Raw genomic sequence first — 56,776 nt, 5'->3', positions numbered from 1 at the left:
GGTGCGGCAGATCCCGAAGTCGCTGTACGAGGCGGCGGAGCTGGACGGGGCGGGCCGGGTGCGGCAGTTCTTCCACATCACGCTGCCGCAGCTGCGCTACACGATCATCACCTCGTCGACGATGATGCTGGTCGGGTCGCTGACCTACTTCGACCTGGTGTTCGTGCTGACCGGCGGCGGCCCGGGCGACGCGACGCGGATGCTGCCGCTGGACATGTACCTGTCCGGGTTCTCCGGCAACGACATGGGGCGGGCGAGCACGCTGGCCGTGCTGCTGGTGGTCGCCGGGCTCGCGCTGGCGCTGGGGTTGTCGAGGCTGTCCAGCTTCCGGCGGGGCAGCCAGCTGGAGGGGGCGTGATGCGGACCCGTCCGAACTACCTCGGCGGCCTCGCCGGGTTCGTGTGGCTGGCCGTCGTGCTGGTGCCGGTGTACTACGTGGTGGTGACGAGCCTGCGCAACCAGCGCGGGTTTTACGACGCGAACCCGTTGTCGGTGCCGGCCCCGCCGACGTTCAGCGCGTACGAACTGGTGCTGCGCAACGACTTCTGGCGGTATTTCGCCAACAGCGTGGTCGTGACGCTCGCGACGGTGGCGATCGCGGTCGCGGTGGCGTTGATGGCCGCCTACTACGTGGTGCGCGGCACGACGTGGTTCTCGCGGTTCACCTACCGCGGCTACCTGCTGGGCCTGGCGATCCCGATCCAGGCGACGATCATCCCGGTGTACTACCTGATCACGCGGGCGCAGCTGTACGACACGCTGCTGGCGATCATCCTGCCGTCGGTGGCGTTCGCGATCCCGCTGTCGGTGATCATCCTGGCGAACTTCCTGCGGGACGTGCCGAACGAGCTGTTCGAGTCGATGCGGGTGGACGGCGCCGGTGACTGGCGGATGCTGTTCAGCCTGGTGCTGCCGATGATCCGGCCGGCGGTGGTGACGGTCGCGGTGTACGACGGACTGAACGTGTGGAACGGGTTCCTGTTCCCGCTGATCCTGACGCAGAGCCCGGACCAGCGGGTGCTGCCGCTCGCGTTGTGGTCGTTCCAGGGGCAGTTCCGGGTCAACATCCCCGCGGTGCTGGCGGCGGTCGTGTTGTCGACGCTGCCGGTGCTGGCGCTGTACGTCCTGGGGCGGCGGCAGCTGGTCAGCGGCCTGACGGCGGGTTTCGGGAAGTGAGGTCGCGAACGGGCAGGAGTTCGACCGCCGCCCCGGACCGTTCGAGCAGGTGCGCGTGCTCGGCGCGCCTCGGGTCGTTCCGGTAGGCCTCGAACTCCTGCTCGCCCGGGAACCCGACGAGGTGCACCTCGGTGCCGTCGTCGAGGGACCGGACACGCCGTTCGAGGCGGCCGCCGTACTCGGCCAGCAGGGGCAGGACGGCGCCCTCGTAGGCGTCGAAGGCTTCCGCGCCACCCTCGGGCAGCCGCGCGATCAGCAGGAAGGTCAGGGGCATGGGCTCATGATGGCGGGCTCGGCACCTCGGCACGCCGGGCGCCGCGATCACCACGCCGGGCGCCGCGCCGGCCGCCCCGGGCACCACGTTCACCACCCCAGCGCCACGCTCGCCACCCCCGCGCCGCATTCCCAGGCCGGACACCACCTCCACCGCCCCCGGGTGCCGCCGACCACCATCCCGGGCACCGTGTTCACCACGCCGCCGCCGCGTTCACCACCTCGGGCACCGCATTCCCCGCCTCAGGCACCGCATTCCTCACCTCGGCCACCACCTTCGCCGCACCGGCGCCGCATTCCCCACCTCGGGCACCACGTTCCCTAACCCCGGCGCCACGCTCACCGCCCCGGCGCCGCGCTCACCACCTCGGGCGCCACGCTCACCACCTCGGGCACCACGTCCGCCACCCCGGGCACCACGCTCACCACCTCGGGCACCACGTCCGCCACCCCGGCGCCGCATTCCCCACCCCGGGCACCACCTTCACCGCCCGGGCACCGCATTCCCCACCACGGGCATCGCGCCCGCCGAGCCGACCGCGCAGCGACCCAACCCCCTCACCGCCCGCGCACCACGCCCCGCACGTCCGCGGCCGACGGTGCGCCCAGCGCACGCGAGATCCCCCGCGCCGCGGCGGTCATCACCGGGACCAGGGCCCTCGGGTCGCACTCGTCCACGTGCACCACCAGACCCAGCGCGGCGACCACCTCGTCACCGGCGCCGCGGATCGGCGCCGCGATCGCCACCGCCTCCAGCGTCAGCTGCTCCTCCGCCACCGCGACCCCGGTGCGCCGCACCTCCGCCAGCACCCGCCGCAGCTCCCGCGCGTCGGTGATCGTCTTGTGCGTGAAGCGCTTCAGCGGCGCCTCCAGCACCTGCTCCTGCACCTCGCGCCCCGCGTGGGCGAGCAGCGCGAGCCCGGTCCCCGTGGCGTGCAACGGCCACCGCTGCCCAAGCCGGCTCAGCACCGTCACCGTGCCGCGCGCCCGCAGCGTCTCGACGTACACCACCTCATGCCCGTCCCGCACCGCCAGGTGCACATGCGCGCGCGTGGAGTGGAACAGGTCCTCCAGGAACGGCTGCGCCAGTTCGCGCAGTTCCAGCCCGCGGGGCGCGAGCGCGGCCAGCTCCAGCAGGTGCAGCCCGATCCGGTAGCGGCCGTCGTCGTCGCGTTCGAGCGCGCCCCAGTTCACCAGCTCGCCGGCGAGCCGGTGCGCGGTCGTCAGCGAAAGCCCGGCCCGGCGGCTGATTTCGCTCAACGTGAGCAGGCTGCGGCCCGGCGTGAACGCGTCGAGCACGGCGAGCAGCCGTCCCGCCGCCGTCATGGGAATCGGTCTCCGCAAAGCCCTGTCCACGGCGGCTCCTCCGGGGGTCGGCGCTGACTCCGTCGGACCCATCCTTGATCGAGTGTGACCGCTCATACAACGGGCCTTCCGCATGGTGGAAGCCCCGTTGCGCAGCGGTCACACGCGCGAGTGGTCAAGTTGGCTCGATCGAGTTTCCGTGGCGCGCCCGCGGAGGACGACGTGGTTACGTGGCGGGCCCCAAACCCCGACCACACCGAGGAAGATCGCTTGTGACGGCAACGACCACCCGGCAGGAAACCGTCCCGCTCACGTTCGGCGGATTCGACTTCGCGGGCCGCATCGTTCGCGGGGGCGGCAGACTCGCGCCGATCGTCCTGGTGGGCGGCGCCTTCCAGCACAAGGACGCGTGGGGCCGGGTGGAACGCGATCTGCTCCGGCACGCCGACGTGATCACGGTCGACCTGCCCGGCTGGGGCGCGGCGGACCGGCTGCCGCCCGGCTACGGCGTGGACTTCCTCGCCGGCGCGCTCGGCCACCTGCTCGACCACGTCGCGCCGGAGCCGGTGCACGTCGTCGGCGCCTCCTACGGCAGCGGGGTCGCCCACCGGTGGGCGCAGCTGCGTCCCGAACGGGTGCGCCGCCTGCTGCTCGTCGGCACGATGACGCACGTGACCGGTCGGCTGCGCCGCCGCATCGCCCGCAGCGTGGAACTGGCCGAGCAGGGCAGGCACGCGGAGTTCACCGCCGAGGTGCTGGACCTGATGCTGAGCCGCGCACCGGGCATCCGGCGGCAGGCCGCGGTCCGCCGGTGCCTCAACAGCCTGGTGGGCGCGATGACCGACGCCGACGTCGCCAAGTACCTGGACAACACGCGGCGGCTGCTCGACCACCCCGGCGACGACGGCCGGGTCCTGCCCGTCCCCGTGCTGGTCACGACCGGGGAGCACGATCCGCTGACCACGCCGGTGTTGAGCCGGGCAGCCGCGGCCCGGTGCGCCGACGCCCGCTTCACCGTGATCCACGGCGCCGACCACCTCGTGCACCTGGAGCGGCCGGCCGAGGTGGTGGACCTCGCGTTGCGGTTCTTCGCCGGCGAGCCGCTGTCCGGTCTGCCGTACTGCACCCCGGTCGAGCACGTGGTCTGCGGGGTGGCGCGGTGAAGCACGCGCTGTTCGTCAACGTCGCCGACCACGGGCACGTCAACCCGACGCTGGCCGTGGTGTCGGAGCTGGTGTCGCGCGGCTGGCGGGTGAGCTACGCGGTCGGCGCGGACTTCGTCCCGCAGGTGCGCGCGTCCGGTGCGGAACCGGTGGTGCTGCCGGATGTCCGGGACGGCAGCCCGCCGCCGGAGGACCTGATGGCGGGCGTGGCGATGTACCACCGGGACGCCGAGGCCGCGCTGCCCGTGCTGGAAGCCCTCGACGAGGCGCCCGACGTGGTGGCCTACGACTTCGTCGCGTTCGCGGGCAAGGTCCTGGCGCGCAAGCTCGGCTTGCCGATGGTGCAGCTGTCGCCGACGCACGCGTTGTTCCCCGGCTGGGAGCGGATCGCGTTCGGCGTCGAGAACCTCTCGGACCTGCCGGTGTACCAACGGTTCCAGCGGTTTCTCGACGCCAACGGCCTTGGCTGTTCGGTCGAGGAGTTCCAGGCGGTGGACGACCCGAAGGTGGTGTTCGTGCCGCGGGCGTTCCAGATTTCGCCGGACCTGCTCGGGCCGGAGCACACCTTCGCCGGTCCCGCGCTCGGCGACCGGTCGTTCCAGGGGTCGTGGCGGCCACCGGTGGGGCAACCGGTGCTGCTGGTCTCGCTCGGGTCGTGTTTCACCGACCAGCCGGACTTCTTCCGGGCCTGCCTCGACCTGGCCGCGGGCTTGGGCTGGCATACCGTGATGGCGATCGGTCGGCACGTCGATCCGGCGTCGCTGGGGCCGGTTCCGGACGGTGTCGAGATCGCCCCGATGGTGCCGCAGCTCGACGTGCTGGCCGCCGCGTCGGCGTTCGTCACGCACGCCGGGATGGGCAGCCTGCTGGAGGCGCTGTACCACGGGGTGCCGATGGTCGCGGTCCCGCAGATGGCCGAGCAGCGGCTGAACGCGGCGCGTCTCGCCGAACTCGGACTGGGCGTGACGCTCGACCGTGCGGAGGTGTCGGCGCAGACGCTGCACAACGCCGTGCTGCGGGTGTCGTCGGATGCCGGCATCGCAGCGAACGTGGCGGGCATGCGGGAAATCGTGCGGGCCTGCGGTGGGGCGGCGGAGGCCGCGGACGTGATCGAAAAGGCCTCGGTCCGGGAAGGTGCCGCGCTGTGACGACACTGGAGAGCCCGGTCCGAAACGTCATGCTGGAGACCGACCGCGGCCGGTTCGCCGCCTGCCGGGCCGGGTCCGGCGAGCCCGTCGTCCTGGTGGGCGGGTACCTGGGGTCCAAAGAGGACTTCGCACCGCTGTTGCCGCTGCTGGCCGCCGCCGGGTACGCGGCCTGGGCGGTCGACCACCACGGTCAGCACGAAAGCCCGGGCTCGGACGATCCGAGCGCGTACACGTTGTCCGCGATGGCGCAGGACTTGCTGGCGGTGATCGGCGAGGTCGGCGAGGGGGAGCCGGCGCACGTGGTGGCGCACTGCGCGGGCGCCGCGGTCGCGCACGCCGCCGCCGTCGCCCTGCCGCGGGCGGTGCGCAGTTTCGCGCCGCTGGGCAGCCTGCTGACCGGTTCGGAGAAGGAGACGGCGTTCCTCACCTGGTGCGCGGACGCGGTCGCCGCGGAGGGAGCCGCGGGCCTGCGCAACCTGGTCGACCACTGGGTCCGCACGGATCCGGACCGGGCGGATCTGATGCGGACCCGGTTGTCGACCACGCGGACCGGTCACCTCGTCGGGTTCGCGCGGCTGCTGTGCGGGCCGCGGGCGGGGGTCGGCGAGCTGGCCGGTTCCGGGGTGCCGTTGTTGTTCGTGCATGGCGTGGACGACGAGTTCACCGGTTCGCCCGAGGAGTACCAGCGGACGGCCCACCGGTTCGGGCGGGACGCGGTCGCCGTCGAGGGCGCTGGCCATTGCGTGCAGCTGGACCGTCCACAGGAGACGGCCGAGGCGCTCATCGGGTTCTGGCGCGCAGTTTCAGCAGATCGTCGGCGAGTTCCGGCAGCGGAAGGTCGTTGACCTCGGTCACCGTGCGAACGGCTTCGTCCGGGAATGCGCCCGCGCCGGTGCAGGCGCCCGCGATCGCGCCGGCGATGGCCGCGATGGTGTCCGTGTCGCCGCCGAGGCTCGCCGCCGTGCAACAGGCCTGCCACGGGTCCTCCGCGTGGCGGAGCACCGCGAACGCGGCGGGCACCGACTCCTGGGTAGCGACGCTCGTGCCGATCAGCGCGGGCACGTCGGCCGGATCCATGGTGCGGCTCCAGCGGATCCGCGCGGCGACGTCCCCGGCCGCGACCCAGTTCCCCCGCTTGGCGGCTCGTTCCGCCGCCTCGACGGCGAAGTCGATCGCCTCGGACAGGCTCGCCCCACCGACGCCCGCACTCACTGCGGCGGCGACCGCGGCAGCCCCCGCGAGGGCGACGCCCGTGTTGTGGGTGACCCAACTGGCCTCGACCACGCTGTCCACGAGCACGTCGAGGTCGGCCGGATTCGCGATCCCCACCGGGGCGATGCGCATGGCCGCACCGTTCGTGGTGCCGTACTTGCCGGCCTCCTCAAGCGCTTCCCCCGCGGCGACGGCCGTGAGAGCGGCGCGCGTGGACGGCCCGAGCAACCCCCGAATGCCGCGGCTGCGCAGGTCCCGCTCCCACTCCAGGAGCGCATCGGCGAGCCCGTGGGGGTCGATCCGCCCACCCCCGGAGACCAGCAACTGTGCGACGATCATCGCCTGCTGGGTGTCATCGGTGACACCGCCCGCAGGCAACCCCCGCGCCGCCGCGAAGCCCGTGACAGGCGTGATTTCCGCCGGTGACAGTCCTTCTGTGGGCATACCGAGCGCATCCCCGATGGCCAGACCCGCCAGAGCCGCCACAGCACGTTCCCTCACCACCCCACAATCCCACCACCAAACAGGGCGCGCCAGCGCCTGCAGTGACCACAAGGTAGCTGGGTGGTCATCCCGTCGCCTGACACCGGACGATCACCTTGAGCCAGGGCCGCAACCCGGGCTCTCTCCGGCGGCCGAACATGCCAACCTTGCGGCCCTGGCTCAAGGTGATATGCACAAACCGGAAGGCGACGGGATGACCACCCGGCGACCACCTCGCCAAGGTGAGGTGAAGTGCTTTTCTGTCATCCCGGAGCCTGCCCGTCCGGCGAGGACTCTTTTGATCTTTTTCCGCCCTGCGGGCGGTGCGCCTTGCGGCGCCAAACGGTCACCTTACGACCACCCCCGCCCCCGATGCCTGATTGTGTTTCAGTCGCCGAGCAGCCGTGTCAAGGCGGGAAAGCGTGCCTTGACACGCCTGGTCGGCGACTAAAGATCGGCTGTGGATCGGGGGCGGGGGAGGTCTGGTTGGAATGGTCGGTGTCGTTGCGTTGCCGGCTTGCGTGTCGCTGGTTGGGGTAGTCGGCTTACTTGCGTTGCCGGCTTGCGTTTGCGTGCATGTGTGATGCCCAGCCCTGGCAACAACTACCAGCGCCGCCGATCCCGGGAAAGGGGTCGGTCAGTTGAGGGGCGCGAGGAGCAGCGTGGCGAAGCCGAAGCAGTCCCGGTAGCCACGCAGCCACTCGTCCCGGTGGGCGGCGGCGATGGCGAGCACGTCGGGCTGGTCGAGGCTGCGGGCGGCGAGTGAGCCGGTCCAGTTCCACTCGTAGTCGTCCAGCTCGTGGCGCGTGCTGAGGTGACCGTAGAGCGGCACCCAGCCGTCGGCGGTGATCGTGTCGACCGTGGTGGGGAGGTCCGCGAGGTCACCGAGGACCTCGACGGCCGCCGCGCTCGGTTCGCGTTCCCAGTATCCCTCGCCGACGACGACCCGCCCGCCGGGCGCGAGGACCTTCCGGGTCGCCGCGAGCGCCTGCCGGAGGCCGCCGAAGGCGTGGGTGGCGCCGACGCAGAACACGACGTCGGCGGGTTGTCCGGGGACGAAGCCGGCCGCGTCGGTCTGGTGGAGCGTGAGCCGCTCGGCGAGACCACGGCGCGCGCCCTCCCGGCGGGCGTGGTCGAGGGCCGCTTCGGAGACGTCCACGCCTTCCGCCGTGGCGCCTGGCGCCAGCGCCAGGGCGCGCAGCAGCCACTCCCCGCCACCGCACCCGAGGTCGAGGAGCCGCTCGTCCCCGCGCGGCAGGGCCCGCTCCAGCAGGGCGGTCACCGCGGCGTCCCCGAGGGGCGCGGCAATGGGATGGTCGGCATGCGCGAGGCGCGAGATCAAGTCACGTTCCACGACGGCAGCCTGCCCGGTACCGGGACGGACGCGCACGCCAATTTCCGGTGATCGTCAGCGCGGAAGCGCGCGCATTCGGCTCACTCCCGTCGCAGGCGGACGAACCGGACCCACCAGTAGCCGGCGATCACGGCGTTGAGCGCGGGAAGCGTGATCCGCATCCACAGCTCCCAGTCGGAGAAGATGCCCCAGACGATCACCTGGAAAGCGACCAGCGCGGTCCACCCGATCGCGGTGAGCATCGCGCTCCGCGCCGGGCGGGGGTTGAACGGATCGGGCTCGGGCGGCACCCGATGACGGTGGCAGAAGAACCCCGCCCGGGGAACGCCACCGGATGGCGCAACGGGCGCGCCCGTCCGGCGCCACTCCGAGAAAGAAGACCCCTACGGGTGGGCCGGCCGACCCATCCGGCGCCTGCCCACAACGGGCCACCGGCCATCGAAAACGGTGGGCGCAGCAGGGTTCGAACCTGCGACCCCCTCCTTGTAAGGGAGGTGCTCTTCCGCTGAGCTATGCGCCCCGGACCGGCGGCGCCCAACCCACGGGCGCCGCCGGTGCGAGCATCATTCGGGCAGCTCGGCCACCGCTCGCTTCCAGGCGAGCTGGTCGCGCGGCTCGCCCGGCTGGTTGACCTCGGCGTAGCGCACCACGCCGCCCTTGTCGATCAGGAAGGTGCCCCGGTTGGCCAGCCCGGCGCCCTCGTTGAACACGCCGTAGAGCTTGGCGACCTCACCGTGCGGCCAGAAGTCCGACAGCAGCGGGAACTGGTAGCCCTGCTGCTCGGCCCACGCCTTGAGCGAGAAGGGTGTGTCCACCGACACACCGAGCACCTGCACGCCCTGGCCGTCGTACTCGGCGAACTCGTCGCGCAGCTGGCAGAGCTCGCCCTGGCAGATCCCGCTGAACGCGAACGGGTAGAAGACCAGCAGGACCGGCTTGTCGCCCTGGAACGACGACAGCGTGACCGGCTGCTTGTTGTAGTCGTTCAGGGTGAAATCCGGAGCAGCTGAACCGACCTCGACCGCCATCGAAGCACCTCTCACATCGCCAACGTTGCACTTGCCGCACGCTCACCTTAGCGTGCGGCCGCTCAGCGCTGCTTCGACTTCGACTTCGGCGGCACCAGCTTGGTCCCGGCCCAGTTCGGGCCGACGCTGATGTTGGAGGTCTGCGCGAGCCCGACGGTGGGCACCGCCTCGGCGATCTCACTCGGCTCCACGTGCCCCGGCTGCCCGGTCTTGGGCGTCAGGACCCAGATGATGCCGTTCTCGTCGAGGGGCGACCGGGCGTCCATGATCGCGTCGACCAGGTCCCCGTCGTCCTCCCGCCACCACAGCAGAACCACGTCGATGACCTCGTCGGCGTCCTCGTCGAGGAGATCGCCGCCGATATGTTCTTCGATCGCGGCACGCAGGTCGTCGTCGACGTCCTCGTCCCACCCGATCTCCTGAACAACCATGTCCGGCTTGATGCCAAGCCTCTCGGCGACGCTGCTGTACTCAGCGTCTCCAGCGGCGACCACTGCTGTCACTCCTCCAACTCACGACGCGGGCGGCACGGCGCCGCCCACTCGACATACGGATGGGTGTAGCGAACACGCCTGGAGCCTCCGGCGCAACCGTCCACACCGGATCTCTGTCAACTCGTAGCGCAGCGTAGGGCCCCGGGGGACGTGTTCGCGACCGCAAAACGACCCTCGGCGGCACCCGTCCGGGCACACCTGGCCTAGGGTAGGCATAACGCGCGCGCGTGCGCGCGCGGACTTAGGTGAACGTTACCGCTCAGTAGCGATGACGGGAAGCCCGGACTAGACGACCATGACAGAGAGGGCACGGCCGAACTGAGGCATCCGTGCCCCGCACGCGAAGTGACAACCGGCGAGGAGATCCCTTGGCCCCCCAGAACGACCAGGCCGCAGGCACCGGCGCCAGCACCGATCGGGCCCCGGCCCGGGTCCGCGTCATCCGTGACGGATTGGCGGCCCACCTGCCCGACATCGACCCCGAGGAGACAGCCGAGTGGCTGGACTCGTTCGACGAGGCACTCGCCCGGGGCGGCCAGCAGCGGGCTCGCTACCTGATGCTGCGGATCCTGGAGCGCGCCCGCGAGCGCAACGTCGGTGTCCCGCCGCTGACCGCGACGGACTACGTCAACACCATCCCCACGGAGAACGAGCCGTGGTTCCCCGGCGACGAGGAGATCGAGCGCCGCTACCGGGCCTACATCCGCTGGAACGCGGCGATCATGGTGCACCGCGCCCAGCGCCCCGGCGTCAGTGTCGGCGGCCACATCTCCACGTACGCGTCGTCGGCGGCGCTCTACGAGGTGGGCTTCAACCACTTCTTCCGGGGCAAGGACCACTCCGGCGGCGGTGACCACGTCTTCATCCAGGGTCACGCCTCCCCGGGCATCTACGCCCGCGCCTACCTGGAGGGCCGTCTCAACGAGCAGCAGCTCGACGGCTTCCGCCAGGAGCTGTCGCACGCCGGCGAGGGCGGCGGCCTGCCGTCGTACCCTCACCCGCGGCTGATGCCGGGCTTCTGGGAGTACCCGACCGTGTCCATGGGCCTGGGCCCGATGAACGCGATCTACCAGGCCCGGTTCAACCGGTACCTGCGCGACCGCGGCATCAAGGACACCTCCGACCAGCACGTGTGGGCGTTCCTCGGCGACGGCGAGATGGACGAGCCGGAGTCGCGGGGCCTCATCCACGTGGCCGCGGGCGAGGGCCTGGACAACCTGACCTTCGTCATCAACTGCAACCTGCAGCGGCTCGACGGCCCGGTGCGCGGCAACGGCAAGATCATCCAGGAGCTCGAGGCGTACTTCCGCGGCGCGGGCTGGAACGTGATCAAGGTCATCTGGGGCCGCGAGTGGGACGCGCTGCTGCACGCCGACCGCGACGGCGCGCTGGTCAACCTGATGAACCAGACGCCGGACGGTGACTACCAGACCTACAAGGCCAACGACGGCGCCTACGTCCGGGAGCACTTCTTCGGCCGCGACCCGCGGACGAAGGACCTGGTCAAGGACATGAGCGACGCCGACATCTGGAACCTCAAGCGCGGCGGCCACGACTACCGCAAGGTGTACGCAGCGTACAAGGCGGCGATGGAGCACCACGGCCAGCCGACGGTGATCCTGGCCCACACCATCAAGGGCTACGGCCTCGGCCCGGCGTTCGAGGGCCGCAACGCCACGCACCAGATGAAGAAGCTCACGCTGGACGACCTGAAGCTGTTCCGGGACGCGCAGCGCATCCCGATCAGCGACGAGGAGCTGGAGCGCGACCCGAAGCTGCCGCCGTACTACCACCCGGGCGCGAACTCGCCCGAGATCGAGTACATGGTCGGCCGCCGCAAGACCCTCGGCGGGTTCGTGCCGGAGCGGCGCAACCGGGCCAAGCCGCTGGTGCTGCCGGGCGACAAGGTGTACGAGGCCATCCGGAAGGGCTCCGGCAAGCAGGAGGTCGCCACCACGATGGCGTTCGTGCGGCTGGTGCGCGAGCTGGCCAAGGACGCCGAGATCGGCCACCGCATCGTGCCGATCATCCCGGACGAGGCCCGCACGTTCGGCCTGGACTCGATGTTCCCGACGGCGAAGATCTACAACCCGCACGGGCAGACCTACACGTCGGTGGACGCCAACCTGATGCTGGCGTACAAGGAGTCCGAGCACGGCCAGCTGCTGCACGAGGGCATCAACGAGGCCGGGTCGACGTCGTCGTTCACGGCGGTGGGCACGTCCTACGCCACGCACGGCGAGCCGATGATCCCGATCTACATCTTCTACTCGATGTTCGGGTTCCAGCGCACGGGCGACGGCCTGTACGCGGCGGCGGACCAGATGGCGCGTGGTTTCGTGCTGGGTGCCACCGCGGGCCGCACCACGCTGACCGGTGAGGGCCTGCAGCACGCCGACGGGCATTCGCTGCTGCTGGCGCACACCAACCCGGCCGTGGTGGCCTACGACCCGGCGTGGTCGTTCGAGATCGCCCACATCGTCAAGGACGGCCTGCGCCGCATGTACGGCGAGGGCGGCCCGGACGGCAACGGCGAGAACGTCTTCTACTACATGACGGTCTACAACGAGCCGTACCGGCAGCCGGCCGAGCCGGAGAACCTCGACGTCGAGGGGCTGCTCAAGGGCCTGTACCGGTACGCGGAGGCGCCGTCGGGCGACGGTCCGGAGGCGCAGATCCTGGTGTCCGGCGTGACGATGCCGGACGCGCTCAAGGCGCAGACGATGCTGGCCGAGGAGTGGGGCGTGCGCGCGGCCGTGTGGTCGGCGACGTCGTGGTCGGAGCTGCGGCGCGAGGCCGTGGAGATCGACCGGGACAACCTGCTGCACCCGGGCGACTCGCCGCGCGTGCCGTACGTGACGGAGGCCCTGTCCGGCGCGACCGGCCCGGTCGTGGCGGTGTCGGACTGGATGCGCGCGGTGCCCGACCTGATCCGCCCGTGGGTGCCGACCGACATGGTCACCCTGGGCACCGACGGGTTCGGCTTCTCCGACACGCGTCCGGCGGCGCGGCGGCACTTCCTGGTCGACGCCGAGTCGATCACGGTCGCCACGCTGGCCGCGCTCGCCAAGCGCGGTGAGGTCGCGCAGGAGAAGGTAGTCGAGGCTGCCCGGAAGTACCGGATCCACGACGTGTCCGCCGCCGGTCCGCAGCTGACCGACGCCGGGAACGCCTGATCTCCGGTTTTTCGAAGGCCACCCGCGTGCTTCGCGCGGGTGGCCTTCGCACGGCGTCATCACCGATGATGTATCTATGACGCGACGCCGCCTGCCGAGGCCCAGTGAGCTGCAGCAGATCCTGCGACCGAAACCGGTGAAGCTCAACCCGACCGATCGCCGCCTGTCGAACGCCCACACGATCGCCGACCTGCGCACCATCGCGCGCAGGCGGACGCCGCGGGCGGTGTTCGACTACACCGACGGTGCCGCGGAGCTCGAAGACAGCCTGCGCCGCGCCCGGCAGGCGTTCCGCAGCGTGGAGTTCCACCCCAACGTGCTCCGCGGGGTGTCCGATGTGGACACCAGTGTGGCGGTGCTCGGCGAGCAGTCGGCGTTGCCGTTCGCGTTCGCGCCGACCGGTTTCACGCGGATGATGCACCACGAGGGTGAACGCGCGGTGGTCCGGGTGGCGCAGCGGGAACGCATCCCGTACGCGTTGTCGACGATGGGGACGACGTCGATCGAGGACGTCGCGAAGGCCGCCCCGCACGCGCGGAAGTGGTTCCAGCTCTACGTGTGGCGCGACCACGCAGCGGGCGCGGAGCTGATGCGACGGGCGGAGGAAAGCGGTTACGACACGCTGTTGCTGACCGTGGACACCCCGGTGGCCGGCGCGCGGATGCGGGACGTGCGCAACGGCCTGACCATCCCGCCGACGCTGACGCTGCGCACGTTCCTGGACGGCGCGACGCACCCCGCGTGGTGGTTCAACCTGCTCACGACGGAGCCGCTGGAGTTCGCGTCGTTCGGTTCGTGGGACGGCACCGTCGCGGAGCTGATCAACGCCCTCTTCGACCCGACGCTCAGCTTCGACGACCTGGCGTGGGTGCGGGAAACCTGGAAGGGCAAGCTGGTCGTCAAGGGGATCCAGAACCCGGACGACGCACGGGACGTGGTGAAACACGGCGCGGACGCGGTGGTGCTGTCCAACCACGGCGGCCGCCAGCTCGATCGAGCGCCCACCCCGCTGGAACTGCTGACCCCCACGCTGGACGCAGTGGGCGGCGACGCGGAAGTGTGGGTGGACACCGGAATCCTCTCCGGCGGCGACATCGTGGCCGCGATGGCGCGGGGCGCGTCGATGTGCCTGATCGGCCGGGCGTACCTGTACGGCCTCATGGCCGGAGGCGAACGGGGAGTCCAGCGCTGCGTGGACATCCTGCGACAGGAAATCATCCGCACCATGCAGCTACTGGGCGTGCGAACGATCGACGCCCTACAACCAACCCACGCCACCGTGCGGTAAAGAAAACCGCCACCCGCCACCCGCCAACCACCAAACCGCCGCCCGGCAACGAAACGCACCCACCCCACGAACCACTCCCCTCCCGCAACCCGATCCCCAGCCAAATCGGTTGCCGAGCCACCGGGTCAAGGCACGCTTTCCCGCCTTGACGCGGTGTCTCGGCAACCGAACAATTCAAGATCGGGTTCGGAAGGGGCCCCTCTCGATCGGGGAGTAGCGAAGCGAAGCCGACGATCGAGAAACCCGCGTAGCGCCCCGAGCCATCTCGATCAGTGAAACGCCTCGCTTGACCACCCGCTCCCGGAACCGGACGATCCTCGACACCCCCAGCGGAACCCCACTTCCGCGATGTGGAATCGAGGTCGGCATGTTCGTGCAGGAGCTCGCCCCGCTAGCCGGTTCACTCGGCCTGTCCGCGCTGGTCGCGGCACTCCCACTGGCCACCGTCCTCGTCCTGCTGGGCGTGGTCCGGATGAAGGCCCACCAGGCCGGCCTGATCGGCCTGGCCGTCGCCCTCATCGTCGCCGTCACGATCTTCGGCATGCCGATCGGGCAGGCGATCTCGAGCGGGTTCCAGGGCGCCGCGTTCGGGCTCTTCCCCATCATGTGGATCGTCGTCAACGCGCTGTGGATCTACCGGATCACCGTGCGCACCGGGCATTTCGACGTCCTCCGCCGGTCATTCGGCCGGGTCTCCGACGATCCCCGCATCCAGGCGCTGATCATCGCGTTCTGCTTCGGCGCCCTGATGGAGGCGCTGGCCGGCTTCGGCGCGCCGGTCGCGATCAGCTCGGTGATGCTCGTGGCGCTCGGGTTCACCCCGGTGCGGGCGGCGGTCGTCGCGCTGGTCGCCAACACCGCCCCGGTCGCGTTCGGCGCCATGGGCACGCCGGTCGTCACCCTCGCGCAGGTCACCGGGCTGCCACTGGACACCGTGTCGTCGATCGTGGGCCGCCAGACGCCGATCCTCGCGTTGTTCGTGCCGCTGCTGCTGGTCTTCATCGTCGACGGCCGTCGCGGGCTGCGGGAAACCTGGCTGCCCGCGCTGGTGTGCGGCGCGGCGTTCGGGGTGGTGCAGTTCGCCGCCGCCAACTACGTCTCCGCGCAGCTCGCCGACATCGGCGCCGCGCTCGCCGGCGCGGCCGCACTGGTCGCGTTGCCCGCCGCCCGCAAGCCGGCCCGCGAAGATGTCCGGACCGCGGTGCTCACCGGCGTGGCCACCGAAACGCTGGACCGGCCCGAGGACCGCGGCGAGGTCGTCCGCGCCTACCTGCCGTACGCGCTTATCATCGTGATCTTCTCGATCGGCCAGCTGCCGCCGGTCAAGCGGCTGCTCGACGCGGCGACGTGGAAGTTCGACTGGCCGGCGCTGTCGGTGGCGAACTCGGCGGGCAAACCGGTGTCCGGCAACACGTTCTCGGTGCCGTTCCTGAGCACCGGCGGCACGCTCGTGTTGATCGCGGGCGTCCTGACCGCGGTGTTCCTGCGGGTCCGCGCCCGGGACGCGGTGCGCGAATGGGGCGGCACGGTGCACGAGCTGCGGTTCGCCATCCTGACCGTGACGAGCGTGCTCGCGCTGGCGTACGTGATGAACCTGTCCGGCCAGGCCACCACGATCGGCTACTTCATCGCGGGCGCGGGCGCCGGCTTGGCGTTCCTGTCCCCGGTGCTCGGATGGTTCGGCGTCGCGGTCTCCGGTTCCGACACCTCGGCCAACGCCCTGTTCGGCGCCCTCCAGGTGACCGCGGCGCACCAGGCCGGGCTGTCGCCCGAACTGCTCGCCGCGGCCAACTCCTCAGGCGGCGTGCTCGGCAAGATGATCTCCCCGCAGAACCTGAGCATCGCGTGCGCGGCGGCGATGCTGCCGGGCGAAGAGGGCACGCTGTTGCGCAAGGTGCTGCCGTGAAGCGTGGGACTGCTGTTCGTGATGTGCCTGATCGTGGTGGCGCAGGCGAGCTTCCTCAGCGGGATGCTGCCGTGAGCTCCGGGCGCGTCACCGCGGCGCGGTGCCAGCTCCACCAGCCGTGCACGACCAGCGCGGCGAACACGAGGTAGACCGCCGCGGAGAAGTACAGGCCCGAGGAGATCTGCAGCGGCACACCGATCGCGTCGACGACCAGCCACACCAGCCAGAACTCGACCAGGCCGCGGCCCTGGGCGGCGAAGGCGACGAGCGTGCCGATGAAGATCGCCGCGTCCGGCCATGGCGCCCAGGAGGCGTCCAGCGCGTCGAGCACCAGCGCCATCACTACGGTGCCGGCCACGAACGTACCCGCCATCACCAGCCGCTCGACGGCCCGGCCGCTGCGCACGACCACCCCGTACACCGGGTCGCGGCGACGGGTCCAGGCCCACCAGCCGTAGACCGAGATCAGCAGGATCGCGACCTGCCGGGCCGCGAGCCCGCCCAGGTGCGCGGAGGCGTACACGGCGAAGAGCAGCACCGTCGCGCCGACCTGCACGGGCCAGGTCCAGAGCGTGCGTCGCTGCGCCAGGAAGACCACGGCGAGCGCGCACAGCTGGCCGACCAGCTCCGCGATGGAGATCCACTGCCCGAAAACGGACAAACCGTGCTGCAACAGAACGTGCATGGCGCCTCCCGTCTGCCGGATCAACCCGCCACATCCGGCACTGATTCCCTCACCGCCAGTGAGCCCCGCTACACCTCTCGAAAATTACTTGCACGATCGAGTGAGAAGACTGGCGGAAAAATATCCACAAGGTCCATAGTGGACCTACCGGTGGGGACCGGGGAGATGAGGCCGCCCGGCGCTGCGAGAACCGCGATGCGCCGGGCGGCCTCGCGTTTACCGGACGGCCGGTTAAAGTCGGTTTCACCATGACCCAGACCAATGGCAGCCAGACCAACGGCAGCCAGACCAGCGGCAGGCGGCCGGCCAAGCACCACGGCCTCTCGGCGAAGACGCTGCGCAGGCTGGAGCGCGCCTCCGGGCGCCTCGCCTCGGCCAGCGTCGCCGCCATGGAGCAGCGGCTGCCGTGGTTCGGACGATTGCCCGCCGAGCAGCGGGCGAGCATCCTGCTGATCACCCAGACCGGCGCGGCCGGGTTCGTCGACTGGCTGCGTGATTCGCAGGAGGCGCTCAAGCTCACCACCGACGCCTTCCGCGGCGCGCCCGAAGACCTGTCCCGCTGGATCAGCCTGCGGCAGGCGGTGGGTCTGGTGCGGCTGGCGATCGAGGTGTTCGAGGAGCAGCTGCCGGAGTTCGCCGCCACCGAGGCCGAGGACGCCGCGCTCACCGAAGGCATCCTCCGCTACGGCCGCGAGATCGCCTTCGCGACGGCCAACTCCTACGCCGCGGCCGCGGAGGCTCGCGGCGCGTGGGACGCCCGGCTGGAGGCGCTGGTCGTGGACGGCATCGTCCGCGGCGACGCCGAGGAGGCGGTGCTGTCGCGGGCCGCGGCGCTGGGCTGGGAGCCGTCGGCGATGGCGACCGTGCTGGCCGGCAGGCCGCCCTCGGACGACCCGCCGAGCGTGGTGTTCGAGGTGCGCCGCCTGGCCGCGCGGCTGGGACGGCCGGTGCTGCTGAGCGTCCAGGGCTCGCGGCTGATCGTGGTGGCAGGCGGGCCGACCGACGGCGACGCCAAGCAGAAGGAGGTGCTCGGCAAGCTGGCAGGCGCGTTCGGCGACGGGCCGGTGGTGGCCGGGCCCACGGTGGACAGCCTGGCCGAGGCGCACCGCAGCGCCGCCGAGGCGCTGTCCGGGTTGCGCGCGGTGGTCGGCTGGCCGGGTGCGCCGCGCCCGGTGCGGTCGTCGGACCTGCTGCCGGAACGAGCGCTGTCCGGCGACGCCGAGGCCGAGCGGCTGCTGATCGAGGAGATCGCGCAGCCGCTGGAGGCGGCCGGGCCGACGATGCTGCAGACGGTGGACGAGTACCTGGAGTCCGGCGGGGTGCTGGAGACGTGCGCGAAGAAGCTGTTCGTGCACCCCAACACCGTGCGCTACCGGCTGCGGCGGGCGGCCGAGCTGACCGGCCGCAACGCCACCGAGCCGCGGGACGCGCTGGTGCTGCGCGTGGCCCTGACGGTGGGACGGCTGGCCAGGGCTCGCGGCCTCTGGTGACCGGTCTCACTTCCGGGCTGCCCGGAACCGACAACACATCAGCGCTGGATGCGGACCTGCGGGCGCCATTTTTGTAGGCTCTCTACAAGATCACCGCTCCGACTTGGTGAACAGCGGCATCCCGGGCCCGCTGGGGAAGCATGTTCCCTAGAGGCGTGACAGCAGTGCTCGCTCCCGGACAGGGCTCCCAAGCGCCCGGCATGTTCTCCCCCTGGCTCGAACTCGACGGCACCCGCGAGAAGCTCACGCGCTGGTCCGAGCGAACCGGGCTCGACCTGGTCCACCTCGGGACCGAGGCCGACGCCGAGACCATCCAGGACACCGCGATCACGCAGCCGCTGATCGTCGCGCTCTCGCTGCTGGCCTTCGACGCCCTCGGCGACGTCCCGGACGACACGCCGGTCGCCGGCCACTCCGTCGGCGAGCTCGCGGCAGCCGCCGCGGCGGGTGTGCTCACGGCCGAGGACGCGGTCGCGCTGGCGGCCGTGCGCGGCGCGGAAATGGCCAAGGCGTGCGCGATCGAGCCGACGTCCATGGCCGCCGTCATGCTGGGCGACCCGGACGAGGTCGTCGCCTGGCTGGAGGGCCACGGACTCACCGCAGCGAACCGCAACGGCGCCGGCCAGATCGTCGCCTCCGGCGCGAAGGACGCCATCGAGCGGATCGTCGCCGAGCCCCTCGAAGGCACGAAGGTCCGGCCGCTGAAGGTCGCCGGCGCCTTCCACACCTCTTACATGGCCCCCGCCGAGGAGGCCCTGCGCGCGCACGCCGCGTCGATCACGCCGAAGGACCCGGTCCGCCCGCTGCTGTCCAACGCCGACGGCACCGTGGTCACCAGCGGCGCCGAGTACCTGGAGCGGCTGGTCAAGCAGGTCACCCGCCCGGTCCGCTGGGACCTGACGATGGACGGCCTCGTCGAGCTGGGCGTCACCGCCACGGTCGAGCTGCCGCCGGCAGGCACCCTGACCGGTCTGGTCAAGCGCCAGCTCAAGGGCACGGTCACGCAGACCGTCGCGCTCAAGACCCCCACCGACCTGCCCGCCGCGAAGGAGATCCTGTGAGCCCGGTGTTGCGCCAGAAGCAGGGGCCCGCCGCCACCCGGATCCTGGGCGTCGGCAGCTACCAGCCGGACCGCGTCGTCACCAACGACGACCTGTCCCAGATCATGGAGACCAACGACCAGTGGATCCGTGAGCGGGTCGGCATCATCGAGCGCCGCTTCGCCGAGAAGGACGAGCTGCTGGTCGACATGGCGGTCAAGGCGGGCAACGCCGCGCTCACCGACGCGGGCCTGCAGCCGTCCGATGTGGACACCGTGATCGTGCCGAACTGCACGATGCCCGCGCCCATCCCGAACGCGGCCGGCCAGGTCGCCGACCGGATCGGTGTGAAGGCGGCCGGCGCGTTCGACCTCAACGCCGCGTGCGCCGGGTTCTGCTACGGCCTCGGCGTCGCCTCCGACCTGATCCGCGCCGGCTCGGCGGGCAAGGTGCTGGTGATCGGCGCGGAGAAGCTGACCGACGTGGTCGACCCGGTGGACCGGGCCAACGCGATCATCTTCGCCGACGGCGCCGGCGCCGCGGTGGTCGGTCCGTCCGACGAGCCGGGCATCGGGCCGGTGTCCTGGGGCAGCGCGGGCGACCTGGTCGACACGATCTACATGCGCGACCACAAGTACATCTACCAGGAGGGCCAGTCGGTCTTCCGGTGGGCGACCACGCAGATCGCGCCGATCGCGTTGAAGGCGGTCGAGCTGGCCGGGCTGGAGCCGTCGGACATCGACGTGCTCATCCCGCACCAGGCGAACCTGCGGATCGTGGACGCCATCGCCAAGCGGCTCAAGGCCAAGGGCGCGCGGGAGGACCTGGTCGTCGCCGACGACATCAAGTTCTCCGGCAACACCTCGTCCGCGTCGATTCCCATGGCGCTGGACCACATGCGGAAAGCGGGCACCGTCAAAACGGGTGACGTGGTGCTGATGGTTGGATTCGGCGCGGGCCTGTCCTACGCCGGACAGGTCGTCATCTGCCCGTGATACCACTATCGCCGGCAGGCGCGGGCCTGCCGGTGTCGAACCCCAGAAAGGAAACACCATCGTGGCGGACAAGCAGGAGATCCTCAGCGGCCTCGCGGAGATCGTCGAGGAGGTCGCGGGTGTCGCGCAGGACGACGTGAGCCTGGAGAAGTCCTTCGTCGACGACCTGGACATCGACTCGCTGTCGATGGTGGAGATCGCGGTGCAGGCCGAGGACAAGTTCGGGGTCAAGATCCCGGACGACGAGCTGGCCAACCTGAAGACCGTCGGCGACGCGGTGGACTACGTCGCCGCGAACGCCAAGTAAGCACGAGCTGAATTCTTCGTCTGAACCTCGGGGAGACTCCTCATGAGCAACATCGACGTCGTGATCACCGGGATCGGCGCGACGACGCCACTCGGCGGGGACGTCGCGTCCACGTGGGAGGGCTTGCTCGCCGGCCGCAGCGGCATCCGGCGGATCGAGGCCGACTGGGTCGAGAAGTTCGACCTGCCGGTCAAGATCGGCGCCACGCTCGCCGAGGATCCGGCGGAGAAGCTGCCGCGCGTGCAGGCGCGCCGGCTGGACCGGTGTGAGCAGATCGCGCTCATCGCCGCCCGGCAGGCGTGGGCCGACGCCGGTTTCGAGCAGCCCAGCGACGAGCGCACGGACGTCGACCCGGACCGGCTCGGCGTGTCCATCGGCACCGGCATCGGCGGGCCGCTGACGCTGCTGGCGATGGACGACCTGCTCGAGCAGGAGGGCATCCGGAAGGTCTCGCCGCTGACCGTGCCGATGCTGATGCCGAACGGGCCTGCCGCGCACGTCGGCATCGACCTCAAGGCCAGGGCCGGGGTGCACTCGCCGGCTTCGGCGTGCGCCTCCGGCGCCGAGGGCATCGCCAACGGTTACCAGATGATCCAGAACGGGCGGGCCGACGTCGTGGTGGCGGGTGGTGCGGAGTCCTGCATCCACCCGATCACCGTGGCCGGTTTCGCGCAGGCCCGGACGGTGTCGACGCGCAACGACGAGCCCGAGCGCGCGTCGCGCCCGTTCGACACCGACCGGGACGGGTTCGTGCTCGGTGAGGGCGCCGGTGTGGTCGTCCTGGAGCGGGCGGACCGAGCGAAGGCCCGCGGCGCGCGGATCTACGGGCGGCTGGCCGGGTACGGCATCACCTCGGACGCGCACCACATCACCGGCAACCACCCGGAGGGCATCGGCCAGATCGCCGCGATGGCGAACGCGATGACCATGGCGGGGCTGACGTCGGCGGACGTGGGGCACGTGAACGCCCACGCGACGTCCACGGTGGTCGGCGACATCGGCGAGGCCGCGGCGATCCGCAAGGCCGTCGGTGAGCACCCGGTGGTGACGGCGCCGAAGTCCGCGCTGGGTCACCTGGTCGGTGGCGCCGGGGCGGTCGAGGGCATCCTCACGCTGCTCTCGATCTACCACGGTCTGGTGCCGCCGACGCTGAACCTGGAGAACCTGGACCCGAAGGTCGGGCTCGACGTCGTCGCGGGCGAGCCGCGGAAGGTCGAGCTGACCGCGGCGCTGAGCAACTCGTTCGGCTTCGGCGGTCACAACACGGCGCTGCTGTTCACCGGCGTCTGAGTTCCGCTTCTGTTGGGAGGACCCCGGCCGTTGGTGGCCGGGGTTTTCTCGTGTGTGCGGTCAGCAGCGGGACAGTTCGGGGGTGGTGGAGCCGGTGACGGTGTCCACCTTCCAGGCGCCGGATTCCAGGGTCAGCGGGAGCACGAGGCGCCAGTGCACGCAGGGTTCCGGGAGTTCGGCCGGGGCGTCCTTGACGTCCTGCGTGCTGGTGAAGCCGACGAGGGCGCGGAGCTCGTCGTCGGCGACCGGGTCGATGCGGTAGACGAGGATGCTGCCGTCCCGCGTCGTGCGGTAGTCGTTGAGCCAGGTGCTCTTCGACTTGGCCTGGACGCGCTCGCGGGTGACGGCCGATTTCCACAGCTCGTAGTCGCGGTTGTTGATCGAGTCGAAGTACGTCTGGAGCAGCGTGCGGACCGTGGTGTTCTGCGGGTGCGCCGCGGCGTCCGGGGTGAGCTCGACGGTGCCCGGCCCAGGCTGCTGCGCGAGCGGCCGGGCGGTCGACGACTGGGCGAGGATAGCGTCCGGCGTCGCTTCGGGCAGGCGGTACAACTCGCGGGCCAGGAGACCGCCGCCGACCATGATCGACACCACGACGATGACGACGGGCACCAACCATCGCGGCGGTGCTGCGGGAGGCGCCGACATGGCTGTCACATCGGCAGCGTAGTGGTGATCGTTACCGAGTGCTGTCTTTTGTGCGGAGCGGGTTGGTGTGGTTGGGCCGGGCAGGTGAAGGGGCTCGGCTGATCCGGGGTTCTGGTGGCTGGGGTGGGTGCGGGTGGTTACGGGGCGAGGGTTGGTTCGGGGGCAGGGTTGCGGCGATGAATGGTCCGTTCATCGCCGCGCGACCGGACACCTCACGCGGACTGAAAGCCATGAACGGACCATTCATCGCCGCGCAACTGGACACCTCACGCGGACGGAAGCCATGAACGGACCATTCATCGCCGCGCGACCGGACACCTCGCGCGGCGCAAGCCATGAACGGACCATTCATCGCCGCGCGACCGGACACCTCGCGCGGCGCAAGGCATGAACGGTCCGTTCATCGCCGCGCGACCGGACACCTCACGCGGACTGAAAGCCATGAACGGCCACTCGTCGGCGCGCGAGCGGACACCTCGCCGGGGGAAGCACTGAATGGTCCGTTCATCGCCACAGGAGTGTGCACCTCGCGCGGGCTGAAGTCATGAACGGACCGTTCATCACCGCACGACTGGGCACCTCACGCAGCTTCAAGGCATGAACGGTCCATTCATCGCCACATGAGTGGGCACCTCACCGAGCCCCCAGCACCGAGCACCGAGCACCGAGCACCGAGCACCGAGCACCGAGCACCGAGCACCGAAGCCAAGCACCGAAGCCAAGCACAGCCGCCCAACCGGCTCGCCTGAAAACTCACCCCACCCGGTGCAGCCAGGTGACCGGAGCCCCGTCCCCGGCGTGCCGGAACGGCTCCAGCGCCTCATCCCAGCTCGAAGCGAGCAGCTCATCGAGTTTGTGCGCCAGCTGCTCCCCCGCGCGGCAGGTCGCCACGAGTGTGCGCAGCTGGTCTTCCCCGACGACGATGTCTCCGTTGGCGCTCGTCCGGCCGCGCCACAGTCCCAGCCCGGGCACGTAGCAGAACCGCTCGCCGTCGACGCCGGCGCTCGGCTCCTCGGTCACCTCGAAGCGCAGCATCGGCCACGCCTTGAGACCGGCCGCCAGCTTGGCGCCGGTTCCGGCGGGCGCGCTCCACGTGCACTCGGCGCGAAGCTGCCCTGGAGCGGCGGGTTGCGCCGTCCACTTCAGATCCACTCGGGTACCCAGGGTGCCCGAAATCGCCCACTCGACGTGCGGGCACACCGCAGACGGCGACGAGTGGACGTAAACCACGCCACGGGTGCTCACTGCTGACCTCCGCTACTCGACGAGGGGCGTCTTCCCCTACGACCTCGCGAGCTCGGAGCCTGCTGACAAGCATCCCTGCCGTGACTGCCCATATTGTGCACCCGGACGATGGCATTTCGCCACAGGAACCTCAGATGTCGCAGCACCACCACTGGCCGGAAGCCGTCAGGTCCCGGCGAGAGCCCCCACGGCGGCGACGGTGTCGACGAGCCCGGCGCCCTTGTCGAAGCTCGAACCACCCTGGTACGCGGCGCCGTCACTGTACTTGTACGCCGTCGACTTGATCGCGGCCTCGATCTCGCCCGGCGTGGCGCCCGGCCGGGACTGGAACAGCTGCGCCACGATGCCGGTGATCTGCGGCGTCGCCATCGAGGTGCCGCTGATCACGTTGTAGGTGCCGAGGTCGAGCATTCCCGGCCCGTTCGACGGCTGCAACCCGGTCGCGCAGATCACCAGGTACGGCCGGCACGCGGACAGGATGTTCTCGCCCGGCGCGGACACGTCCGGCCACGTCGACGGGTCCGACGCGAGCCCGCGCGAGGAGAAGTCCGACACGGTCCCGTCGCGCGTCCCGGTGCTCTGGTCGTTGTAGGAGGCCACCGAGATGACCCCGGGCGTCGGGTCCTTGCCCGGCGGGTTCGACAGGTCCGCCGAACCGTCCCCGCCGTCGTTGCCGTTCGCCCACACCGTCACGACCCCTTCGGCCGCGAGCGCGCGCTGCAGCTTGACCGTCGCCGACTCCGGGTCGAACTCGCCGCCGCCGCTCGGGCCGTACGAGTTGTTGATCACCTTGATCGGCGGGCACACCGTTGCCGGCACCCCGGCCCCGCACGGCGCGGCGTGGTTCTCCAGCACCCAGTTCAGCGCGGCGTCCGTGCCCAGCACCAGGATCGCCAGGCCGGTCGAGATCGACACGATCTTCGCGCCCGGCGCCGAACCGCCGACGGACGAACCGTCGGCCAGCGTGTACGGCGCACCCGCCGCGATGCCGGCGACGTGGGTGCCGTGCCCGCCGAGCGCGGTCGCGTCGGTGTCGACCGAGGTGGGCACGTCAACGATGCACGAGGTGGTGGTGCCGTCGAGGCACAGGCTCTTCAGGTTGCGCACCACGCGGGTCGATCCGTCGGCGCCGCGGAACGCCGGGTGCGTCGGGTCGATCCCGGTGTCGATGATCGCCACGGACACCCCGCGCCCGTCCAGCGGAGCGCCGTCCGCGCCGGTGAGAGTGGTACGTGCTTCGGCGCTGCGGGTCGCGGTCGTGCCGGACGAGCCGAACGCGACGAGCGGGTCGTTGTTCTCGACGTAGGTGACACCGGCCGCCTTGCGCACCGCGGCGACCTGCGCTGCGGTGCCCGTCGCGGCGACGACGCCGATGCGCGGGAACCGGGTGATCTCCCGCATCCCGGCCGCCCGCACGGCCTGCGCCGCGGTGCCCGCGTCCGCGGCGTGCACGAGGGTCGTGACCGGAGTGAGCGCGGTCGCGGTGGCCAGCACCCGGTCGAGCGTGTCCGACACGGGCGCGAGCGGGGCCTGGGCGTTCGCCGCGGGGACGGCGCCGGTGAACGGGAGGACGAGCACGGCGGCGGCGATCGCCACCGCGCGCGTGGAGCGCCATCGCATCGGGGTCCCCTATCTCCAGCCGGCCCTACGATCTACCAACGAGTAGCACTCAATAGGGTGACTCCGATCACTGTCAACGATCACCTACCCGCACGGGTGTGCCCGGAAGCAGACACCTTCCGCGAGTGATTTTCACACCATCGAGGGTCGGCAACTGCACAGCGCGCTAGCGTAAGCGCGCACGTGGACGGGACCGGGGAGGTGCGAGGTGCGGCTGATCCGCCTGGAACGACAGCCCTCGCGCGTCGCCGACGACGTCCGGGCCGCGCTCGCCGCGCTCGGCCGCGGTGACTACTTCGCCGGCGGCATCGCGCTGGCCGGGGCACGGCCGCTGCCGGACCGGCCGCCGATCGAGGCGATCGTCGTCATGCCGACCGTCGTCCTGGTCGTGATCGGCGTCGATCTGCCGGACCCGGCGATCCGCCTCGAAGCGCCCCTGACCGGCCAGTGGAAGGCCGACGGCTGGCCGCTCGTCGCCGACGGGGACGTGGTCAACCCCGCGGCGGACGCGCTCGCGCTCGCCGACGCGGTCATCGAGCGGCTGCGCCCGGACGTCCCGGAGCACCTGCCGATCGCGACGATCCTCGCCGTCGGGCCGTTCGTGGAGGAGATCGAGCAACCGCCCGCCGACCTCGCCGGGAACGTCCGCGTCCTGTTCCCGACGCAGAACAGCCTGCTCGCGGCCATCGCGTCGCTGACCCCCGCGCCATGGCCGTGCACGCCGGCGCAGGCCCGCGCCCTGATCGACACGCTCGCTCCGGACACCGGTCTCACCGGCGACGAACTGGCGGCGGAAGGCTTCACCGTCACCGAGGAGTCGGCGACGGTGAAGCTGGCGCCGGTCAAACCCCGCCCCCGGCGGCACCGCCCGGCCGCGCCCGCCGCCGTGCCGCCGATCGTCCCGCCCGCCGAGGTGACGATGCCGGTGCCCCGGATCGCCGCGGCCGCGCCCGCGCGCGCGGTCCCGGCTTCCGCGCCCGTGCCGTGGCGGCCGGTCGCGGCGATCGCCGTGGCGCTGGTGCTGCTGGCCGTCGTACTCGTGGTGGTGACGACCGGCGGGGACGGCGAAACGGTCACCGCGCCCCCGACGACCACCGCGGTCACGCCGGCGCCGCAGGCCGTCGCGGGCATCGAGTTCACCAAACGGGCCTCCGGCACGGAACGCACCTGCGCCGCCCGCGCCTACGGGGACCTGCAGGCGCGGTTGCAGGCAAGCGGTTGCGCGGGCATGGAACGCGGCAGCTTCGAGGCCACCGTGGACGGGCGGGCGGTCGCCGTGTCGGTCGCGGTGCTCACCTTCGGCAGCGACGAACAGGCCACGGCCTTCAAGCAGCTCGCCGACACCCCGGGCAGCGGCGGGATCGCCGATCTCGCCACCGAGACGCACCAGTGGCCGCGCGAGCCGGACACCGCGGGCGCGGCGTACCAGAGCGCGATCTCGGGCCCGGCCGTCCGGCTGGTGCTGGCCGCCTACGTGGACGGCCAGTCGTCACCGGACGACCCGGCCCTGCTGCGCGCGGCGGGCGCCGCGCTGGGCGTGCGGATCAGTTAGCCGGCCGCCGCGGCGAGGATCTCCTCGGCGTGGGTCCACAGCAGAGCGCCGCCCGCCCCGGGCACCACATGGCGTCGCGCGCCCGGAATCCGGGAGGTGAGCAGCGCGCCGAGGTCTGGTGAGTGCACCCGGTCCCGTTCGCCGAACCACACCTGCACCGGCACCCGGATCGCGGCCCAGTCCAGCTGCCACGGCGACATCGCGATGATCGAGTCGGCGGCGTAGCCCGCGCCGTCGTTCGCGAACCCCTCCCGCAGAGCCGCGCGGTACCGGGCCAAGAACACCGGATCCTGGTACACCTCGCGGTCGGCCGGATCCGCGCTGTCCAGCACCATCCGTTCCATCCCGCCGGGGCCGAGCCGGGCGAAGAACTCCCGCGCGGCCGCCGGGTCCACCCGCACCCGCGTGACGACGTCCCGCACCGGGCCGGGCAACCGCGCGAACACCCGGGGATCGGCGACCTCGTCGGCCGGGGACACCAGCAGCAGCCGGGACGCGATCCCGCGCTCGGCGGCCGCGAGCCCGAAGACCGCGGCCTGCGAGTTCGCCACGACCGGCACCGGCCCGCCGAGGCGCGCCACGAGTGCGGCGAGGTCGGCGGCCGTGGACGCCGCCGACCGGCGTGGGTCGTGTGTCGAAGCGCCGATGCCGGGGCGGTCCACGGTCACCAACCGGACCCGGCGCCCGCCGCCGAAGACCATGGACCGGCCGGTCGCGGCGCCGGCCAGGAACAGAACCGGCGTGCCGTCCCTGGGCCCGGTCTCGGACCAGGCGAGGACCCGGCCGCCGGGGAGCAGCAGCTCATGATCGAAGCGCACTCGCGAAGCGTCGGCCACGGCTGCCCCTCCCGCAACCGGTTTCAGAGCCCGTACTCCTCCAGCAGCCGCAGCCACACCTCGCTGATCGTGGGGAACGACGGGACCGCGTGCCACAGCCTGCCCAGCGGCACCTCGCCCGCGATGGCGACGGTCGCCGAGTGCAGCAGCTCCGCGACGTCCTGCCCGACGAACGTGACGCCGACCAGCACCTCGCGGTCGGTGTCGACGATCATCCTGGCCTTGCCCGCGTAGCCGTCCGCGTGCAGCGACGACCCCGCGACGGCGATGTCGATGTCGACCACCCGGTGCGGTGCGCCCGATTCGGGCTCGGTCAGGCCCACCGAGGCGACCTCCGGGTCGGTGAACACGACCTGCGGCACCGCGTGGTGGTCGGCGGTGGCGCTGTGCTTGCCCCACGGCCGGGTGTCCACCGGCTTGCCCGTGGCGCGCGCGGAGATCACGTCGCCGACCACCCGGGCAGCGTACTTGCCCTGGTGCGTCAGCAACGCGCGGCCGGTGACGTCACCAGCCGCGTACAGCCACTCGCCGTCCACTTCGGACACCAGCCCGCTGTCGTCGACAGTGAGCGGCTTGCCCGGCGCGAGCCCGATGACCTCCAGGCCGAGGTCGTCGGTCGCGGGACGCCGCCCGGTCGCGACGAGCACCTGATCGGCCGTGACGACCGCGCCGCCCTTGAGTTCCAGCCGGGCGGCACCGTCCACTCGGGAGGCTCGCTCCAGGCCGGAGTCGGTGTGCACACGCACGCCGTCGGCCCGCAGGCCCTCCGCGACGGCGTCGCCGGCGAAGTCCGGGTACCGCGGCAGCGGGCGCGGGCCGGTGACGATCAGGTCCACCTGCGCGCCGAGCCGTGCCCAGGCCTGCGCCATCTCGACGCCGACCACCCCGCCGCCGACGACGGCCAGCCTGCCCGGCACCGTGCTGCTGGACGTGGCTTCGCGGGAACCCCACACCGGCACCTCGTCCAGGCCCGGGATCGGCGGCGTCTTCGGCACGCTGCCGGTACAGACCACCACGGCGTGCCGAGCCCGCAGTACCCGGCCGCCGTCCACAGTGATCTCGCGCTCACCGGTGATGCGGCCGCGCCCGCGGATCGTCGTGATGCCCGCGCCGCGGGCCCACTCGACCTGACCGGTGTCGTCGCCCTTGCTGGTGAAGTAGTCGCGGCGTTCGAACACCGCCGCCGGGTCGAGCGCCTCGCCCACCGGAACGCCGGGCAACCGCCGGGCGGCGGCGAGCGCGTTTCCCGGTCGCAGCAAGGCTTTGCTCGGGATGCAGGCCCAGTAGGAGCACTCGCCCCCGAACCGTTCCCGCTCCACCAGCGCGGTGGACAGGCCGCCCTTGACCGCCCGGTCCGCCGCGTTCTCCCCCACCGGTCCGCCACCGATCACGATGACGTCAAAAGTCTCCTCGGACATGGGTCACAGCGCACACCAGCCCGGCGCCCGGCGCAAGTGGGGCGGGTATTCTCAGCGGCAAATCGTAAGTACTGGAGGTTATCGGTGGCGAAGAACACCGCGGTGCAACTACTGGACGACCTGAACGGCGAACCGGCCGCGGAGACGGTGCGGTTCGGCCTGGACGGCGTCGAGTACGACATCGACCTCTCGGACTCGAACGCGGGCAGCCTGCGCGAGCTGCTGGCCACCTACGTGCAGGCGGGCCGCCGCACGGGCGGCCGCAAGCGCCCGCCGCGCCGCCTCGCCCCGGTGAAGCGCACGCGCCGCACGGCGAACTCCACTGCCACGACGTCTCGGAAGGCCACGGACTCGCCGGCGAAGAAGACGGGCGCCACCGGAGCGGCGAAGGCTCCCGCCGCGGCGGGCAAGCGCGCGACCGCTCGTACGGCGGCAGCGAGCAAGACCGCGAAGGCGGAGGCCGCTGCCAAGGGCAAGAAGACCACGGCGGCGGCGAAGCCCGCTGACGCCACCAGCCCGAAGCCGGCCACCCGGCGCAAGGCAACCCCGGCGGCACCGAAGGCCACCGACACCAAGACGACCAAGGGCAAGAAGACCACGGCGGCGAAGCCTGCTGAGGCCACCACGCCCAAGCCGGCCACCCGGCGCAGGGCCACCACGGTTTCCGCGCCGAAGACCATCGCGACGAAGGCCGCGGCGGAGGACAAGAAGACCAAGCCCGCCGCGAAGCCGTCGCGCGCGAAGGCGAAGGCGAAGCCCGCCGAGGCCGCGCCCGCGAAGGAGAACGCGACCGCCAAGAAGCCGGCCATGAAGAAGGTCGCGCCGGCGGAGAAGGCTCCTCGCAAGACCGTGCGCAAGGCGCCGCCCGTGGTGTTCTCCGCGGCCACGAACTGAGTGCGGCATCCGGCGCGGGAGCGCACTCGGTGAAGTGCCGTAGTTCCCTACTGCCACCAAGCATTCCCGCCGCCGGCCCCGATCGCCCCGGCCACTGACGGGGACGCCCGGTGCCAGGTCGCACTCGGCGAGCGACGCCGGGGCACTTCAGCGAAGCGCCCCGGCGTGTTTCCCAAGATCGGGATCAGCGGTCGATGCCGAGGTGCTCCCGCAGCGTGGTGCCGCTGTAGTCGGCGCGGAAGACGCCCCGCTCCTGCAACAACGGCACCACCTTGTCCGCGAACGGGTCCAGCCCGCCGGGGGTCACGTGCGGCACCAGGATGAACCCGTCGCTCGCGTCCTCCTGCACGTACGTGTTGATCGCCTCGGCGACCGTCTCCGGGGAGCCGACGAACGTCTGCCGTCCGCTGACCTCGACCACCAGGTCCCGGATCGACAGGTTCTTCGCCTCCGCCAGCTCCCGCCACTGCCGCACCGTCGCCACCGGGTCGCGGTACATCCGCGTCTGCGCGCGCCCCTTGGCGACCGCCTCCGCGCCGACTGCCGGCTCGACCTCGGGCAGCGGCCCCTCCGGGTCGTAGCCGGACAGGTCGCGGTTCCACACCTGCTCCAGGAACTTGATCGCCGTCTGGCCGCTCACCTGCTGGTACCGCACGACGTTCGCCAGCTCCTCGGCCTCCGCGTCGGTGTCACCGAGCACGAAGGTCGCCGCGGGGAGCACCAGCAACTGGTGCGGCTCGCGCCCGTAAGCGGGCAACCGGCGCTTGACGTCGGCGTAGAACTTCTGCCCCGCCTCCAGCGTCCCGTGCCGCGTGAAGATCGCGTCGGCCGTCGCCGCGGCGAACTCGCGGCCCTCGTCCGAGTCGCCTGCCTGCAGGATCACCGGCCTGCCCTGCGGACCGCGCGGCACGTTGAACCGGCCCGCGATGTCGAACTGCGCGTCGTGGTGCTCGAACGCGCCCGCGCGGGCGTTGCGCAGGAACACCCCGGACGCCTTGTCCGCGGCGATGTCGTCCGCGCCCCAGGAGTCGAACAGCTCGAACGCCGTCTGCAGGAACAACTTCGCGCGCTGGTAACGCTGTTCCTCCGGCAGGTAGCCGCCGCGGCGGAAGTTCTCGCCGGTGAACGCGTCCCACGAGGTGACCACGTTCCACCCGGCGCGGCCTTCGGACAGGTGGTCGAGGCTGGCGAACTGGCGGGCCACCTCGTACGGCTCGTTGAACGTCGAGTTGATCGTCCCGGTCAGGCCGAGCCGGTCGGTGACCGCGGCGAGCGCGGCCAGCACCGTGAACGTGTCCGGCCGGCCGACCACGTCCAGGTCGTAGATCTTGCCCGCGTGCTCGCGCAGCCGCAGCCCTTCGGCGAGGAAGAAGAAGTCGAACTTCGCCCGCTCGGCGGTGCGCGCGAGGTGCGTGAACGAGGAGAACTCGATGTGGCTGCCCGCCTCCGGGTCGCTCCACACCGTGGTGTTGTTGACGCCGGGGAAGTGCGCGGCGAGGTGGATCTGCTTCATCGCGTCGCTCCTGCGTACCGGTTGGCGGGACGCTCCAGGCCGAGCAGGCCCCGCAGCGTGGTGGCCTCGTACTCGCGGCGGAACGCGCCGCGCTGCTGCAGTTCGGGGACGAGCCCGCGGGTGATGGCGGACAGATCGTGCGGCAGGGCGCCGGGGCGCAGCCGGAAACCGGACAGGCCTGCGTCGCGCCAGGCCAGCAGCTGGTCGGCGAGCTGGGCTGGCGTGCCGGTGAAGACCAGGGCGTCGGAGGTGAACTCGGCGAGGTCGTCCAGGCGGGCCTTGCGGTCGCGGGCCGCTTGCTCGGTCTCGTCGAGGAACACCACGACGTCGCCGAACACCAGCAGGTCCGCGCGCAGCCCGCGCACCTCCTGCCCCAGAGCGCGCGCCTCGTCGGTGTCCTGCGGGGTGAGGAACACGAGGTCGGCCGAGCGGGCCGCGAGCCGGTGGATCTCGGTGACGTGCGAGAGCACCGCGACGGGCGGCTGGCCCTGCGGCGGGCGCGGCGTGATCGACGGGCCCTTGACGCTGAAGAACCGACCGGTGAAATCGATGTAGTGCAGCTTGTCCCGGTCGATGAAGCGGCCGGTGGCGGTGTCGCGGATCTCGGCGTCGTCCTCCCAGCTGTCCCACAGCCGCCGCACGACCTCGACCCAGTCACCGGCCTCCTCGGCCAGGTCGGGCAGCGGGACCGGGAACTCGCGGCGGCCGAAGTGCGCGGCGTCGTCGGCGCTGCTCGCGATCCGGACGCGCACGCCGCCGCGCCCGGTGGACACGTAGTCGAGCGTCGCGATCGCCTTGGACAGGTGGAACGGTTCGGTGTGCGTGGCGATCGCCGTCGGCAGGAACCCGATGTGCCGGGTCAGCGGCGCGACGCGGGCGGCGATCAGCACGGCGTCCAGCCTGCCGTCCACCCGGTCGGTGCGCCCGTCCCGCGGCGCGCCCAGCGAGTCCTCGATCGTGACGAAGTCCAGCAGGCCGTGTTCGGCCTCGAGCACCAGATCGGCCCAGTACCGCGGGCGGAACAGCTCGTCCGGGCGCGCGTCCGGCTCCCGCCACGCGGCCGGGTGCCAGCCCGCGCCCTCCAGTGCCACCGCGAGATGAACCATGCCTCGCTCCTTTCGCCTCCCCCGGTCCAGCGATCGGGCGGCCCGCGCTATTTCGCGTACCACCCGTTGGGACGCCTACGGTGGGAGGCATGTACTCCAAGGAGATCGAGGTGAAGACCGGCGGCCGCGCCGTGGTGCACGACCTGACCAGGGACGCCGACGCGTTCCTGGCCGAAGCGGACGCCTCGGACGGCCTGCTGCACGTGTTCGTGCCGCACGCCACCGCGGGCCTGGCGATCCTGGAGACCGGCGCGGGCAGCGACGACGACCTGCTCGCCGCGCTGGACGAGCTGCTGCCCAGGGACAACCGGTGGCGGCACCAGCACGGCAGCAAGGGCCACGGCCGGGACCACGTGCTGCCCGCGCTGGTGCCGCCGTACGCGAGCGTGCCCGTGCTGGGCGGGTCGCCGGCGCTGGGCACCTGGCAGTCGATCTGCCTGGTGGACACCAACATCGACAACCCGGTCCGGCACGTCCGGTTCAGCTACCTCGCCGGCTGAAGCTCCGGCGCCGCCTCCACCGGCGCCGGCGACTTCACCCGGCCCGGCCAGAGGATGACCACCAGGCCGGCGACCAGCATCGCCCCGAGCACCCAGATGCCGGTGGTCACGTCCGGCGCGCCCGGGGTGCCCTGCAGCAGGCTGCGGGTGCCCTCGGTGGAGAAGCGGAACGGCGTCCACGACCACAGCAGGACCCGGTAGGCCGGGTTGAGCAGCTCCGGCACCTGCCCGGCGACGTTCGGCGCGAGCAGGTAGAGCGGCCCGAGGATCGCCATGGCGCGGATGCCCAGCAGCCGCAGCAACGCGGTCTGCACGGCCGCGAACGCCGCCGCGACCAGCAGGATGTAGCCGAGGACGTCCCAGCCCAGCGGCAGGGACGAGTCCCACAAGGCGAGGAACCCGGCCGCGACGCCGGTGATCAGCACGGCCGTGGCCCCGACCTGGGTGAGGCGCGCCGCGACGCCGATTCGCCGCCCGGTCCGCTCGGCGACGACGACCAGGATGGCGCCCGCGGCCAGGCTGCCGACCCACGCGAGGATGCTCACCGCGAGCGGTGCCGTGCGGCCCGCGGGGCTCGCCGGGTGCACGGTCTCCACCCGCACCGGGGCGGTCGGGGTGCCGGTCGCCTGGCTCATCGCCGTCGACAGCGCCTGCCCGGCGCCGGTGAGCGCCTGTTGCACGACCTGCGTGCCGCTCGGGTTGACCGCGCCGGACACGACCACGCCCACCTGTCCGGGCGCGAGTTCCAGGACGCCGTAGACGTCCTTGTCGTCGAGCAGCGTCCTCGCTTCGGCGGGTGTGGTGACCTGCCAGCTGAGGGCCTCGCCGCCCTGGCTCGTGAGCTGCCCGGCCGCGGCGCGCAGCTGCGGCGGGGCGTTGTCGGGCACCGCGACCGCCACCGGCAGCCCGTCGGGTTCGACCGACGCCTGGACCCCGACGGTCAGGAATCCCAGCACCACCGCGACCACCGCACCGGCCAGGGCCGCCAGCCCGGCCACCGGCCTCCGGGATGTGCCAGCCATGGGGACCTCCCCTAAATTTCTTCGACTGTTGAATTCAACGGGAACGGTAGCCCGGCCTTCGAGCGAAGTCAACGCACGATGAATAACGGCCTTGGTAGCGTCGGCGGACGTGACGAGCAGTGCGCACCGGCTGGTGCTGTGGGACATCGACCAGACCCTCATCGACCTGCGCGGGGCGGGCCGCGGCTGGTACCGGCAGGTGCTCGAGGAGGTGACCGGCGTCCCGATGACCGCGATGCCGGACTTCTTCGGGCGGACGGAGCGCGCGATCACCGCGGGAGTGCTGACGCTGCACGGGATCGAGCCGACCGAAGAGCTGATCCAGCGGATGTGGGCGGCGCTGACCGCGGTGTCCGAGCTGGCGCTGCCGGAGCTGGCGAAGCGCGGCCTCGCATTGCCGGGCGCGTCGACCGCGCTGGCGGGGGTGGCCGCGGCGGGCGGGGCCGTGCAGTCGCTGGTGACCGGGAACCTGCGGGAGATCGCGTGGCACAAGCTGTCCGCGTTCGGGCTGCACACGCACCTGGACTTCGAGATCGGCGGCTACGGGAACCTGTCCGCGCACCGGCCGGACCTGGTGGCGTACGCGGTCGACCGCGCCCATGCGACGCTCGGGCGCCCGTTCGAGCCCGCATCGGTCGTCGTGGTGGGCGACACGCCGCACGACATCGACGCGGCGCGCGAACACGGAGCGGTGGCCGTGGGGGTGGCGACCGGCCGGTTCGACGCGGCCGCGCTCCGCGAGGCGGGGGCGCAGGTGGTGCTGCGCGACCTCAGCGACACGAAGCTGGTGCTGGCCGCGGTCTTCGGGGAGGGCTGAGCGTCTCGGCCCGCACTTCGCCGCCGTGTTCGGCTAGCTGTAAGGATCATGGACGTTGTTGACGGTGCGGTCGGCGCGTCGGGTTGATCAAGGCGGAGACCTCCGTGAGGGGTGAAGGTGCTTGACGCCTTTCCCGCACAAACGGAGGTCTTCGTGTCTCACCGTGCGGGACCGGCCGGGCGAGCTGGTGCATGTCGATGTGAAAAAACTCGGACGGCACCGCGAAGGTGGCGGGTGGTGGGCGCACGGTCGCCGCAGTGATCAGCACAAGGCCGCCCGCCGCGCACCACCGGTCGGGTTTGAGTTCGCGCACTGCGCCGTCGATGATCACTCCCGGCTGGCCTACGCCGAAATACCCCGACGAAACCGCCACCACCTGCGCTGCCTTCCTCCGCCGCGCCGCACAGGGCGCTCGCACGCCTTCCGCACCGCGCTGGCCGAAATCCGGGCAGCCAGCGCTTCACCCGCGTCGACAACCTCACTAGGCACTACAGCTAGCGGCGAAGACAGCTACGGGCCCGCCGCGAAAAGCGACGGGCCCGTTGCCGGTAAAGGTGGTTCAGCCGCGGACGAGCTTGACCAGGTGGTCGACCACCGCGTCCACCGCGATCTCCTCGCGGTCGCCCGTCTTGCGGTCCTTCACCTCGACGACGCCCTTCGCCAGGCCGCGCCCGACCACGAGGATCGTCGGCACCCCGACCAGCTCCGCGTCGGCGAACTTGACGCCCGGCGTGGCCTTCCGGTCGTCCAGCAGGACCTCCACACCGGCCGCGTCGAGGTCGGCGGCCAGCTTCTCCGCACCCGCGGCGATCGACTCGTCCTTGCCCGCGATCACCACGTGCACGTCGTACGGCGCGACCTCACGCGGCCAGACCAGGCCCAGCTCGTCGTGGCTCTGCTCGGCGATCACCGCGACCAGGCGCGACACCCCGACGCCGTAGGAACCCATCGTGATGCGGATCGGCTTCGAGTCCGCACCGAGCGCGTCCACCTGGAACGCGTCGGTGTACTTGCGGCCCAGCTGGAAGATGTGCCCGATCTCGATGCCGCGCGCCGCGACCAGCGTGCCCTGCCCGTCGGGCGAGGCGTCGCCCTCGCGCACCTCGGCGGCCTCGATCGTGCCGTCCGGCTGGAAGTCGCGGCCCACGACGAGGTCGACGACGTGGTGGTCGGCCTTGTCGGCGCCGGTCACCCACGCCGTGCCGGTGACGACGCGCGGGTCGACCAGGTACCGGACCCCGTTGTCCTGCAACGCCTTCGGGCCGATGTAGCCCTTGACGAGGAAGGGGTTGGCCGCGAAGTCGGCTTCGTCGAGGAGCGCGACCTCGGCCGGCTCCAGCGAAGCTTCGAGCCGCTTCTGGTCGACCTCGCGGTCACCGGGGACGCCGATGCCGAGGATCTGCCAGTCCTTCTCGCCCGGCTGGCGGATCTTCACCATCACGTTCTTCAGCGTGTCCGCGGCGGTGAAGGTGCGGCCCAGGTCGGTCTTGTCGTTGAGGTAGTCGACCAGCGTCTGGATGGTCGGCGTGTTCGGCGTGTGGTGGACCTGCGCCTGCGGCTTGTCCTCGATGGACTGCGCGGGCGGCGGGGGCGTGACGACGGCCTCGACGTTGGCCGCGTAACCGGACGCGTTGCTGCGGACGTAGGTGTCCTCACCCGTCTCGGCGACGGCGAGGAACTCCTCGGACGCCGAGCCGCCCATCGCGCCGGACGTCGCCGCGACGATCACGTACTCCAGGCCCAGCCGGTCGAAGATCCGGATGTAGGCGTCGCGGTGCAGCTGGTAGGAGCGGGACAGGCCGTCGTCGTCGAGGTCGAAGGAGTAGGAGTCCTTCATGACGAACTCGCGGCCGCGCAGGATGCCGGCGCGGGGGCGCGCCTCGTCGCGGTACTTGGTCTGGATTTGGTACAGGATGACCGGGTAGTCCTTGTACGAGCTGTACTCGCCCTTCACGGTGAGGGCGAACAGCTCCTCGTGCGTCGGGCCGAGGAGGTAGTCGGCGCCCTTGCGGTCCTTGAGGCGGAACAGGGCGTCGCCGTACTCGGTCCAGCGGCCGGTCGCCTCGTAGGGCTCGCGGGGCAGCAGCGCGGGGAACAGGATCTCCTGCGCGCCGATCGCGGCCATCTCCTCGCGGACGACCTCCTCGATCTTGCGCAGCACCCGCAGGCCCAGCGGCAGCCACGAGTACCCGCCCGGCGCGACCCGGCGGACGTAGCCCGCCCGCGTCAGCAGCTTGTGGCTGGGAACCTCGGCGTCGGCCGGATCCTCGCGCAGCGTGCGCAGGAACAACGACGACATCCTGGTGATCACTGGGCTGCTCCTCGGCGTCGAAACACGGTGTGAACAGGGTAGTCAGGGGCGTCCAGCGGTTATCGGGCGGGCCGGAATTGTCGGTGGGGCGCGCTACCGTGCCGAGATGACTCTCGAACTGGGGATGGTGACCGTGGACTGCGCGGATCCACGGCAGATGGCGGCGTTCTGGTGCGCGGCGCTGGGCGTGCGGGTGGACCAGGACTGGGGCGAGTACCTGGTGCTGACACCCGCGCGCGAGGGCGGTGTGCGGCTGGGGTTCCAGCAGGTGCCGGAGGAGCGGGCCGGGAAGAACCGGCTGCACCTGGACCTGGCGACCACCGACCGGGACGGCGAGGTGGCCCGGCTGGTAGGCCTCGGCGCGGCGAAGCTCGCGGAGCACGAGGTGCCCGGCCTGACCTGGACGGTGCTCACGGACCCGGAGGGGAACCAGTTCTGCGTGGGCGAACCCCACTGAGTTTTCGCGGTTCCGGATCGAGGTGGTGGGTTCCAGGGTGGGGCGGCAAGTTCCGTGCGCAGGGCGGTGGGTTTCCTGGGCGGCACGAGGTCACCCACCGGGTGACTGGTCACGCGAGTCCGCACGGCGACGAGTCCCACGACCAGGGAGCGAGTCCCATGCGCAAGGCGGCTTGTTCGACGCTCAGGGGGCGAGTGCTGCCCTTGGGGAGGTGGGTTGTTGTGCGCTCGACGGGCGGAGCTCCACGCTCCATGAGGCGATGTTTCCCGGGCTGAGCCCGGGAAGACAACAACTCCCCCACCTCGCCCCGCAGCACGCGCACCACACCCGCACGGCGCCTCGACTCGGGCTGGTGGCGTCGCAACACGCGCTCAGCTCGGCGGCACCGCCCCCAACTCCCGCGCCCCCTCGCCACGCGGGCCGCGCGGGCCACCGTCAGCGCGGCGGGCCACCGTCGGCGCGGCAACACCGCACCCAGCTCCCGCACCACCTCGCCACGCGGGTCACCGTCAGCACCGCCCCAACCCCCACGCCACCTCGCCACGCGGGCCGCGCGGGCCACCGTCACCGCGGCAGCACCGCACCCAGCTCCCGCGCCGCTGCGCGGAGGGCGGGTACGAAGGCCTCCAGCTCGGCCACCGACATCCGGTAGGCGGGCGCCGCCGTGGAGATCGCGGCGATCGCGTGCCCGTCGGGCCCCAGAACCGGCACCCCGACGGCCCTTATCCCCGGCTCGTGCTCCTCGTCGGCGATCGCGTAGCCCTGGGTCCGCACCGCGGCGATCTCCCGCGCGAACTCCGCCCGCGAGGTGATCGTCCGCGGCGCCAGTCCCGTCAGCTCCAGCGACTCCACCAGCACCTCCCGGTCCGGCGCGAACGCCACCAGGCACTTCCCCATCGCCGTGCAGTGCAGCGGCCCCCGCTGTCCCGGCTCGCCGCGGATCTGGATCTGCCGCGGCCCCTGCACGGAATGCACGTAGACCTGCTGGTGCCCGTCCAGCACCGCCATCAACGTCGGCTCGCCGGTCTGCTCCGTCAGCGCCCGCAGCACCGGCAACGCCACCCCGGCGAACCCCCGCGCGTGCGACACCCGCTGCCCCAGCTCGAACAGCCGCAACCCCAGCGCGTACCGCTTCGACCCCGGGTCGCTGCGCGCGAAACCCTGTTCCTGCAACGAACCCAGCAGCCGGTGCGTCGTGCTCACCGGGTATCCCGCCCGCCGCGCGAGCTCGGACAACCCGACCCCGTCGGGGTACTCGCCGAGCAGCGACAGCACCCGCAGGGCCTTGCCCACCATGTCAGCCACACACCACCCCTTGACGTCTCCCGGTCGAAGTTCCACACTCATCGAGCACCACAATACGGAAGAGCTTTCCACATCATGGAAAGAACGGCAAGGAGGCCGCCTTGGAGAGCCCGCCACTGACCGGCACGGCCACCCAACCGGGCAGGCAGCGCTGGCTGCGCCTGATCCCGATCGTGTTCGTCACCTACAGCCTCGCCTACCTGGACCGCTCGAACTTCTCGATCGCCGCGGCCGGTGGGATGTCCGAGGACCTGGGCATCATGAGTTCGACGTCCGGTCTCATCGCCGCGTCGTTCTTCGCCGGCTACTTCCTGCTGCAGGTCCCGGGCGTGCTCTACGCCGACCGCCGCAGCGTCCGCGACCTGATCTTCTGGTCGGTCCTGGCTTGGGGCGCGCTCGCCACGCTCCAGGGCCTGCTCAGCTCGGTCCCGCTGCTGATCGTCGTCCGCTTCCTGCTCGGCGCGGTCGAGGCCGCGGTGCTGCCCGCGCTGGTCGTCCTGCTCGCCCGCTGGTTCACCAAGGCCGAACGCGGCCGCGCCAACGCCTTCCTCATCCTGGGCAACCCGGTCACCGTGATGTGGCTGTCCGCCGCCTCCGGCTACCTCATCGAGGCCACGAGCTGGCGCGGCATGTTCATCATCGAAGGCGTGCCCGCCCTGATCTGGGCGTTCTACTTCCGCGCGCAGGTCCGCGACCGGCCTGCCGACGCGCCGTGGCTCGCCCCGGCCGAACGCGAGGCCGTGGACACCGCGATCGCCGCCGAGCAAGCCGAGCTCGCGAGCACCGCCGCCGACAACTCGGGAGTGCACCCGCTGCGCGAAGCCCTGCGCACCCCTGCCGTGCTGGTCCTGTCCGCGCAGTACCTCCTGTGGAGCATCGGCGTGTACGGGTTCGTGTTCTGGTTGCCGTCGATCGTGAAGGCCGGATCGTCCGCCGGCATCGGCGCCACCGGCCTCCTCTCGGCGGTCCCCTACGCCTTCGCCGTCGTCGCGATGCTGCTCAACTCACGCCGCTCCGACCGCACCACCCGGCGCATCCGCTACGTGTGGCCGTGGCTGCTCGGCGGCGCGGTCACGTTCTACGGTTCCTACCTGGCGGGCCACGACGCGTTCTGGCTGTCGTTCCCGCTGCTGGTCCTCGCCGGGATCGCGATGTACGCGCCCTACGGCCCGTTCTTCGCGATGATCCCGGAGCTGCTGCCGCGCCGCACCGCCGGTGTCGCCGTGGCGCTGGTCAACGCCGCCGGCGCGCTCGGTGGCTTTCTCGGCACGTACCTGGTGGGCTGGTTGCGCACCGCGACCGGCACCGACGCCGCCGCGTTCCTGATGCTGGCCGGCACGATGGCCGCGTCCGCGCTGGTCCTGCTCGCCGTCCGCACCCCGAAGAGGAAGGTCGCATGACGCCCCGAGTTCTGCTGCCCTGGTCCGATCTCACCGTTCCGGACGGCCTGGAAACCGCCTGCTACGACGGCACCGGCACGCCACCCGCCCTGGACGGCGTCGAGTTCTACGTGCTTCCCTACGACAGCGGCCCCGAGCCGCCGAAGCTGATCGCGAAGATGCCGTCGCTGAAGGCGGTGCAGTCGCTGTCCGCCGGTGTCGACAGCCTCCTGCCGTTGATCCCGGACGGCGTCACCCTCGCCAACGGCCGCGGCCTGCACGACCTCAGCGTCGCCGAGCACACGCTCGCCCTGATCCTCGCCGCGCAGCGGAACCTGCCGCGCTGGTTCCGGCAGCAGGGCACCGGCTCGTGGGACCGCGAGCACACCCGGTCGCTGGCGGACGAGCGTGTCCTGCTCGTCGGGTACGGCTCCATCGGCAAGGCGATCGAGCGGTACCTCGTGGCCGGGGAAGCCGACGTCGTGCGTGTCGCGAGCACCGCGCGTGAGGGTGTGCACGGCATCGACGAGCTGCCGGAACTTCTGCCGTCCGCGGACATCCTGGTGCTGATCCTGCCGGACACCCCCGCCACCCGCGGTCTGATCGGGGCGCCCGAGCTGGCGGCCCTGCCGGACGGCGCGCTGGTGGTCAACGTCGGCCGCGGCACCGCGATCGACACCGCGGCGCTGACGAAGGAGGTCGTGTCGGGCCGGTTGCGGGCCGCGCTGGACGTGGTCGATCCGGAGCCGCTGCCCTCGGACCACCCGCTGTGGCGGGCGCCGGGCGCGATCATCACCCCGCACGTGGCGGGTGGTTCGGACTCGTTCTATCCCCGCGCGAAGCGGCTGGTGGAGCAGCAACTACAGCGGTTCGCGCGGGGCGAACCGCTGGTCAACGTGGTGCGGTGATCAGGACGCCTGCGCGTACTCCACCACGTAGTCGGCCGTGCAGACACAGCCGCCGTCGACCTCGTCGCACCGGACCGTCAGGCTGTGCCGCACCAGGTCGGTGTCGGTGCAGTCCGGTTCGGTGCACTCCACCAGGGCGTCCACGTGCAGGACGAGGGTGCCGTGGCAGTGGTCGAGGTCCCGTGCGCAGCTGGGGCACTCCATGTCTGACACCTTCCGCCGGTTCGTGTTGCGGCACCTTGGTACCACCGCGCTTCACCGGAAGGTGGGAGGAGGTCCCGGCGTGTCGGCGTGACGTCAGGCGCTCTTCGGCGAGCGGCGGCTGCGCGCCGGGGTCGCGGCCGGCTTCTTCGCGGCCGTGCGCTTGGCCGGTTTGCGTGCCTTCTTCGCCTCGCTGACGCTGGCCTCCAGCGCCGCCATCAGGTCGACCACGTCGGTCTTGGGCGAGCGCCCCTTCGGCCGGGTGGTCTTCTTGCCCGCGATCTTCGCCTCGATCACCGACTCCAGCGCCTCCCGGTACTGGTCGGTGTACTTGTCGGGGTCGAAAACCGGCTCGGACAGCGACTCGATGAGCGAGCCGGCCATGCTCAGCTCCTGCGGGCGGACCTGGGGCAGCTCGTCACGCAGGAACCCGAAGTCCGGGGTGCGCACCTCGTCCGGCCACAGCATCGTGGTCATGACCATCACGTCGGCGTGCACGCGCAGCAGCGCGAGGGTCTCGCGCTGGCGCAGGGCGACCTTGGCGATGGCGACGTTGCCGGACTTGTGCAGCGCGTCGCGCAGCAGCACGTACGGCTTGACCGCGGCCTTCTGCGGCTCCAGGTAGTAGTGGCGGTCGAAGTGCAGCGGGTCGATGGCCTCGAGCGGCACGAACTCCAGCACGTCGATGACGTTGGAGCTGGACAGCGGCAGCTCCTTGAGGTCCTCGTCGGTGATGACCACCATCTCGCCGTCGTCGGTCTCGTAACCCTTGGCGATGTCGGCGTAGGGCACCTCTTCGCCGTCGATGGTGCAGAAGCGCTTGTACTGGATGCGCCCGCCGTCGCTGACGTGCACCTGGCGCAGGGACACGTTCTTGTTCTCGGTGGCCGCGTAGAGGTTGATCGGGATCGTGACCAGCCCGAACGACACCGAGCCCTTCCACATCGATCGCATCGCCGGGCCCTCCGCTCCCTGCCGACATAACCGCAGGTCGGACGTTACGCGAGAACCGGTCGCGCCACCAGGCGGCCAGCCGGTCGCACCGGGGCTCAGCCGCTGGTGGCGCGGGTGATGCGGCCGGCCAGCGCGCGCAGGTGCGCGGCCAGTTCCGGCGGTTCGTGCACCTCGAACTCGCAGCCGAGGGCCAGCAGCCGGAACGCCAGCCAGTCGAGCGTGTCGGCGTGGGTCGCCAACCGGCACTCGGCCGGGCCGGTCGCCGTCAGCTCGCCGGCGTTCTCCACCCGCGGGCGCATCTCCTCCAGCGGCGCGTGCAGGGTCACCACCGCCCGGTGCGTCGGCGCGGTGCGGTAGAGCTTCGCCGTGACGAAGGCCGCCGCGTCGTCGGCGGGCAGCTCGCGCGGGGTGGTGCGGGCGCCGGTGCCGTGGGGGCGGCGGACGCGGTCGACGCGGAACAGGCGCCAGTCGTCGCGGTCGACGTCCCACGCCACCAGGTACCAGCGGCGTCCCGCGGCGACCAGGCGGTGCGGTTCGGCCAGCCGGCGGGATTCGCGGCCCTCGGCGTCGTGGTAGCCGAACCGGACGCGCTCGTGGTTGGCGATCGCGGCGGCCAGTGCGGCGAGGTCCTCGGGGACGACCGGCGGGCCGGGATCGGGCATCGGCACGGTCGCCGCGCCGAGCGTGCGCACCCGGCGGCGCAGCCGCGAGGGCAGCACCTGCTCGAGTTTCGCCAGCGCCCTGGCGGAGGCCTCGTCGATTCCCGCCACGGCCTGGCGCGTGGCGGTGCGCAGGCCGACCGCGATCGCGACGGCCTCCTCGTCGTCGAGCAGCAGCGGCGGCATCGCCGCGCCCGCCACCAGCCGGTACCCGCCCTCGGCGCCCATCGTGGACTCCACCGGGTACCCGAGCCCGCGCAGCCGGTCGATGTCCCTGCGGATCGTCCGGGTGCTGACCGCGAGCCGCGCGGCCAGCTCGGTGCCCGGCCATTCGCGCGGTGTCTGCAGCAGGGACAGCAGTGTCAGCAGCCGCGCCGGGGTGTCCGTCATGGCTCCAGAATGCGACCGAACGGTGACGGAAACTGACCTAGTTCATCATTCCCTCAGCAACACGACCCCACCGATCACCGTCCGGGCGAACTAGGCTGTTGCGGTGGCGGGCACCCTTCCGAGCGAGCTCACCAGTTTCGTCGGCCGGCGGCAGGAGCTCGCGGACATCCGGCGGCTGCTGTCGGCCGCGCGCCTGGTGACGCTGACGGGACTCGGCGGGGTCGGCAAGACCAGGCTCGCGGTGCGGGCCGCGGTCGGATTGAAACGCGCGTTCCCGGACGGGGTGCACCTCGCCGAACTCGCGGACCTGGACGACCCGGCGTTGCTGCCGCAGACCGTCGCCACCGCGCTCGGCCTGCGGGACGAGGCCGTCGAGCCCGCGGACCGGCTCGCCCAGTTCCTCGGCGACCGCCAGGTGCTGCTGGTGCTGGACAACTGCGAGCACCTGACCGACGCGTGCGCGACGCTGATCGGCAAGCTGCTCGCGGCGACCAGCGGGCTGCGCATCCTGGCGACCAGCCGTCAGCGGCTCTCGGTCGAGGGCGAGCACCTGCTGCCGGTGGAACCGCTGAGCCTGCCCGACCACAGCGGCACGACCGAGGGCACCAGCGGCTGGGACGCGATGGCGCTGTTCGCCGACCGCGCCGCCGCCGTGTCGCCGGGCTTCGCGCTCACCGCCGAGAACGAGGCGCTGATCGCGATGATCTGCCGGCACGTCGAGGGGCTGCCGCTGGCCATCGAGCTGGCCGCGGTGTGGTTGCGCACGCTGTCGCTGACCGAGTTGAACGACCGCCTGGCCGACCGGTTCGCGCTGCTGAGCGAGGCCTCCCGCACGGCGCCGCCGCGCCAGCAGGGCCTGGAGGCGCTCGTCGACTGGAGCTACCGGCTGTGCCTGCCCGCCGAGCAGCGGGCGTGGGAGCGGCTGTCGGTGTTCCGCGGCGGGTTCGACCTGCCCGCGGCCGAGTTCGTGTGCGCGGGCGACGAGATCGGCGGCGATTCGGTCCTCGGACTGCTCGCCGGACTGGTCGACAAATCGGTTCTGGTGCGGGTGCGGGAGACCTACGGGCACAACGCGCGCTACCGGATGCTGGAAACGCTCGCCGAGTTCGGCGCGGCGCGGCTCGCCGAGAACGGTGATCCGGCCGGTTCCACGCGGCGGCACCGCGATTTCTACCGGGAGCTGGCCCGCCGGTTCACCGAGGAGAAGATCACCTCGCGGCAGCAGGAGTGGATCTCCCGCATGCAGAGCGAGCACGCGAACCTGCGCGCGGCGCTGGAGTCGTGGCTGGAGGAGCCGGATCCGCGGCCGGCGCTGGAAATGGCGGGGAACCTGTCGACGTTCTGGATCGCGGGCGGGCACCTGCTGGAGGGCAGCCGGTGGCTGGACCGCGTGCTCCAACTCGGCGGCGGCCCGTCGCGGGAGCGGGCCCGCGCGTTGCACGCGTCGCTGCTCACCTGCACGTGGCTGGGGGTGCGGCGGGGGTTCGCCGGGCGGCTGCGCGAATACCGGTCGATCGCGGCGGAACTGGACGACCCGGTGATCAGCGTCGAGTTGCTCGTGTGCGAGGGGGTGAGCCGCTACTTCCTGGGCGATCCGCGGCGGGCGTGCGAGTTGCTGGAGGAGGCGCACGAGGTGTGCCGGGCGGCCGGGCACGACGGGCTGGCGTTGCAGATCCTGCCGTACCTGGCGCTGGCGCGGTTCGTGCTCAGCGAGCCGAACGCCGAGGAGGCCGGGGAGCAGGCGGTCGATCTGTGCGCGGCGCACGGGAACCCGCCCTGGTACACCGCCCTGGCGGTGTGGGTGCTGGGGCTGGCGCTGTGGCGGCGCGGCGACCTGCAGCGCGCGGAACGCCTCCAGCGCGACGCGATCCGCCTGCGCGAACCGGCGGGCGATCATTCCGGGATCGCGCTGAGCCTGGAGTCACTGGCCTGGTGCGCGGCGTCCGACCGGCGGTTCAACCGGGCGGCGCGGCTGCTCGGCGCGGCCGCGACCGCGTGGCGCTTGTCCGGCGCCGGGCGGATCGAACCGGCGCTGCAGCAGGTTTCGCAGACGCACGCCGCGCTCCCGGCGCGGGAGGCCCTGGGACGGCAGGTGTTCGAGCAGGAGTACGCGCGCGGGGCGTCGATGACGTTCGACAAGGCGGTGGCGTTCGCCCTGGACGAGCGGCGGATGTCGGCGGCGCCGGCCAGCCCTTCGCGCAACCCGCTGACCGCCCGCGAATCGGAAATCGCCGCGCTGGTCGCGAAGGGACTGAGCAACCGGCAGATCGCCGGGCAGCTCGTCATTTCCCAGCGGACGGCCGAAACGCACGTCGAGCACATCCTCGCCAAACTGGGGTTCACTTCACGCAGCCAGATCGCTGCTTGGATCACGGCCAATGAGGCGTGAGGTTCGCGCGGTTGGGGTTGGTGTTGGTTTGGCGGTGCTGGTTGCCAGAGTTTGGTGCTTGGTGGTTCGGTGCTGGTTGTCGGTGGATGGCTTCGGGCGGGGTGGGCGGCTTGGGCTGCGGGGTGAAGGCATGAACGGACCGTTCATCCGCGCGTGACTGGACGTTTCGTATGCGCGGTAGGTCGGGCCCTTCTCCGCGGACCCGAGGTGTTGCCGGTATGAATGGACCATTCACCGAGGCACGGTCGGGCATCTCGCGGCAGGGAAGCCATGAATGGGCCATTCATCGCCGCACCACTGGACATCTCGCGCAGCCTCAAGCCGTGAACGGACCATTCATCGCCGCACGGCTGGCCATGTCGCCACGTGCAAGCCATGAACGGACCGTTCACCGGCGCGTGGCTGGACACGTCGCACCACCACACTCATGAACGGACCATTCATCCCTACACGACAGGGCATCTCGCACGCCCCAAGCCATGAACCGACCATTCACCGCCACACCACACGGCACCTCGTGCCGCCCGAGCTCACGAACCGGACCGTTCACCGGCGCGTGGCTGGACACCTCGCACCACCAAACTCATGAACGGACCATTCACCGCTACACGACAGGGCACCTCGCACGCCCCAAGCCATGAACGGACCATTCACCGCCACACCACACGACACCTCGTGCCGCCCAAACTCACGAACGGACCATTCACCGCCACGCGACAGGGCACCTCGCGCGCCCCAAGCCATGAACCGACCATTCACCCCCACACCACCGCCCCCCTCGCGCGGGCCACCCGAATCCCGCCGCGGATTCAACCGACCTCCACCCCCTCCCGCCGCCCCCTGCGCCCGATCCGCCCGAGCCGCGCAGGCACGTCGAAACCGACCAGCAGCGCCGTGAGCACCGTCAGCCCGGCCGCGAGCCACCCCAGCGCCGGCCCCAGCCCGATGTGCCCGGCCACCTGCGCGCCGAGCAGCGGGGCGACCGCGCCGCCGAGTGCGCCGACGTTGTAGGTGAACCCGAGGCTCGCCGCGCGGAGGCGGGTCGGGAAGTGGTCCCCGATGTACTTCGGCAGCAGCCCGGATATCCCGGAACTGGTGCCCTGCAACACGAACAGCAGCAACCAGACCAGCACGATGCTGCCCGGGCCGAGCGCGAACGCCGGGAACACGAACACCAGCGACAGCAGCAGCCCGCCCACGTACGTCGCGCGCGTGCCGAACCGGTCGCCGACCACCCCGGCCAGGCACGAACCGGCCGCATAGCCGAGCCCGGCCCAGGTCAGCGCATTGGCCACCTGCCCGGCGTTGTAGTGCAGCTCCGTCTTCAGGTACGTGGGCAGGAGCGACTGGATCGGCCACGAGTACAGGAACGCGCAGAACACGGTCAGCATCAACCCGACCGCCACCGGCCAGGCTCGGCCGCTGATCTGCACCCCGAACACCACGAACCCCACCACGCACAGCGCGATGTACAGCGGATACAGGCTCCCCGCGTGCCCCGAGAAGATCAGCACCAGGCAGGTCGCCAGCACCACCGCCACGACCATGTTGAGCGGCGCCCACCGCCGGTTCAACAACGCCGTCGCGCTCGTCGAGCCGCCGCCAGACCCGACCTCCTCGGTCCAGTCCTTCGCCTCGGGCAACGTGCGCCGCAGCCACAGCGCCACGAACACCGGCAGGATTCCCAGCCAGAACAGCCACCGCCAGCCGAAGCTCGGCACGATCAGGTCGTAGGCACGCGCAGCGAGCACCGTGCCGATCGGGTACGCCGACAGCAGGCACCCCGTCGCCCGGTTGCGCAGGCCCTTCGGCCAGCTCTCCATCACATACGTGCTGCTGGAGCCGTACTCGCCCGCCATGCCGAGGCCGACGACGACCCGGAAGATGAACAACGACCAGTAGTCCCAGGCGAACCCGCACAGCGCCGTGCCGACCGCGTAGAGCACGATGGACGCGATCATCGCCGGGCGGCGGCCGAAGCGGTCGCCGAGCGCGCCCAGCGCGAGCCCGCCCAGCCAGCGGGACACGAAGGCGGCCGACACCAGCGTGGACGCGGTGGCCAGCGACAGGTCGAACTCGTCGCGCAGCTCGGTGAGCACCAGCGTGATGATCACGAAGTCGAAGCCGTCGAGCAGGTAGCCGAGCCACGCTGCGCCGAACGCCTTCCACTGGCCCGGACCGAGCCGGCGGTACCACGGGTTCATGTTCCGTACCTCTTCATCGAGGGCTAGTCGTGGGACGTTGGACGTCGTATGATGCTGCGGACGTTAGCCGACGATTCCGGATGGTGGCAAGAGTGCGGACACTGCGCAGCCAGGAACTGGCCGATTCGATCGTCGAGCTGATCGACCGGCGGCGCCTCGGGCCCGGCGATCCCCTGCCGCCGGAACCGCGGCTGATGGAGGAGTTCGGCGCGGCCCGCAACTCGGTCCGCGAGGCGCTGCGCACCCTGCAGGCGCTGGGCATCGTCGAAATCCGCCACGGCTACGGCACGTTCGTCGGCGCGGCGAGCATGACCGCGCTGAGCCCGTCGCTGCTGTTCCGCACGCGCGCCCGCTCGCGCGACGACCTGAGCGGGCTGCGCGATCTGCTGGAGGTCCGGCAGATCCTGGAGACCGAGCTGACCCGCAAGCTCGCCCGGCAGCGCGACGACGAACTGCTCGAACAGCTCGCCGAGCGGGTGCGCCGGATGTCCGACCCGGCCACCGCCACGGCCGCCGACGGCGAGTTCCACGAGCTGATCTGCACCGCCGCGGGCAACGAGCTGGCCGCCGAGCTGATCCGCCTGTTCTGGAGCGTCTACCGGCAGACCGAGGCGCTCATCGGCGCGCCGCGCACGCCGTCGGACGCGCTGGTCGCCAAGCACCAGCGGATCGTCGACGCCATCGCCGGAGGCGACCCGGAGGCGATCGACGACGCCGTGCGCCACCACTTCGACGAGGTCCGGAGCCGGCTCACCTGATTGTGGCGTATTCGATTTTCGCCCGTAACGAGTGAAGTCGGGTGGACGTCCGCACCGCTGCGAGAGGACCCTGGGTCCCAGGAGCAGAAGGGGTGGGGCGATGGCGACAGTGGCCGAGCAGATGGTGCGGATCCTGCGGGACAGCGGTGTGCGCCGCATCTACGGGATCGTCGGCGACAGCCTGAACCCGGTCGTGGACGCGGTGCGCCGCACGCCGGGCATCGAGTGGGTGCACGTCCGGCACGAGGAGACGGCGGCGTTCGCCGCGGCCGCGGAAGCGCAGATCACCGGGCGGCTCACCGTGTGCGCGGGCAGTTGCGGCCCGGGGAACCTGCACCTGATCAACGGTCTCTACGACGCGCACCGCAGCGGCGCGCCGGTGCTGGCGATCGCCTCGCACATCCCGTCCAACCAGATCGGCACCGGGTTCTTCCAGGAGACCCACCCGGAGCAGTTGTTCGCCGAGTGCAGCCACTTCAGCGAGCTGGTGTCGCAGGCGGACCAGATGCCGCGGCTGTTGCGGATCGCGATGCAGACCGCGGTCGGGCGCGGCGGGGTGTCGGTGCTGAGCATCCCGGGTGACGTGTCGGAGCGGCGGGCGACCGGCTCCGCGGCCGAGTCGGTGCACCTGGTCGAGCCGTCGCCCGTGGTGCCGCGGGAGGCGGCCATCGCCGAGCTGGCCGAGGTGCTCGACAGCGGCGAGAAGGTGATGCTGTTCGCCGGCGCAGGCTGCCGGGACGCGCACGACGAGGTGATGGCGCTGGCCGGCCGCCTGCTCGCGCCGGTGGGCCACTCGCTCGGCGGCAAGGAGTGGATCCAGTTCGACAACCCGTACGACGTCGGCATGAGCGGGCTGCTCGGGTACGGCGCGTGCTACGACGCGATGCACGAGGCGGACCGCGTGGTGCTGCTGGGCACGGACTTCCCGTACGACGGGTTCCTGCCGCAGGCGCACACGGTGCAGATCGACACGAACCCCGCGCACCTCGGCCGCCGCACGCCGCTGGACCTGGCCGTACACGGCTCGGTAAAGGAGACGCTCGCGGCGGTGCTCCCCCGCCTGCGGCAGCGCACCGACCGGTCCTTCCTGGACCGCATGCTGCACGAACACGCGCGGCGGCTGGAGAAGGTGGTCGACGCGTACACGAAGGACATCGAGCACCACACGCCGATCCACCCCGAGTACGCGGCCGCGGTGCTGGACGAGGTCGCCGCCGACGACGCGGTGTTCACTGTGGACACCGGGATGGGCAACGTGTGGGCGGCGCGGTACCTGACGCCGAACGGGCGGCGCCGGGTGATCGGCTCGTTCCGCCACGGCAGCATGGCGAACGCGCTGCCGCACGCCATCGGCGCCGCGCTGTCCTCGCCTGGCCGCCAGGTGGTGTCCATCTCGGGCGACGGCGGGCTGGCGATGCTGATGGGCGACCTGCTGACGCTGTCGCTGTACGACGTGCCGGTGAAGGTGGTGCTGTTCAACAACGCGTCGCTGGGCATGGTGAAACTGGAGATGCTCGTGGACGGCCTCCCGTCCTACGGCACCGACCACACGCCGGTCGACTTCAGCGCGATCGCCGCGGCGTGCGGGATCTGGTCCACGCGCGTCGACCACCCGGGCGAGGTGCGGTCGGCGCTGACGAAGGCGTTCGAGCACCAGGGGCCCGCGCTGGTCGAGCTGACCACCGACCCCAACGCGATGTCCATCCCACCCAAGATCACGAGCGAGATGCTGCGGGGCTTCGCGCTGGCCGCGAGCAAGACGGTGCTGAACGGCGGGGTGGGCAAGATGGTCGAGCTGGCGCGCAGCAACCTGCGGAACATCCCGCGCCCCTGACGCCCCTGTCCGAAGCCGGATCCGGGCCACCGGGCCGAGGGATGGTTCACCAGGCCCGGCTTGGTTCCGACGGGCCGAGTCGATCGGGTGGGTCTGGAACCACCCTGGTCGCAACCGCCCGGAGCGGCGGGGTCGCACAAACCACCCGCCAAGAACGGCTGCCGCTACCCTGCCCGTCGGACCGTTCGCAACAACTTCCACCGAGTGGGCGAGCGCGGGCCGCCGGTTGACCGAAGTGCCGCATGTGGGACTGGCAGCCCGTAGCTAGGGTCGGCTCGTGCTGGTTTTCCGTTCGATCGGACTGTTCGTGCTGGCGGCGCTCGCCGAGATCGGCGGCGCCTGGCTCGTCTGGCAGGGCGTCCGCGAGCACCGCGGGTGGATCTGGATCGGCGCGGGCGTGATCGCGCTCGGGTTGTACGGCTTCGTCGCCACGCTGCAGCCGGACGCCAACTTCGGCCGCATCCTCGCAGCCTACGGCGGTGTGTTCGTCGCCGGCTCGCTGGCCTGGGGCGTGGTCGCCGACGGGTACCGGCCCGACCGGTTCGACGTCATCGGCGCGCTCATCTGCCTCGCGGGCGTCGCGGTCATCATGTACGCCCCGCGCGGCTGAACATCGTTTCGTGCACCTCGCCTACGCCTTCGGCACCCCGTCGGTCACGGTGTTCGGCCCGTCACGCTACTGGTTTGCGGGACGGCGGAAGTGGTAGCCGGGAGCGGACGAAGGGAGGCGATCGTGCCGGACGAGAAGCACGACGAGCTGGCCGAGTCGAGGCAGGCGCTGGCCGAGGCGAAGGAAGCGGCGCGGGACGCGAAGCTCACGCGGCCCCACGAGCAGGCCGAGCAGGAGGGCGCCCCGGCCGAACACCCGCCCCACCAGGAGGACGACGACCACTTCTCCCCCTCCTGAGGGCCCGCGGCCTACGAGCGCACCGCCGCCGCGACCTCGGCCACCAGGCCCGGCTCCGCCTCGTACGGCAGGTAGAGCGTCGCGCGCGTGAACAGATCGCCGTAGCGGCGCCGCACCTCGGCCGCGACCTCGTCGGGCTTGCCCACCACCGCGATCGCGGCCAGCAGCTCGTCGTCGACGAGCGTGCCCATCCGCTCCCACTCGCCGCGACGGGACAGCCGGTGCAGCTCGTCACCCAGCTCGCCGCGGTCGTGCAGCTCCAGCACCCCGCGGTAGGCCGGCGTCGATCCGTAGAACGCGATCTGCCGCCGCGTGCCCGCGAGCGCGGCGGCGATCTCGGCGTCCGTCCGGCCGGTCACCACCATGGGCGAGCCGACCAGTTCGAAGCCGTCCAGTGAGCTCCGCCCGGACCGCAGCGCAGGCACCGTCACCTCGCGCAGGTACCGCTCGGTGGTGAACCCGTGGCACAGGAAGCCGTCCGCGACCTCGCCCGCCGCACGTGTCATGCCCTCCCCCACACCGGCGAGCAGCACCTTCGGCGGACCGTACGGGTGCGGCGGCGGCGTGAACATCGGGGTCATCACCGTGTGGGTGTAGAACTCGCCCCGGAAGTTGAGGCGCGCACCGGTCTGCCAGCTGTCCCAGATCGCCCGCAGCGCCAGCACGAACTCGCGCATCCGGGCGGCCGGTTGCGACCACGGCATCGAGAACCGCCGGGTGACGTGCGTCTTGATCTGCGTGCCGAGGCCGAGCAGCAGCCGTCCGCCGGAGAGTTCCTGCAGGTCGTTCGCGGTCTGCGCGACCGTCATCGGGTTGCGCGCGAACGCCACCGCGATCGCCGTGCCGAGCGTGACGCGCTCGGTGACCGTCGCGCCGAGCGCGAGCGGCAGGAACGGGTCGTGCTTGACCTCGGTGTTCCACACGCCGTCGAAACCGTCGCGCTCGGCCCGCCGCATCGTCTCCCGGCAGTCGGCCGGACTTTCGAACGGGACCGCGAAATCGACCTTCACCCTGCGAACGCTACCGCCTGCGGTTCCGGAACAGGCACTCCTGCGCGAGGCTCGCCAGCAGCACGCCGTCCCGCGTGCGGACGGTGCCGGTGTACCAGCCGCGGCCGCCCGCGACGCTCTGCGGCACCAGGTCCATGTGCACCCACTCGTCGAGGCGGCCCGGCCGGTGGAACCACACCGCGTGGTCCAGGCTCGACGACGCGGACGCCTCGTCGTTGCCGAAGGCCGCGACACCGGACGAGATGTCCGAGAGGTAGGTCAGGACGCAGGCGTGGATGAGCGGGTTGTCGGGCAGGTCGAGCTCGCAGCGTGCCCAGAAGCGGGTCGGCCACTGGCCGTCCGGGTACGGCTGCGGCGGCAGCGCGCCCTGCATCGAGAAGAGCCGCGGCATGCCGCCACCGGGCAGCTGCTCCGGGTCGCCTTCGGGACGCTCGGGGTGGGCCTCGCGGTCGACGCCCTCCTCGCGGCGGTGGAAGGACGCCGACATGTTGAAGATGACCTCGCCGTTCTGCACGGCGACCACCCGGCGGGCGGAGTAGGAGCCGCCGTCGCGGTCCCGGTCGACGTGGAAGATCGTCGGGCGCGTCGCGTCACCCGGGCGGAGGAAGTAGCCGTGCAGCGAGTGCGGCAGCCGGTCCTCCGGCACCGTGCGCCCGGCCGCGGCGAGCGCCTGCGCGGCGACCTGGCCCCCGTAGAGCGGCAGGGGGTCGTCGAACACGAGGTTGGCGCGGTAGAGGTCGCGGTCGATCTCCTCGAGGTCGAGCAGGTCGGCCAGGGTGGGCTCGTCCACCGCTTTCTCACTGACGGCGTGCATTACCGCACGGTAATACAGGAGGCACACGCGGGCAGGCGCTGGTAGACAGGCATCACAACGGAAGTGGCGGCCGAGCGCGGGGCGGCGCGGCCGCCGCTGAACCTGGGTCAGGCGGCGTGACGCTGCCCCTTCGCGACGGCGTCCTCGACGGCGCCGGCCAGCACGGCGTGGCCCTTGGCGGTGGGGTGGACGTCGCAGCCGCCGGTGGGCAGTGCGATCAGCAGGCCGGCCGCGCACGGGTCGCCGCCGGTGGACCGGGACGCCTCCTGGAACGCGCCGAAGCCGTCAGCCACTACGCCACCGAACCGGAGGGTGGGCCCGGCGAGTGCGGCGTTGAGGGCCTGGACCTGCGCGACCGCGACCGGATCGCGGTAGTCGAGCGCGTAGTAGGACACCAGCACCAGGTCGTGCCGGTACCGGGCCGCACCGCGCAGAGCCGCGAAGATGGTGGTCAGGTTGCGGCTGATCCGCTGCAGTTCGACCGGGAAACTGGCCCCGGTGCATTGGTCGGGTGTGGTCTGCTGGCACACGAACAGGTCGTTCGCGCCGATGTCGATCGTGACGAGCCGGGTGCGCGGGTGCGTCTTGAGGAACCACACGGCGTACTCCAGCTGGGTGCCGGAGTAGCTGACGTGCAACGGGTAGATCGTCCGGTAGCCGAACGGGGACCCGACCGAGTTCTCGCAGCCGTTGCTCTGCGCACCGGGGATGATCATGCTGGCGGTCGTCTCACCCGGGCAGGACGCGTTCGTCACGTTGGGCGAGTACCGCTCCGGGTAGCCGGCGAAGTTCGAGGCGTCGAAGTAGTCGGCGGGTGGAGTCACCGCGGGCGGACGGTAACCGAACGCGACCGAGTCGCCGAGGGCGAGGTAGTCGTGCTGCCCGGCCGAGGCGGGCGTGACCGAGAACAGGACCAGCAGGAGTGCCGCACCGATCCACCCGAAGCGTCGCATCACGAACCCTCCTCGCCGCGTTGCGATGGCCCTCCATTTTCGCTCACCTCGCCGAGTCGCGCAGGGCATCGCGCTCGGTGGGACACTGATCCTCATGCGGCAGCTCGACGACGCCCAGCTGGCCGCGGTCGAGCGCCGCCTGGCCGACGCCGGTTGCCGTCTCCTCGCCGGCACCGTGGTGGATCCCGCGGGGGTGACGCGGGCGAAGTTCGTGCCGCCGCACCGCGCGCGGGACTTCCACCGCGCGGGTCTGGGCGCCTCCCCCAGCTGGCACGTGTTCTGCATCGACAACGCGATCGCGTTCACCCCGGACCTGGGCGTGGTCGGCGACCTGCGGCTGCGTGCCGACCTGGACGCGCTCCGGCTCCTCGGCGACGGGTTGGCCTGGGCGCCTGCCGAGGTGTCCACACAGGACGGTGAGCCGAGCGGACTGTGCGCCCGGAAAGCCCTGCGCGAGGTGGAAAACGCGCTCGCCGACCACGGCATCGTCGCGCGCGCCGGGTGCGAGCTGGAGTTCGTGGTCACCGACGCCTTCCCGCACTGGAACGCCTACGGCCTCAACCTCGCCGCCGAGCCGTTCCTCGCCGACCTGGCCGACGCCGGCCTGCCCGTCGAGCAGATCCACAGCGAGTACGGCGACGGGCAGTTCGAGTTCTCCCTCGCGCCGGCGAGCCCGGTCGAGGCCGCGGACGAGGTCGTGCTCGCCCGGTTGCTGACCAGCCGCATCGCGCGCCGGCACGGGTTGTCGGTCTCCTTTTCGCCGCTGCCCTACGCCGGCGGCAGCGGGAACGGCGCGCACCTGCACGTTTCCCTCGCGCGCGACGGCGTTCCGTTGCTCTCCGGCGGCGACGGCCCGCACGGCCTGACCGCCGACGGTGGCGCCGCCATCGCGGGGATCGTGACCGGTCTGCCGGAAACCCTCGCGGTGTTCGCCGGATCCGTCCTGTCCGGACACCGTCTCCAGCCGGACACCTGGTCCGGCGCCCACGCGTGCTGGGGCTGGGAGAACCGGGAGGCGGCGGTGCGGTTCTGCGCCGCCACCGCGGGCAACCCGCACGGCGCGAGCGTCGAGCTGAAGTGCGCGGACCCGTCGGCCAACCCGTACCTCGCGCTGGCGACGCTGCTCGGGCTCGCCCTCGACGGCATCACCCGGCGGTTGCCGTTGCCCCGGGAGGTCACCCGCAACCCGTCGGAACTGCCGGCGGTGCCCCGGCTGCCCGATCCGGCCGCCGCACTCGACGCGTTCGTGGCATCCCCGCTCGCGCGGCGGCTGCTCGGCCCGGAAATCGCCAGTGCGCTGACGGCGGTGCGCCGCCACGAACTGGACACCTACGGCAAGGCGGAGATCGACGTGCTGACCGGGAAGTTCAGGTTCACGTGGTGAGCGCGCTCGCCGAGCACGTCGCCGCCGCGCCGCTAGTGGACCACCACGTGCACGGCGCCTTCACGGTCGAGCTGGAGCGGGCCGAGTTCGAGGGGCACCTCAACGAGGGTTCGCCCGACCCGATCCCGCCGTGGATGACGCAGTTCGACTCGCAGCTCGGGTTCGCGGTGCGGCGGTGGTGCGCGCCGGTGCTCGACCTGCCCGAGCACGCCCCGGCCGACGAGTACTGGAAGCGCCGCACGGAGCTCGGTGTGGCCGAGGTGACGCGGCGGTTCCTCGGCGGCGCCGGCGTGAGCGACTGGATCGTCGACACCGGGTACGCCACCCGTTCGCTGCTCGGGCTGGAGGGCATGGAGTCGGCCTCCGGCGCGCGGGCGCACGAGGTGGTGCGGCTCGAGGCGCTGGCCGAGGAGCTCGCGCTGGAGAACGTGGCCGGGCGTGACTACGCCGACGCGTTCACCGCCCGGCTGGCCGCGCGCGCCGAGAACGCCGTGGGGGCCAAGTCGATCCTGGCCTACCGCACCGGATTCGACATCGACCTGACCCCGCCGTCACCGGCCGAGGTGACGGCGGCGGCGGACCGGTGGCTGGACACGGCGGGCGACGAGCCGCGGATGGACGACGAGGTGCTGATCCGGTTCGGCCTGCACGCGGCGATCGAGCGGGGCCTGCCGCTGCAGCTGCACACCGGCATCGGCGACCGGGACCTCGACCTGCACCGCGTCAACCCGTTGCACCTGCTGGACTTCCTGCGCGCGACGCCGGACGTGCCGGTTCTGCTGCTGCACTGCTACCCGTACCACCGGGAGGCCGGGTACCTGGCACAGGCGTTCCCGAACGTGCACTTCGACGTGGGGCTGGGCATCAACCACACGGGGGTGCGCAGCGTGGCGGTGGTGGCGGAGTCGTTCGAGCTGGCGCCGTTCGCGAAGCAGCTGTACTCGTCGGACGCGTGGGGGCCGCCGGAGCTGCACTACC

Annotated in this window: 51 protein-coding genes, 1 tRNA gene and 2 pseudogenes (2 of these 54 cut by a window edge); 28 read left to right on the top strand and 26 right to left on the bottom strand. The window is 71.6% G+C overall.

What is annotated here, in order from left to right; translation table 11 throughout:
• Positions 1 to 358, top strand: partial view of a carbohydrate ABC transporter permease gene (locus AMYTH_RS0138795; protein WP_027934744.1) — the 3' end only. It extends 575 nt beyond the left edge of the window; 358 of the gene's 933 nt are visible here — the last part of the coding sequence; its start codon lies beyond the left edge, outside the window; it ends in the stop codon at positions 356 to 358.
• A complete protein-coding gene (locus AMYTH_RS0138790; RefSeq protein WP_027934743.1) occupies positions 358 to 1,176 on the top strand; it encodes a carbohydrate ABC transporter permease in 819 nt (272 codons plus the stop codon). The genes AMYTH_RS0138795 and AMYTH_RS0138790 overlap by 1 nt, the downstream gene beginning before the upstream one ends.
• On the opposite strand, the gene AMYTH_RS0138785 is transcribed toward AMYTH_RS0138790, so the two are convergent.
• On the bottom strand, positions 1,145 to 1,450 hold the full coding sequence (locus AMYTH_RS0138785) for a hypothetical protein (protein ID WP_027934742.1): 306 nt from the start codon (positions 1,448 to 1,450) through the stop codon (positions 1,145 to 1,147). The two genes, AMYTH_RS0138790 and AMYTH_RS0138785, sit on opposite strands and share 32 nt — an antisense overlap.
• Before the next feature lie 557 nt (positions 1,451 to 2,007).
• Entirely contained in the window at positions 2,008 to 2,775 is a 768-nt protein-coding gene (locus AMYTH_RS0138775) for an IclR family transcriptional regulator (protein WP_027934741.1), read from the bottom strand.
• 251 nt (positions 2,776 to 3,026) lie between these two features.
• On the opposite strand from AMYTH_RS0138775, the gene AMYTH_RS0138770 reads away from it, so the two are divergent.
• From AMYTH_RS0138770 to AMYTH_RS0138760, 3 genes are read left to right on the top strand one after another with little or no spacing between them, the layout of a single operon-like run.
• A complete protein-coding gene (locus AMYTH_RS0138770; RefSeq protein ID WP_027934740.1) occupies positions 3,027 to 3,917 on the top strand; it encodes an alpha/beta fold hydrolase in 891 nt (296 codons plus the stop codon).
• Positions 3,914 to 5,065, top strand: coding sequence for a macrolide family glycosyltransferase (locus AMYTH_RS0138765; RefSeq protein WP_027934739.1), 1,152 nt, complete (start codon positions 3,914 to 3,916; stop codon positions 5,063 to 5,065). Before AMYTH_RS0138770 ends, AMYTH_RS0138765 begins: the two co-directional genes overlap by 4 nt.
• A complete protein-coding gene (locus AMYTH_RS0138760; RefSeq protein ID WP_027934738.1) occupies positions 5,062 to 5,910 on the top strand; it encodes an alpha/beta fold hydrolase in 849 nt (282 codons plus the stop codon). Before AMYTH_RS0138765 ends, AMYTH_RS0138760 begins: the two co-directional genes overlap by 4 nt.
• Here AMYTH_RS0138760 and AMYTH_RS0138755 read toward each other — a convergent pair.
• The 6 genes from AMYTH_RS0138755 to AMYTH_RS0138730 all read right to left on the bottom strand — a co-directional run bounded on the left by AMYTH_RS0138755 (position 5,846) and on the right by AMYTH_RS0138730 (position 9,636).
• Positions 5,846 to 6,763, bottom strand: coding sequence for an ADP-ribosylglycohydrolase family protein (locus AMYTH_RS0138755; RefSeq protein ID WP_228685146.1), 918 nt, complete (start codon positions 6,761 to 6,763; stop codon positions 5,846 to 5,848). The genes AMYTH_RS0138760 and AMYTH_RS0138755 overlap by 65 nt on opposite strands.
• 634 nt (positions 6,764 to 7,397) lie before the next feature.
• Positions 7,398 to 8,114 carry an SAM-dependent methyltransferase gene (locus AMYTH_RS0138750; RefSeq protein ID WP_027934736.1) on the bottom strand — a complete coding sequence of 239 codons (717 nt, stop codon included), beginning with the start codon at positions 8,112 to 8,114 and terminating at the stop codon, positions 7,398 to 7,400.
• Between the two features lie 80 nt (positions 8,115 to 8,194).
• Complete coding sequence (locus AMYTH_RS49325; RefSeq protein ID WP_027934735.1) at positions 8,195 to 8,404, bottom strand: hypothetical protein; 210 nt, start codon at positions 8,402 to 8,404, stop codon at positions 8,195 to 8,197.
• Between the two features lie 158 nt (positions 8,405 to 8,562).
• Positions 8,563 to 8,634, bottom strand: a tRNA-Val gene (locus tag AMYTH_RS0138740).
• A 43-nt stretch (positions 8,635 to 8,677) separates the two neighbouring features.
• On the bottom strand, positions 8,678 to 9,142 hold the full coding sequence (locus AMYTH_RS0138735) for a peroxiredoxin (RefSeq protein WP_017984110.1): 465 nt from the start codon (positions 9,140 to 9,142) through the stop codon (positions 8,678 to 8,680).
• Between the two features lie 62 nt (positions 9,143 to 9,204).
• Positions 9,205 to 9,636 carry a DUF3052 domain-containing protein gene (locus AMYTH_RS0138730; protein ID WP_017984111.1) on the bottom strand — a complete coding sequence of 144 codons (432 nt, stop codon included), beginning with the start codon at positions 9,634 to 9,636 and terminating at the stop codon, positions 9,205 to 9,207.
• A 368-nt stretch (positions 9,637 to 10,004) separates the two neighbouring features.
• Between AMYTH_RS0138730 and aceE the strand changes: the two genes are divergently transcribed.
• The 3 genes and pseudogenes from aceE to AMYTH_RS46505 all read left to right on the top strand — a co-directional run bounded on the left by aceE (position 10,005) and on the right by AMYTH_RS46505 (position 16,081).
• Positions 10,005 to 12,812: a pyruvate dehydrogenase (acetyl-transferring), homodimeric type gene (gene aceE / locus AMYTH_RS0138725; RefSeq protein WP_027934734.1), complete on the top strand. Its 2,808-nt coding sequence runs from the start codon at positions 10,005 to 10,007 to the stop codon at positions 12,810 to 12,812.
• Positions 12,813 to 12,888: 76 nt separating this feature from the next.
• Entirely contained in the window at positions 12,889 to 14,100 is a 1,212-nt protein-coding gene (locus AMYTH_RS0138720) for an alpha-hydroxy acid oxidase (RefSeq protein WP_027934733.1), read from the top strand.
• A gap of 367 nt (positions 14,101 to 14,467) precedes the next feature.
• Positions 14,468 to 16,081 (top strand): annotated as a pseudogene (locus AMYTH_RS46505) (L-lactate permease).
• Here AMYTH_RS46505 and AMYTH_RS0138710 read toward each other — a convergent pair.
• Positions 16,062 to 16,691, bottom strand: a complete 630-nt coding sequence (locus AMYTH_RS0138710) for a nicotinamide mononucleotide transporter family protein (protein ID WP_027934732.1) — start codon at positions 16,689 to 16,691, stop codon at positions 16,062 to 16,064. The pseudogene AMYTH_RS46505 and the gene AMYTH_RS0138710 sit on opposite strands and share 20 nt — an antisense overlap.
• Positions 16,692 to 16,939: 248 nt before the next feature.
• On the opposite strand from AMYTH_RS0138710, the gene AMYTH_RS0138705 reads away from it, so the two are divergent.
• The 5 genes from AMYTH_RS0138705 (at position 16,940) to AMYTH_RS0138685 (ending at position 21,813) form a co-directional block, all read left to right on the top strand.
• The gene (locus AMYTH_RS0138705; RefSeq protein ID WP_027934731.1) at positions 16,940 to 18,181 is read left to right on the top strand and encodes a PucR family transcriptional regulator; all 1,242 of its coding nucleotides are present in this window, start codon (positions 16,940 to 16,942) and stop codon (positions 18,179 to 18,181) included.
• Positions 18,182 to 18,321: 140 nt separating this feature from the next.
• Positions 18,322 to 19,242 carry an ACP S-malonyltransferase gene (locus AMYTH_RS0138700; RefSeq protein WP_084022763.1) on the top strand — a complete coding sequence of 307 codons (921 nt, stop codon included), beginning with the start codon at positions 18,322 to 18,324 and terminating at the stop codon, positions 19,240 to 19,242.
• Entirely contained in the window at positions 19,239 to 20,216 is a 978-nt protein-coding gene (locus AMYTH_RS0138695) for a beta-ketoacyl-ACP synthase III (protein WP_020422496.1), read from the top strand. The genes AMYTH_RS0138700 and AMYTH_RS0138695 overlap by 4 nt, the downstream gene beginning before the upstream one ends.
• Before the next feature lie 61 nt (positions 20,217 to 20,277).
• Complete coding sequence (locus tag AMYTH_RS0138690) at positions 20,278 to 20,523, top strand: acyl carrier protein (protein ID WP_017984121.1); 246 nt, start codon at positions 20,278 to 20,280, stop codon at positions 20,521 to 20,523.
• Between the two features lie 42 nt (positions 20,524 to 20,565).
• Complete coding sequence (locus tag AMYTH_RS0138685; RefSeq protein WP_027934729.1) at positions 20,566 to 21,813, top strand: beta-ketoacyl-[acyl-carrier-protein] synthase family protein; 1,248 nt, start codon at positions 20,566 to 20,568, stop codon at positions 21,811 to 21,813.
• Positions 21,814 to 21,873: 60 nt separating this feature from the next.
• Here AMYTH_RS0138685 and AMYTH_RS0138680 read toward each other — a convergent pair whose 3' ends face one another.
• The 3 genes from AMYTH_RS0138680 to AMYTH_RS0138670 all read right to left on the bottom strand — a co-directional run bounded on the left by AMYTH_RS0138680 (position 21,874) and on the right by AMYTH_RS0138670 (position 25,323).
• Positions 21,874 to 22,422 carry a hypothetical protein gene (locus tag AMYTH_RS0138680; RefSeq protein ID WP_037323019.1) on the bottom strand — a complete coding sequence of 183 codons (549 nt, stop codon included), beginning with the start codon at positions 22,420 to 22,422 and terminating at the stop codon, positions 21,874 to 21,876.
• 789 nt (positions 22,423 to 23,211) lie between these two features.
• Positions 23,212 to 23,703 (bottom strand): DUF3145 domain-containing protein, encoded by a 492-nt coding sequence (locus tag AMYTH_RS0138675; protein ID WP_027934727.1) that lies wholly within the window; start codon positions 23,701 to 23,703, stop codon positions 23,212 to 23,214.
• Between the two features lie 165 nt (positions 23,704 to 23,868).
• The gene (locus tag AMYTH_RS0138670) at positions 23,869 to 25,323 is read right to left on the bottom strand and encodes a S8 family serine peptidase (RefSeq protein WP_027934726.1); all 1,455 of its coding nucleotides are present in this window, start codon (positions 25,321 to 25,323) and stop codon (positions 23,869 to 23,871) included.
• A gap of 208 nt (positions 25,324 to 25,531) precedes the next feature.
• Here AMYTH_RS0138670 and AMYTH_RS0138665 point away from each other — a divergent pair, with 208 nt between their 5' ends.
• On the top strand, positions 25,532 to 26,875 hold the full coding sequence (locus tag AMYTH_RS0138665) for a hypothetical protein (RefSeq protein WP_027934725.1): 1,344 nt from the start codon (positions 25,532 to 25,534) through the stop codon (positions 26,873 to 26,875).
• Here AMYTH_RS0138665 and AMYTH_RS0138660 read toward each other — a convergent pair.
• Positions 26,872 to 27,693, bottom strand: coding sequence for an alpha/beta fold hydrolase (locus tag AMYTH_RS0138660; protein WP_027934724.1), 822 nt, complete (start codon positions 27,691 to 27,693; stop codon positions 26,872 to 26,874). The genes AMYTH_RS0138665 and AMYTH_RS0138660 overlap by 4 nt on opposite strands.
• Positions 27,694 to 27,734: 41 nt before the next feature.
• Positions 27,735 to 29,129: a dihydrolipoyl dehydrogenase family protein gene (locus AMYTH_RS0138655; RefSeq protein WP_037323018.1), complete on the bottom strand. Its 1,395-nt coding sequence runs from the start codon at positions 29,127 to 29,129 to the stop codon at positions 27,735 to 27,737.
• An 84-nt stretch (positions 29,130 to 29,213) separates the two neighbouring features.
• Here AMYTH_RS0138655 and AMYTH_RS51000 point away from each other — a divergent pair, with 84 nt between their 5' ends.
• Complete coding sequence (locus AMYTH_RS51000) at positions 29,214 to 30,023, top strand: histone-like nucleoid-structuring protein Lsr2 (RefSeq protein WP_051362946.1); 810 nt, start codon at positions 29,214 to 29,216, stop codon at positions 30,021 to 30,023.
• A 184-nt stretch (positions 30,024 to 30,207) separates the two neighbouring features.
• Here the strand turns inward: AMYTH_RS51000 and AMYTH_RS0138645 are convergent, their stop codons facing one another.
• Positions 30,208 to 31,536: an NtaA/DmoA family FMN-dependent monooxygenase gene (locus AMYTH_RS0138645; RefSeq protein ID WP_027934721.1), complete on the bottom strand. Its 1,329-nt coding sequence runs from the start codon at positions 31,534 to 31,536 to the stop codon at positions 30,208 to 30,210.
• Positions 31,533 to 32,642 carry an LLM class flavin-dependent oxidoreductase gene (locus AMYTH_RS0138640; RefSeq protein WP_027934720.1) on the bottom strand — a complete coding sequence of 370 codons (1,110 nt, stop codon included), beginning with the start codon at positions 32,640 to 32,642 and terminating at the stop codon, positions 31,533 to 31,535. Before AMYTH_RS0138640 ends, AMYTH_RS0138645 begins: the two co-directional genes overlap by 4 nt.
• Before the next feature lie 89 nt (positions 32,643 to 32,731).
• On the opposite strand from AMYTH_RS0138640, the gene AMYTH_RS0138635 reads away from it, so the two are divergent.
• Positions 32,732 to 33,142, top strand: a complete 411-nt coding sequence (locus AMYTH_RS0138635; RefSeq protein WP_027934719.1) for a secondary thiamine-phosphate synthase enzyme YjbQ — start codon at positions 32,732 to 32,734, stop codon at positions 33,140 to 33,142.
• Here the strand turns inward: AMYTH_RS0138635 and AMYTH_RS0138630 are convergent.
• Positions 33,127 to 34,164, bottom strand: coding sequence for an ABC transporter permease (locus AMYTH_RS0138630; RefSeq protein WP_027934718.1), 1,038 nt, complete (start codon positions 34,162 to 34,164; stop codon positions 33,127 to 33,129). The two genes, AMYTH_RS0138635 and AMYTH_RS0138630, sit on opposite strands and share 16 nt — an antisense overlap.
• A gap of 109 nt (positions 34,165 to 34,273) precedes the next feature.
• Between AMYTH_RS0138630 and AMYTH_RS0138625 the strand changes: the two genes are divergently transcribed.
• A complete protein-coding gene (locus AMYTH_RS0138625) occupies positions 34,274 to 34,981 on the top strand; it encodes an HAD family hydrolase (RefSeq protein WP_027934717.1) in 708 nt (235 codons plus the stop codon).
• A 166-nt stretch (positions 34,982 to 35,147) separates the two neighbouring features.
• Positions 35,148 to 35,385: pseudogene (locus tag AMYTH_RS50680) on the top strand (IS481 family transposase); the annotation flags it as partial.
• 155 nt (positions 35,386 to 35,540) lie between these two features.
• Here the strand turns inward: AMYTH_RS50680 and AMYTH_RS0138620 are convergent.
• Positions 35,541 to 37,292, bottom strand: coding sequence for a proline--tRNA ligase (locus AMYTH_RS0138620; protein WP_027934716.1), 1,752 nt, complete (start codon positions 37,290 to 37,292; stop codon positions 35,541 to 35,543).
• A gap of 106 nt (positions 37,293 to 37,398) precedes the next feature.
• Between AMYTH_RS0138620 and AMYTH_RS0138615 the strand changes: the two genes are divergently transcribed.
• Positions 37,399 to 37,749 (top strand): VOC family protein, encoded by a 351-nt coding sequence (locus AMYTH_RS0138615; RefSeq protein ID WP_027934715.1) that lies wholly within the window; start codon positions 37,399 to 37,401, stop codon positions 37,747 to 37,749.
• A 564-nt stretch (positions 37,750 to 38,313) separates the two neighbouring features.
• Here the strand turns inward: AMYTH_RS0138615 and AMYTH_RS0138610 are convergent.
• Positions 38,314 to 39,045, bottom strand: coding sequence for an IclR family transcriptional regulator (locus tag AMYTH_RS0138610; protein ID WP_084022762.1), 732 nt, complete (start codon positions 39,043 to 39,045; stop codon positions 38,314 to 38,316).
• A gap of 110 nt (positions 39,046 to 39,155) precedes the next feature.
• Between AMYTH_RS0138610 and AMYTH_RS0138605 the strand changes: the two genes are divergently transcribed.
• Positions 39,156 to 40,454, top strand: a complete 1,299-nt coding sequence (locus AMYTH_RS0138605; RefSeq protein ID WP_037323016.1) for an MFS transporter — start codon at positions 39,156 to 39,158, stop codon at positions 40,452 to 40,454.
• Positions 40,451 to 41,341, top strand: a complete 891-nt coding sequence (locus tag AMYTH_RS0138600; protein WP_027934712.1) for a 2-hydroxyacid dehydrogenase — start codon at positions 40,451 to 40,453, stop codon at positions 41,339 to 41,341. The genes AMYTH_RS0138605 and AMYTH_RS0138600 overlap by 4 nt, the downstream gene beginning before the upstream one ends.
• Here AMYTH_RS0138600 and AMYTH_RS0138595 read toward each other — a convergent pair whose 3' ends face one another.
• From AMYTH_RS0138595 to AMYTH_RS0138585, 3 genes are all read right to left on the bottom strand, one after another.
• The gene (locus AMYTH_RS0138595; protein ID WP_027934711.1) at positions 41,342 to 41,545 is read right to left on the bottom strand and encodes a hypothetical protein; all 204 of its coding nucleotides are present in this window, start codon (positions 41,543 to 41,545) and stop codon (positions 41,342 to 41,344) included.
• 93 nt (positions 41,546 to 41,638) lie between these two features.
• Positions 41,639 to 42,496: a non-homologous end joining protein Ku gene (gene ku / locus AMYTH_RS0138590; protein WP_027934710.1), complete on the bottom strand. Its 858-nt coding sequence runs from the start codon at positions 42,494 to 42,496 to the stop codon at positions 41,639 to 41,641.
• A 95-nt stretch (positions 42,497 to 42,591) separates the two neighbouring features.
• Positions 42,592 to 43,545, bottom strand: coding sequence for a helix-turn-helix transcriptional regulator (locus AMYTH_RS0138585; protein ID WP_027934709.1), 954 nt, complete (start codon positions 43,543 to 43,545; stop codon positions 42,592 to 42,594).
• Between the two features lie 103 nt (positions 43,546 to 43,648).
• On the opposite strand from AMYTH_RS0138585, the gene AMYTH_RS0138580 reads away from it, so the two are divergent.
• Positions 43,649 to 45,934 (top strand): ATP-binding protein, encoded by a 2,286-nt coding sequence (locus tag AMYTH_RS0138580; protein ID WP_027934708.1) that lies wholly within the window; start codon positions 43,649 to 43,651, stop codon positions 45,932 to 45,934.
• 809 nt (positions 45,935 to 46,743) lie between these two features.
• On the opposite strand, the gene AMYTH_RS46490 is transcribed toward AMYTH_RS0138580, so the two are convergent.
• On the bottom strand, positions 46,744 to 48,138 hold the full coding sequence (locus tag AMYTH_RS46490; protein WP_037323014.1) for a sialate:H+ symport family MFS transporter: 1,395 nt from the start codon (positions 48,136 to 48,138) through the stop codon (positions 46,744 to 46,746).
• Between the two features lie 92 nt (positions 48,139 to 48,230).
• Between AMYTH_RS46490 and AMYTH_RS0138570 the strand changes: the two genes are divergently transcribed.
• From AMYTH_RS0138570 to AMYTH_RS49315, 4 genes are all read left to right on the top strand, one after another.
• The gene (locus AMYTH_RS0138570) at positions 48,231 to 48,896 is read left to right on the top strand and encodes a FadR/GntR family transcriptional regulator (RefSeq protein WP_027934707.1); all 666 of its coding nucleotides are present in this window, start codon (positions 48,231 to 48,233) and stop codon (positions 48,894 to 48,896) included.
• A gap of 100 nt (positions 48,897 to 48,996) precedes the next feature.
• Entirely contained in the window at positions 48,997 to 50,730 is a 1,734-nt protein-coding gene (locus tag AMYTH_RS0138565; protein ID WP_027934706.1) for a pyruvate dehydrogenase, read from the top strand.
• Between the two features lie 277 nt (positions 50,731 to 51,007).
• Positions 51,008 to 51,340 carry a YnfA family protein gene (locus AMYTH_RS0138560; protein WP_027934705.1) on the top strand — a complete coding sequence of 111 codons (333 nt, stop codon included), beginning with the start codon at positions 51,008 to 51,010 and terminating at the stop codon, positions 51,338 to 51,340.
• 123 nt (positions 51,341 to 51,463) lie between these two features.
• A complete protein-coding gene (locus tag AMYTH_RS49315; protein ID WP_157360735.1) occupies positions 51,464 to 51,637 on the top strand; it encodes a hypothetical protein in 174 nt (57 codons plus the stop codon).
• An 11-nt stretch (positions 51,638 to 51,648) separates the two neighbouring features.
• Here AMYTH_RS49315 and AMYTH_RS0138550 read toward each other — a convergent pair whose 3' ends face one another.
• The 3 genes from AMYTH_RS0138550 to AMYTH_RS46485 form a co-directional block, all read right to left on the bottom strand.
• Positions 51,649 to 52,647, bottom strand: coding sequence for a TIGR03617 family F420-dependent LLM class oxidoreductase (locus tag AMYTH_RS0138550; protein ID WP_027934704.1), 999 nt, complete (start codon positions 52,645 to 52,647; stop codon positions 51,649 to 51,651).
• 10 nt (positions 52,648 to 52,657) lie between these two features.
• Positions 52,658 to 53,461 carry an acyl-CoA thioesterase gene (locus AMYTH_RS0138545; RefSeq protein WP_027934703.1) on the bottom strand — a complete coding sequence of 268 codons (804 nt, stop codon included), beginning with the start codon at positions 53,459 to 53,461 and terminating at the stop codon, positions 52,658 to 52,660.
• Positions 53,462 to 53,568: 107 nt separating this feature from the next.
• A complete protein-coding gene (locus AMYTH_RS46485; protein ID WP_037323013.1) occupies positions 53,569 to 54,414 on the bottom strand; it encodes an SGNH/GDSL hydrolase family protein in 846 nt (281 codons plus the stop codon).
• A 94-nt stretch (positions 54,415 to 54,508) separates the two neighbouring features.
• Here AMYTH_RS46485 and AMYTH_RS0138535 point away from each other — a divergent pair, with 94 nt between their 5' ends.
• Both AMYTH_RS0138535 and AMYTH_RS0138530 read left to right on the top strand, forming a co-directional pair.
• Positions 54,509 to 55,798 (top strand): type I glutamate--ammonia ligase, encoded by a 1,290-nt coding sequence (locus AMYTH_RS0138535; RefSeq protein ID WP_084022761.1) that lies wholly within the window; start codon positions 54,509 to 54,511, stop codon positions 55,796 to 55,798.
• Positions 55,795 to 56,776, top strand: partial view of an amidohydrolase family protein gene (locus AMYTH_RS0138530; protein WP_228685143.1) — the 5' portion only. Its footprint extends 140 nt past the window's final position; only the first 982 of its 1,122 coding nucleotides appear in the window; its start codon is at positions 55,795 to 55,797; its stop codon lies off the right edge, out of view. The genes AMYTH_RS0138535 and AMYTH_RS0138530 overlap by 4 nt, the downstream gene beginning before the upstream one ends.

Origin of the sequence: Amycolatopsis thermoflava N1165 (assembly GCF_000473265.1) — a bacterium.
Lineage (GTDB): Bacteria > Actinomycetota > Actinomycetes > Mycobacteriales > Pseudonocardiaceae > Amycolatopsis_E > Amycolatopsis_E thermoflava.
This window is presented reverse-complemented; position numbering and strand designations above follow the sequence as displayed.

Bases quoted from the DNA above. Each gene is read 5' to 3' on its own strand.
- AMYTH_RS0138670 (WP_027934726.1), bottom strand. From the start codon at position 25,323: ATGCGATGGCGCTCCACGCGCGCGGTGGCGATCGCCGCCGCCGTGCTC.
- AMYTH_RS0138775 (WP_027934741.1), bottom strand. From the start codon at position 2,775: ATGACGGCGGCGGGACGGCTGCTCGCCGTGCTCGACGCGTTCACGCCG.
- AMYTH_RS0138705 (WP_027934731.1), top strand. From the start codon at position 16,940: ATGACCCAGACCAATGGCAGCCAGACCAACGGCAGCCAGACCAGCGGC.
- AMYTH_RS0138600 (WP_027934712.1), top strand. From the start codon at position 40,451: ATGACGCCCCGAGTTCTGCTGCCCTGGTCCGATCTCACCGTTCCGGAC.
- AMYTH_RS0138785 (WP_027934742.1), bottom strand. From the start codon at position 1,450: ATGCCCCTGACCTTCCTGCTGATCGCGCGGCTGCCCGAGGGTGGCGCG.
- AMYTH_RS0138735 (WP_017984110.1), bottom strand. From the start codon at position 9,142: ATGGCGGTCGAGGTCGGTTCAGCTGCTCCGGATTTCACCCTGAACGAC.
- AMYTH_RS0138700 (WP_084022763.1), top strand. From the start codon at position 18,322: ATGTTCCCTAGAGGCGTGACAGCAGTGCTCGCTCCCGGACAGGGCTCC.
- AMYTH_RS46485 (WP_037323013.1), bottom strand. From the start codon at position 54,414: ATGCGACGCTTCGGGTGGATCGGTGCGGCACTCCTGCTGGTCCTGTTC.
- AMYTH_RS0138535 (WP_084022761.1), top strand. From the start codon at position 54,509: ATGCGGCAGCTCGACGACGCCCAGCTGGCCGCGGTCGAGCGCCGCCTG.
- AMYTH_RS0138655 (WP_037323018.1), bottom strand. From the start codon at position 29,129: ATGTCCGAGGAGACTTTTGACGTCATCGTGATCGGTGGCGGACCGGTG.
- AMYTH_RS0138565 (WP_027934706.1), top strand. From the start codon at position 48,997: ATGGCGACAGTGGCCGAGCAGATGGTGCGGATCCTGCGGGACAGCGGT.
- AMYTH_RS0138635 (WP_027934719.1), top strand. From the start codon at position 32,732: ATGTACTCCAAGGAGATCGAGGTGAAGACCGGCGGCCGCGCCGTGGTG.
- AMYTH_RS0138585 (WP_027934709.1), bottom strand. From the start codon at position 43,545: ATGACGGACACCCCGGCGCGGCTGCTGACACTGCTGTCCCTGCTGCAG.
- AMYTH_RS0138685 (WP_027934729.1), top strand. From the start codon at position 20,566: ATGAGCAACATCGACGTCGTGATCACCGGGATCGGCGCGACGACGCCA.
- AMYTH_RS0138610 (WP_084022762.1), bottom strand. From the start codon at position 39,045: ATGGTGGGCAAGGCCCTGCGGGTGCTGTCGCTGCTCGGCGAGTACCCC.
- AMYTH_RS0138595 (WP_027934711.1), bottom strand. From the start codon at position 41,545: ATGGAGTGCCCCAGCTGCGCACGGGACCTCGACCACTGCCACGGCACC.
- ku (WP_027934710.1), bottom strand. From the start codon at position 42,496: ATGCGATCGATGTGGAAGGGCTCGGTGTCGTTCGGGCTGGTCACGATC.
- AMYTH_RS46490 (WP_037323014.1), bottom strand. From the start codon at position 48,138: ATGAACCCGTGGTACCGCCGGCTCGGTCCGGGCCAGTGGAAGGCGTTC.
- AMYTH_RS0138790 (WP_027934743.1), top strand. From the start codon at position 358: ATGCGGACCCGTCCGAACTACCTCGGCGGCCTCGCCGGGTTCGTGTGG.
- AMYTH_RS0138710 (WP_027934732.1), bottom strand. From the start codon at position 16,691: ATGCACGTTCTGTTGCAGCACGGTTTGTCCGTTTTCGGGCAGTGGATC.
- AMYTH_RS0138545 (WP_027934703.1), bottom strand. From the start codon at position 53,461: ATGCACGCCGTCAGTGAGAAAGCGGTGGACGAGCCCACCCTGGCCGAC.
- AMYTH_RS0138615 (WP_027934715.1), top strand. From the start codon at position 37,399: ATGACTCTCGAACTGGGGATGGTGACCGTGGACTGCGCGGATCCACGG.
- AMYTH_RS0138645 (WP_027934721.1), bottom strand. From the start codon at position 31,536: ATGAAGCAGATCCACCTCGCCGCGCACTTCCCCGGCGTCAACAACACC.
- AMYTH_RS0138640 (WP_027934720.1), bottom strand. From the start codon at position 32,642: ATGGTTCATCTCGCGGTGGCACTGGAGGGCGCGGGCTGGCACCCGGCC.
- AMYTH_RS0138630 (WP_027934718.1), bottom strand. From the start codon at position 34,164: ATGGCTGGCACATCCCGGAGGCCGGTGGCCGGGCTGGCGGCCCTGGCC.
- AMYTH_RS0138720 (WP_027934733.1), top strand. From the start codon at position 12,889: ATGACGCGACGCCGCCTGCCGAGGCCCAGTGAGCTGCAGCAGATCCTG.